The sequence below is a fragment of the Flavobacterium sp. GT3R68 genome, assembly GCF_007109225.1.
GTDB lineage: Bacteria > Bacteroidota > Bacteroidia > Flavobacteriales > Flavobacteriaceae > Flavobacterium.
On the sequence record NZ_VJZK01000001.1, the window covers coordinates 787,774 to 845,444 of the forward strand.

Here is a 57,671-nt window from a genome sequence, read left to right on the forward strand (position 1 = left end):
CCGCTTAAAACCACATTTGAGAATTGGGCCTTTGTTCCTGTTCTCAGCTTAAATCCCTGGTTATCGGAATAGATTACCGGATCGGCGCCACTTCCCGGGCCCACTAAAGTGATGTTGGTAATTGTAGGATTTGAAATAGGGGTATTGGTGAATCCCAGTTCGTAATTATCCCCTTCAATTCCTCTGTTGCCTTTGCCGTACGCAATTTTTGCATACCAGTTCGTATGCGTTCCGGCGAATCCTTCCGCCCAGTCAAATTGATCATCCTGATTGCCTAGTGCGACGAGATAGGAGGTATTCACGGTTCCGCCGAAGAAGCCAAATCCATCATCAGCGCCGCGGAATGCCTCCACATATTCAAATGTAGTTCCGGATCCCACACCAAACAATGAAACGCCATCGGATTTTTTTCCACTGAAATCTGCTCCCGCATATTCCACTCGTAAATATCGTATGGAACCTGAATTGTCGCTGGCAATAGCTCCGCCGTAAGTTAGATTGCCCACTTCGGATGAGGCTGTTCCGCTTCCGCCGGAAGTCCGGTTAATGGGTGCCTTTCCGCAAATCACCAATCCGCCCCAGTCTCCGGAATTTTTTACGGATAATCCACTGGTCATAACCACTGGATCAACCGCAGTTCCGTTTACATTTATTTTTCCTCCTTGCGCCACCGCTATATAGGAAGAAGTTCCCATGCCTTCAATCATTGTTCCGGCGGGAATTGTTAATGTAGCGCCGGTGTTTACCTGCAGTTTACCGGTTAACTTGTAGACAGTCCCTGCGTTAAGGATTACTTCTCCTTCGGTAATGGTTCCTTTGAAGTTATTTGCATCAAGTACAAATGGATTAATGGTCGTGCCGCCACCGTCACTTGATGAACAGCCAGTAATCAAAGTTGTCAATAAGACAGAAATCCCAAATAATTTTACAATCGAATTTTTCATAGTTGTTTTATAAATTAGGGTTAATTTTTAATGTACAAATGAAAACCAGGTCTTATCAGACCATGAAGAATTAAGATTGTCTGCATGTTAAACCGTGCTTTAACCTTTTTTATATGCAATTATATTGGGGGAATAATTACACAACGGGTTAAAATTCAATATATTGAATGTGCAAAAAGACAATCAATATCAAATATAGCGAAAAATTATTTATCTCTTAAAAAAATCATAACAAAAAAAACATCCTGAAATTAACAGGATGTTTTTAGTGGTGTAATTGTTACTTTTTAGAATCCTACTGACCAGCCAGTAGACCATGTTGGTGCGCTTACTCCGTTGCCCGCTCCAGTTGCGGTTGCAGATTCGGAGAAAATTGAAGATACATCAGCAGTTACTCCTGTTGTTGCCGGGGCTACCGCAGTTGTTGTTCCTTTTGATTTTGTAGTCACATCCGCTATGAAATTCACATTTGTAGCTTTTAGAGCGGTTCCAATAAAGCTGATAGTTTCATCATGCTCCACATTAAAACCTTGTTTCCAGCTGCTTAAAACCACATTAGAAAACATTCCTTTTGTTCCTCTTCTCAATTTGAAAGCGTTGTTTTCCAAGTAAATAGTTGCGTCTGCAATACCTCCAGGTCCTACCAATGTCAAGTTAGTGATTGTAGGGTTTGAAACTGGTGTATTACTATATCCTAATTCGAAGTTATCTGCTTCAATTCCTCTATTTCCTTTTCCGAAAGCAATTTTTCCATACCAGTTAGTGTTAGTTCCATTCCATCCTTCAGTCCAGTCAAATTGATCGTCTTCGTTACCAATGGCGATTAAGTTTGAAGTGTTTACGGTTCCTCCGAAGAATTCGAATCCGTCATCTGCTCCGTGAAAAGCCTGAACATATTCAAATGTAGTTCCGGAACCCACTCCAAATAAAGATACTCCGTTGAATTCTTTTTCACTGTTGAAAGCTGCTCCGGCATATTCGATTCTCAAATAACGAATAACTCCCGAGTTGTCATTAGCAGTAGTTCCACCATAAGACAAATCAGCTACTTCTGATTGTGCAGTACCCAAACCTCCGGTTACACGGTTGATAGGTGCTTTTCCGCAGATTACCAATCCACCCCAGTCTCCTGCATTTTTAGTTGCCAGACCGCTGGTCATTACAACCGGATTAGTTGCTGTACCATTTACGTTTATTTTTCCTCCTTGAGCTACTGCAATATAAGCTGCAGTACCACCGATACCTTGAATAACTGTTCCTGCAGGGATAGTTAATGTCGCGCCGTTGTTTATTTGTAATTTCCCGGTTAATTTGTAGATAGTCGCAGCATTCAACACTACCTCTCCGTCGTTTATAGTTCCTTTAAAGTTATTTGCATCAACAACAAATGATGATGAAGGGCCGTTGTCATCGCTGGACGAACAGCTGGTAAGTAAACTTGCCGATAGGACAAAAATTCCGAATAATTTTACAATTGATTTTTTCATGGTTGTTTAAAAATTTAATAGTTAATTTCTTTGATGCAAAGATGGGACAGCCTTCTATTTTGGAGGTTAAGTGAATGTGATTGTTAGTTTAAGAAAAGAAGGAGTAATCATTAATTTAATGTTTCGAATGTTAATTTAATTTCCAATAAAAAAGAGCGGTAAAAACCGCCCTTAATTCTAGAATTGATAGTTGATGTTTAAACTGAGTGTCAGTCCTTTTTTATAAGACAGCACATTGACATCTCCGGAACTGTTTTCCTGAACCCGTTCAATGACAGGATCTAAGATGTTTTTGACTACAAGGCCCAAACCGAGATTTTTGGTCAGCTTTGATTTGGTGATAAAATCCAGAGAGCCAAATGCCTTATCGACTAGGTTACCCTTTCCGTCGGTTCCGATAGCGTTGACACGATCTGAAAAATAACTATAGGCCAATGTGGTGGTCAGATTACTTTGTTTGTTGTTCCATTCATTGAAGAAAGTAAGATCGGCATTCAGCAATAAATCGGATGCGCCGGTAAAACGGCTTTTTTCATTGGTAAAAGCCACCTGGTAATCGGTTTCTTCCTTTACTTTTTCAGCATCAAGGCTTTGGTCGCTGTACAAATAGGAAGCATTGATGCCGGTCGATAATTTTTTCGCTTTCGCTTCGTCTGATTGGAAAAGTATTTTTCGGTATTCGATTTCAGCTCCGGCCACATAACCAAAATCCCCGGTGTTGATGAAGGAAACGTCATTGGAAGAAGAAGAAATGGTCACTTCATTCATTGGGTTTTGAATGTATTTTCCAAAAGCGGTCAATGAAATCAGCTCTTCACTTTTAGGAAACATTTCCCATTTGATATCCAAATTATAATTATCGGATTCATATAAATACGGATTACCCACTTTTACCTGCAATACTTCTTCGTAAACGAATAAGGCTCTTTCCTTGAATTGTGGTAATGTATAGGTTTTGCTGAATCCAAAACGTAAATTTTGTTTTTCGGTCAACTCGTATTTCATAATTAAACTGGGTAAGAAGGCGAATTTTTTTAATTCATCTTCACCACCTGCAGGGTCCAGCTGTGTATTCCATTTTACTTTTTGATATATAGATTCTCCTCTCAGACCCAAAATCGTTGTCAGTTTATCGGATTTATATTCAGTAGTGACGAAAGCAGCATGGATGGTCTGGTCACCATTAAACGTTTGCGGATCTAATGCATTAGTAACCTGTGAATTTCCTCGGAATGTAGCGATGGTAAAATAACCATTACTGAAATTTTCCTGATTATAAAATAAATCTAGGTTATCCGGGTCAACCACCGTATTGGTATATCCAAAACTTGACTTGAAGTTGAATTGCGTCGCCTCAAAATCCCGGGCCTTAATTTTTCCACTGTAACCAAAAGTTATTTTTCCTTGGAATTCACCTTCGTCTTTTTTATTGAATTTATAATCAAAAGAGGTATTAGCCGCTATTTCATTTTCTTTCAGGCTTTGAAAATAACGGTGATTGTTGGGCGCAGATATACTTGAAAGGATGTAACCATTGGTTTCTTTCCTAAAGGTATTCTGGGTTCTGTCCGGCAAGTCACCTTTTATAGTGTTGTATGAAATCCCCCAATTTAATTTAGAACGATCATTCAGCTTATGGTCTCCCAATAACTGATTTACCCACAAACTATTTTTTTCATAGGTCGAACGACGGATTAATCCGTTGCCGTCATCGGCAATATCGGCAATGTATCCCGTAAATTCTTCTTTCGATTGTGATGACGTGTTGATGAAAACACTATTGAAATTAATTTTATTGGCCTTGATTTTATAGCCCACATTCGCCATTGCGGTACTATTGGTGTTGTAATTAAAAGAGGTGTATTTTTCAAAATTTTTATTTGCTACACCACTTCCATTTACGTTGCTTTTCGCTGTTCCGTCACTTTTCGAAGTATATTCATTTCCAAATGCCGCTGTTGCGAAAAGGCTCAGCTTTCCTTCAGATCCTACCTGAAATGATTCTCCGCCCGAAATTCCCAAAGAAGTCCCAATCGGATCTTTAGTGTCCAATTGCAAGGTGTTGAAATTGTATTGTGTTAATCCATTGCTGGGGATAGAAATGTTCGTGAATCCAGAACTGCTTGGCCGTTTTTGCAGCGAGAAGTCATCTTCGTTCATAGCATTGGTATTTATTTTTGAACCCACTTCCAGTTTCATAAAACCATTCCCTTTATAGTCTTTCGAAACGATATCTACATTCCCTCCGGCAAAATCACCATAAAGCCTGCTGTTGTAAACTTTGTCAATACCCACATATTCCAAAATATCGGTAGAGAATATTTCGAGGTTAAGGTTTTTCTTTTCTGGGTCATTCGAAGGTATTGGAAGACCATTCATGGTTGTGGAATTATAACGGTCACCAAGTCCACGAACAAAAATATTTCCGGAACCTTCCTGTTTGGTAATCCCGGTGGTTTTGGTTACAGCAGTTGCCACATCACTAACTCCTTTTCGTGACAACTCCTGGGCCCCAATACTTTGTTTTATTTCGACAGCCTGTTGTTGGTCCAGCAATAATACGCTCTCCTTTTCCCTGCTTTTAACCGATTTAACGACAACGTTTTCAAGATGCTCGCCATCTGATACAATGGTGTCTTTCGCTTCGGTTGATATAACAGGTATGACTCCGCTGATCGAATCTTTATCCTGAATTGTTACGGATGCTGTACTTGTATTTTGCGCCATCGCAACAGAACAGATAAATAACGTGATGAATAATAGTCTGAATTTCATTTGAGGTAGTGTTTTATTTTTTGCAAAATAACGACGGGTCTGTAAAGATGGAGTTACTTGCCGATTACGATTTGGTTTTGTAATTATTACCAAATTGTTACTACATTAAATTACCGTTAAGGCGTTTTATCGTTTTGTTTTATCTTTACATTTACATCGCAATTAGAACCTTATTTAAAATAGTTTCGTGAGATAACACACAACTTTGCAGATTATGAAAAAGAAAGAAATAAAGATTTTATTGGTCGATGATGAAGCTGATATTTTAGAGATTGTAGGATATAATCTTTCGCAGGAAGGTTATCAGATTGTGACCGCTACAAATGGTAAAGAGGCTGTTGCCAAAGCAAAAAAGGAATTACCTCACCTGATTATTATGGATGTGATGATGCCGGAAATGGACGGAATGGAAGCCTGTGAAAACATCCGTAAAATCCCTGAACTTAGCCAGGTTATCATTACCTTTTTGACGGCCAGAAGTGAAGATTATTCACAGGTTGCAGGCTTTGATGCCGGAGCCGATGATTATATTACCAAGCCCATCAAGCCCAAGTTGTTGGTCAGTAAAGTCAAAGCACTGTTACGTAGATTGAAGGATGAGGAAAAGAATTCGGAGACATTGAACGTAGGCGGAATCGAAATCAATCGGGAAGAATATAAAATTATAAAGGACAATCTTGAAATTATTCTCCCGAGAAAAGAATTTGAATTGTTTTATCTTTTGGCTTCCAAGCCCGGAAAAGTTTTCAAGAGAGAAGAAATTCTCGATAAGGTTTGGGGTAATGATGTTGTAGTCGGCGGAAGAACTATCGATGTTCACATCCGCAAATTAAGAGAAAAAATTGGAGAGGATTTATTCAGAACCATTAAAGGTGTAGGGTATAAGTTTGAAGTATAAATTGTGATTATTTTTAAACGGACATATCGTTTTGCTGTCATGTCAGCGCTATTCATCTCCCTGTTCTCTACGGGGCTGGTGGGGTTACTAACGACCGTGTTTTTTACTTTTTCTCCAAGGTTCTGTTTTGTTTTTGGTATCTCGATTGCGCTTTTTTCGTTTTTTGTGATACAATATCGGGTAGAGCGATTTATCTATAAGAAAGTAAAAAAAATATACGATGATGTTTCCTTATTAGAGTCCAGTACTTTCAGGAGCCAATCCATCACTACCGACATGGCGACGCTTACCCGCGAAGTGAAAAAGTTTGCTACCGATAAAAAACTCGAAATCGAAACCCTGAAAGTGCGTGAGGAATACCGACGTGAATTTTTAGGAAATGTTTCCCACGAACTCAAAACGCCGCTTTTTACCGTTCAGGGCTATCTGTCCACATTGCTTGACGGTGCTATGAATGATAAGACCATCCGTAAAAAATATCTGGAACGGGCCGAAAAGGGAGTCGAACGCCTCATTTATATCGTACAGGATTTGGATATGATTTCCAAATTGGAAATTGGAGATCTGAATCTGGAAGTTGCCCAATTTGATATTGTAAAGGTCATCCAGAATGTCTTTGATCTGCTGGAAATGAAAGCTTCTAAAAAGGATATTTTGCTGATGTTCGACATGAAGTACAACAAACCGATTATGGTCGTTGGTGATCAGGACAAAATCCAGCAGGTGGTAATGAACCTTATAGTGAATTCCATCAAATACGGTAAAGTCAAAGGCTCGACCGAAGTGAGTATTGAAGATCTGACCGAAAATAAAGTCATTGTCCGCATCACTGATAATGGGGAAGGAATTGAGAAACAAAATATTCCCCGTCTTTTCGAGCGTTTTTACAGAGTAGATAAAAGCGGAGCCAGAACTGAAGGCGGTTCCGGATTAGGTTTGTCCATCGTAAAGCATATCATTGAAGCCCACGATGAGAAAATATATGTCAACAGTGAATTTGGCGTTGGATCAGAGTTTTCTTTTACTCTTGAAAAGGCATAACAACGTACCAAATTTATATGCGAAGTTAACTTCAGAGTTAATTAATCTTTAAAATAAAACAAATAAACCCACTGTTATCCGAAACTTTGGTGGAATCTAAAAAACTTAGAGTCAGCGAGATGTATTTTTACATAACAATTTCATAACTTTAGCGTCTTAATAATTTAATGCTGATGTAATGTTTAGTTAACATTACGCAAGCATCTTTGCACTGTATAACAAACAACATTTAACTGTGAAAAAAATTGCATCATCACTTCTACTTCTAAGTGCATTTATTAGTCAGGCACAAGATGTTCCTGTTGATTCCTTAAAACAAGGTGTCAGCATTGATTCTTTAAAAGAAGCCATCAATGACCATACGATGAGGTTCGGTTCTTTGGACGAAAGATTGGCTACAATTGAAAGCGATCTTGGTAAATTGACGAAAATTAAAATCTCCGGTTACATACAGGCACAATACGACATGTATGATTTTCAGGATGATAAAGGACCAGTAAGTGGTTCTAATGCGGATGCACCGGTTACTAACTCTTTTTATCTTCGCCGAGCGCGAATTAAATTTACATATGAAGCTTTGGATGGGATAAAATTTGTGCTTCAACCTGAATTTGCGTTTGATAAAGTCAATGTGAAAGATGCGTATGTAGTTTTAAATGACCGTTGGACACAGACGTATTCGTTGTTTGTGGGTCAGTTCAACCGACCGACATATGAGGTTGAATTATCTTCAGGTTTCAGAGAGTTCTTGGAAAGAAGCTTGATGACTCGAACCCTTTATCCAAACGAAAGAGATTTGGGAGCCAAATTGGAAGCTAATTTCGATTTGAAATATGAAATTCCTTTGAAATTGCAATTCGCCATCTTTAACGGGAATTTCGGTTATGGAACCACGGATAAGCAAGTTAGGGATATTGATGGTAACAAAGATGTGATGGCAAGAGCCGTATATTCGATAAAATTACCAAAGCAGGGACTAGGGATTGATATTGGAGGCCATGGTTTTTTCGGTACAACGAAAGTCCTTTCTCAAACCTCTCCTGCAACGGTTTACACTGACGAAAACAACAATCCATTCACCCCATCGGTGGGCGATAGTCTGAAGAAAGACTGGTTCGGCGCGGAGATGCAGGTTTATTACGATATTCTTGGCGGAATGTCCTTAAGGACTGAATATATTGGAGGAACCATATCCGGAACTACAAATCCAGCGCAGAGCAATCCACTTTTTAAGTTTGACAGAGTGAGAAATTTTACAGGATTTTATGCTTCTTTGATAAAAAATGTTGGAAAAAATCATCAGGCAGTAGTACGTTACGATGAGTTTGATCCTAACAATAAACTTAAAGGAGAAGATGCTGGAATGACTGCAGGGGATTTAAAATTCAGTACCTGGACTTTTGGATGGCAGTATTTCTACGATGAAAATGTCAAAGTGGTATTAGGATACACGATGCCAACTAATGAGAAAAGTACTGTTGTTGGAGGAGATTACAAAAGAGATAAAAGAGACAATACATTCTCAATAAGACTACAGGCTAGTTTTTAATAACAAACACAATTAAAAAAAATAAAATGAAAACAAAAAAAATAACAGTAGCAGCAATCTTATTAGTCGTTATGACAGTAGGATTCTCGTTTACCGCTTTAGATAAAATCACGGTTAAAGGTTCAGATACCATGGTGATCCTGTCTCAAAAATGGGCGGAAGTATATATGCAGAAACACCCGGGAACGACCATTCAGGTAACCGGAGGTGGTTCAGGAGTTGGAATTTCAGCATTGATTAACGGTTCTACCGATATCGCAAATTCAAGCCGTCCGATGAAAGCGTCTGAGGTAGCAAAATTAAAAGCAAAATTCAGTACGCTTGGTGTGGAGATCCCTTGCGCAAAGGATGGTATTTCTATCTATCTTAATAAATCAAATGGGGTAAATGAGTTAACCTTAAAGCAATTGGGACAGATTTATTCAGGAAAAATTACGAACTGGAAACAAGTGGGTGGAGTAGATGCGAATATCAAATTATATGGTAGAGAAAGCAGTTCAGGAACGTTTGTTTACTTTAAAGATAATGTTGTAAAATCGGATTTCGCGCCAAGCTGCCAAAGTTTACCAGGAACCGCTGCGATTGTAAATGCAGTAAAAAAAGATAAATTTGGAATTGGCTACGGTGGAGCTGCTTACGCAGAAGGTGTGAAAGACTGTAAAGTGAAGAAAGACGATAAAAGTCCTGCTTATGCTCCTACAGCCGAAACCATCAAAAACAGAACGTACCCAATTTCGAGATACTTGTACATGTATCTTAGAAACCGTCCAACTGGTGCTATGAAAGCTTATATTGATTGGATTCTAAGTGCTGAAGGTCAAAAAATTATTACCGAAGTGGGGTATTTTCCAGTAAAATAACAACACAATAAGTGCTTGTCAAAACCTCTTTATTGTGTAAGGAGGTTTTGATTTTTACAATAATTACCCATCTAATTTAAATAAATGGATCCCAATATTCCACAAAACCAAACTTTTACCCCGGAAAGCCTAAAGAAACAATTCCGTCTCTCTGAATTTTTGGCGGAGAAAATAATATCATCCGTTGCTTTTCTGTCGATAGCAATGATTGTATTGATTTTTGTTTTTGTATTCAAAGAATCGCTGCCGTTATTTAGTTTTGGAAATGATAGCAAAGCTAAAACAGAAACCTTAGTTGATTCGGATTCAGAAGGTCAGCGACCGGAAGCATATGGTACTGAACCAGCTGCTGACAAGCCGGAGACTTATGGATCGGAACCCGTTACGCAGGAAGATTTAAAACCAGAAACGTACGGATCGGAACCGGTTTCACAAAAGGATTTACAGCCGGAAAGTTATGGTGATGCAGCAACAGAGCCTGCCGTAGCCAATGATAAACCTGAGAGCTATGGTGATGTTGTCGCGGAAGTGCCTAACGAAATGCCTGCGGAAGTTGAAGCCAGTAACGATGGTGCGGACAATACTTGGGGATCCTTTTTCTCCACCGAATGGGTACCGGTTTCAGACAATCCTCGATTTGGGTTATTGGCTTTGCTTATCGGAACTTTGAAAGTGACAATAATTGCTATGTTGATTGCCGGACCTATCGCGGTTTTAGCAGCACTTTATACCTCTACCTTTGCCTCCAAAAGAGCTAAAGAAATCATTAAGCCTATAATTGAATTATTGGCCGCATTCCCATCAGTGGTAATTGGTTTCTTCGCCTTAATGGTATTGGCAACTTTTTTCCAGGATGTTTTCGGGTATGAAACCCGATTGAATGCTTTTGTCGGCGGTGTCGCGATGGCATTGGCGGCAATCCCAATTATCTACACGATATCGGAAGATGCGCTTTCAGCAGTTCCTAAAACCTATACCGAAGCCAGTCTTGCCCTGGGCGCCAGTAAATGGCAAACCGCATTCTTTGTGACGTTGCCTGCCGCGATTCCCGGAATTTTTGCCGCGTTGCTCTTGGGTGTCGGAAGGGTTTTTGGTGAAACGATGATTGCACTGATGGCCACCGGAAATGCCGCTTTGATTTCAGCCAATCCGTTTGACAGTGTGCGAACATTCGCCGCAACAATCGGTTCCGAAATGGCAGAAACTGTTTTTGGCGATACCCATTACAGCGTCTTGTTTTTCATTGGTTCATTGTTGTTCATCTTTTCTTTTGGATTGAATGCACTGGCAGAATTTTATGTTAAAGGTAAATTACTCAAGAAATTCCAAGGAAATTAATAATGGAGACAATCATAAACGAAGAGCAAAATACTTTTTTCGCCGAAAAAAATAAATCGGCCGATATTAAAGGAAAATTTATTATTGGAACCACTTTGGCATCGGTTCTTATTATTATTTCGGTGTTGTTTCTGATAATCGGAATTATTATATATGAAGGATGGGATATGTTCTCCTGGGAATTTATCCGTTCCTTTCCAACAGATGGAATGACAAAAGGAGGAATCTTTCCGGCGATTATCGGAACGTTCATCTTAGTGATTGTCATGTCGGTGGCAGCGGTCCCTTTTGGAACCATTACGGCAATTTACCTGACCGAATACGCAAAGGAAAATTCTGTTTTTGCGGCCGCAGTACGGTTCTCGGTACGTACACTTGCTGTAGTACCATCCATTATATTTGGACTTTTTGGACTTGGGTTTTTTATTCAATTCATAGGAAAAGGAGTCGATACTGCTTTTAACGCAGGAGAATTGCATTGGGGACAGCCTAATATTCTGTGGGCAAGTCTTACCATGGCTTTGCTGACGTTACCGGTAGTTATTGTGTCGGTGGAAGAAGCTTTGAAAACAGTGCCTCGAGAGTTGCGTGAAGCCAGTTTGGCCCTCGGCGCTACCAAATGGCAGACTATCAGAAAAGTGGTATTGCCGGGATCCGTATCCGGAATAATGACAGGGACCATTTTGGCTGTCAGCCGGGGTGCCGGAGAAGTGGCTCCAATCTTATTTACCGGAGCTGCTTACTATCTGGCGACTTTACCCGAATCGGTGAGCGATCAATTTATGAATCTGGGGTATCACATTTACATCATGTCGACCCAGTCGTCAGATGTAGAAAAAACAATGCCTATACAGTTTGCGACTACATTAGTGTTATTGATGTTAACCATCTCCTTAAATATCATTGCTGTGGTAATCCGATCCAGAATCAGAAGAAAGAAAGCATAATTATCTTCTGCAAAAAAATTATACAAAAGAACAAGAATAGATGATGAAAGAATTAAAAAAAGATATCAAAATTGAAGTTAAGGATTTGTCGCTGCATTATGGTGAGAAAAAAGCCTTAACAGATATTTCAATGCAAATCCCACGCAATAAAGTGACCGCGTTAATTGGTCCTTCCGGTTGTGGAAAGTCGACTTTTCTAAGAAGTATTAACCGGATGAATGATCTGATTCCGAGTGTTTCCATTACCGGTCAAATGTTGGTGGAAGGTGTTGATATCTACGGTAAAGATGTGGATGTGGTCAATATTCGCAAGAAAATCGGTATGGTTTTTCAAAAATCAAATCCATTTCCAAAATCGATTTACGAGAACATTGCGTATGGCCCGAAAATCAACGGGATGAAAGACAAAACACAATTGGACGAAATTGTCGAGACTTCATTGAGACAAGCCGCCATTTGGGATGAGGTAAAAGACCGCTTGGGTGATTCTGCGATGGGACTCTCAGGAGGACAGCAACAAAGGTTGTGTATCGCAAGAACATTGGCCGTAAGCCCGGATATCATTTTGATGGATGAACCGGCAAGTGCTTTGGACCCTCTTTCCACTGCAAAGATTGAGGAATTGGTACACCAGTTAAAAGAACAATACACGATCATTATCGTAACTCATAATATGCAGCAGGCAGCCAGAACAAGTGATTATACGGCCTTCTTTTATTTGGGGGAGTTGATCGAAATGGACAAAACAAAATCTATATTTACAAAACCATCCAAAAAGCAAACGGAAGATTATATCACAGGAAGATTTGGATAACTTTCAAATTTTCAATCGTTTCATTTATAAGTAAAAGAACATGGCATCACAATTAGAAACAGAATTAGAAAAGCTTAAAGGCGCAATCATAAAAATCAGTAATCTTGCCGAAATCCAGGTTTTTGAAGCGATGAAAGCATTGCTTTCCGAACCTGTAACGGAGAAGAAAGAAGTAAAGAAAACGGAGAATAAAATTGACAAATTAGATGTCAAGATCGAAGATATCTGTCAAAGTGTTTTTGCATTGCAGCAGCCGGTAGCCTCCGATTTGCGGTTCATCATGTCCGCAATGCAGATCAGCAACGAAATCGAAAGAATTGGGGATTTGGCCATCAGTGTTATCAAAAGAGCGAAAAGCATCAATGAAAAGCACGAACTGGTAATCAAATTTGACATCACCGATATTGCCCGGGAAGTAGAAGCCATCACGATCAAAACAGGTCGGTGCTTTCAGATGCTGGATGAAACGGCAATTGGTGAAATTTTCATATTAGATGTAAGCATTAAGGATAAAAGTGCCGATGCAATCCAAAACATTATCCAGGAAATGAAAACCAATTCCAAATCGGTAGTGTCAGGAACCAATTTGGTGATTGTATTGAAACATATCGAAAGAATCGCGGACCATTGTACTAATATTGCGGAGTCAGTTTACTTCATGATCAACGCCAAAATCGTTAAACACGAAAAACTTGGAAAAAAATAAATCCACTTGGGTTGAATACGATTCTGTAACCGGATTTCTTGAAAAGGGAATCCGTTTTTTTATCTGAATATGTTAAAAAGCTTTTCCCAATCTGGAGTGTTGTTAAAATTCTGCAATCCCCGATACAAGTCGGCCTTTAACAAATCCCGGATTCTGAAATCATTCTGTTTTGCATAAGGAACAAGCCCTTCCTTTTTTAATTTTCTGGCCAGATATTCCTGCTCATATTGACCCGGTGTCGGAATAAAGAAAGATTTTTTCTCCAAATGGGCCAAGTCCATGATAGTCGTATAGCCGGAACGGCAAAGTATCATTTCACTTTCGTTAAAAGCCTGCTGCAATTCTCCCGAATGCATAAAATTATAATAGGTCACATGTTCCGCAATTTCTTTTTTTTGTTCGCGTTCCAGGATTCCTTTTATGAAAATTACCTTGCCTTTATATTTTAAGATCTCCTTTTTCAGTTGGTTTTCTAAAATACTCCGTTGCGGTTCCGGACCCGAAAGAATCACCATCAGATCATATTTTTTCTCCACGGTATTTTTTTGCATCCGACTCAAAGGGCCAATATACCGGACATTATGAATGGGTTTTTTAAGGTGACCTAATTTTCCGCTTAAATTGGGGGTTCCTTCCACATCAGGAACCCAACATTCCCTATACTTTTGAATAATATTCTGATGCAGTAAACTCGTTAACCAGGTCGTGTTGCCACTCAATACATTCAGTTGATGGGTAATGAAAACGGAGGGGGTTTTTTTGCTGAAAGCGCCCAAACGGTTGTCCGAAATAATTCCGCGAATATCATATTGGGTAATCCATCTGGAAATTATTTGCTTTTCCTGGTAGATCGCCCAAATCATTTTTGGACTGTTCTGAATCATTTTCCATCTCAGATAAGCGCCATCTTTGGGATACTGAATATTATAGGATGGCATTTCTAAAGCCAACAGATGTGGAAATTCTTTCCGTAGTAGATCCAGCGCCATTCCATCGGAAGCAATAATCGGGATGAATCCATTTTTTTCTAACTCTCTTATAATTGGAATACAGCGAGTTGCATGGCCCAGGCCCCAATTTAAAGGGGTAATTAAAATATTGGTTGTCGGATGGCTCACTGTCTGTGGTTATAAAATGATTAAGTTTAATAATGCGAAAGATAAAACTATTTTAGTTCACTTATATTTCCTTAATTTTGCCAAAATATTAAGAAACGTCGTGGGAAGTAAAAATAAATTAAAAAGGTTCAAAGAAAACGAAACATTCAATAACGTTTTCCAGCCAACGAGAGAAGAAGTTGTAAGCGAGTCATTTCCTTTGAAAGGAAAATGGAACTCCGAATTTTTTAAAAATGACAATCCGCTAGTCTTGGAATTAGGCTGCGGGAAAGGTGAATATTCCGTGGGACTGGCTGAAAGGTATCCAAATAAAAATTTTGTCGGAATTGATATCAAAGGAGCCCGTTTTTGGCGTGGTGCAAAAACTGCTGTTGAAACCGGATTGCATAATGTGGCCTTTATCCGCACACAAATCGAATTGATCAATCATATTTTCAATGAAAACGAGGTGGATGAAATCTGGATTACTTTTCCGGATCCGCAGATTAAATACAAGCGTACGAAGCACCGAATGACCAATTCGGAATTTTTGCAGTTGTATAAAAAAATCCTCAAAAAAGACGGCGTAGTCAACCTGAAAACGGACAGTGAATTCATGCATGGTTATACTTTAGGTTTGCTTCATGGCGAAGGTCATGAGGTTTTATATGCCAATCATAATGTGTACACAAATGAAGGGAGTCCGGAGGAAGTGACTGCATTCCAGACCTTTTACGAAAAACAATATTTGGAAATTAACAAAGCAATTACGTATATTCGTTTTAAAATAAAATAAGAATGGTTTTTACACTGCCGTTATTTTTAGGTTTTTTTGCTGCTGCACTTGGTATTACTCCTCCGGGACTAATCAATATGACGGCTGCAAAAGTGAGCATAAAAGATGGACGAAATGAAGCTATTTCTTTTGCGATTGGAGCCACGGTGATTGTTTTTTTTCAAACATTCTTAGCGTTGCTTTTTGCTGAATTCATTAACAGTCGGCCCGATGTTATTAATATTCTGCAGGAAATTGGTGCCGTGATTTTTATTGCCCTGACGGTTTACTTTTTATGGTCCGCCAAAAAGCCGAAACGCGAGAAAGAAGAACTAAAAATGCGGAGTAAGACCAACCGGTTCTTTCTCGGAATGCTACTTTCAGTTCTGAACTTATTCCCGATACCATATTATGTTTTTATAAGTATTACCTTGTCATCATACGGGTATTTTTCTTTCAATAAACTTTTTCTTTTCACATTTGTTTCCGGGGCTGTAATAGGATCTTTCCTGGTTTTTTACCTATACATTTTATTCTTCAAAAAGAAAGAAGGTAAGCCGTCGTTTTTAATGACCAACGGAAATTATATCATTGGCGCCATCACCGGAGTGGTGGCCTTACTTACACTTTTTAAAATCTTCAAATCTTACTGGGCATAAAGGTTATGGCAGATACCAACGATAATTTTTTCGAAAGGGTCTATGCAGTAGCGCGTCAGATTCCGTTTGGAAAAATTACATCTTATGGAGCCATTGCCAAGCACATAGGCGCTGCACGTTCGGCAAGAATGGTAGGCTGGGCGATGAACGCGTCGCACAATCGGGAAGATATTCCGGCACATCGCGTGGTGAACAGAAAAGGACTGCTAACCGGGAAACATCATTTTGACGGTACCAACCTGATGCAGCAATTGTTGGAAAGCGAAGGGATTACTGTAATAGACAACCAGATAATCGATTTTGATAAACATTTCTGGCAGCCTGAAAGCGGAGTAATTTACTGATTATCATCATTTCTTTTCCTTTTGCACGCCATCTCGGCAATCCGCATCAGGTATTCTTCAACTGATTCGTTTTTCTCCATCGGAATGGTTTCCAATAAGCTGTCAAATGCATTGATTAGACTGGAGTATTTAGCAAAAGTCTCCTTAAGCAACTGCTCGTTTTTGGTTTCCCAATAATTTCCCTCATCGATGAAATCGAAATTTGCAAAATACTTTTTGTTCAGGTAATCGAAAAGTACAATCAGTTGTTTGTGGATTTCAGGACCGGCAAATTGAGTTTTTATCGATAAGTACCCTTCTTCATCGGGATCAAAACAATTGGCGTTTTCAAAGTTCCACACCGGACACATTCTTCCGTTGGAAAGAAAAGTAAAACATACCGTTTCACAATTCGGCGGATTGAAACTGATGCCGTAAATGGAATTGTCGATAGCGCTGGTAAATGCATTATTTGGAAACTGATCTTCGAAAATCCGGTAGTCCCAAGCATTGGATTTCGCAACATCAAGAATCTCTTCAATCAATGTTTGCAATGACTGAGGAGTTTTTAGGTCGCCTTTATAATGAAAAGATAATCCCATAACCGACTTGCTTAATGCTACTACTAATTTAACGAATTTTACGCTTAGTATGGCTTTTTTAGCCTTCGTTTTTTCAACATGTGTCTTTAGGATTACAACGCTAATAAATCCAATCTAAATGCTTTATAATAAGAACTTTTCATAGTATATTTGCAATCTGAAATCAGTTTAAATAAAGATAACCTATTTGTTGTCTGAAAAACAGTACACTTATAATGAAATTAGACAGAAAAGATATCCTTAAAGCCTTAGAAACCATTTCTATAGCCGGTGAGGGAAAAAATATGGTGGAAAGTGGAGCAGTAACCAATGTCATCACTTTTGGCGATGAGGTTGTGGTCGATTTAGTATTACACACCCCGGCAATGCACATCAAAAAACGCGCGGAAGACGATATCAAAAGAACAATCCATGATTTGGTTTCTGCGGAGGCCAAAATCAAAGTCAATATCAAAGTGGAAACTGCTGAGAAAAATGAAATCAAAGGAAAATCCATTCCCGGAATAAAAAATATCATTGCCATCGCATCCGGAAAGGGAGGCGTAGGGAAATCTACCGTTACCGCCAATATAGCAGTCACTTTAGCTAAAATGGGGTTTTCGGTTGGGGTTTTGGATGCCGATGTTTACGGGCCATCCATGCCAATGATGTTTGATGTGGAAAGCGAAAAACCAATTTCAGTTGAGGTAGACGGAAAATCAAAAATGAAACCAATCGAAAGCTACGAAGTAAAAATGCTTTCCATCGGATTTTTCACGGCGCCAAGCCAGGCCGTTATATGGCGTGGGCCAATGGCTTCAAAAGCATTAAACCAAATGATTTTTGATGCGGATTGGGGTGAATTGGATTTCATGTTAATCGACTTGCCTCCGGGGACCGGTGATATTCATCTTTCGATCATGCAATCGTTGCCAATTACCGGTGCGGTTGTAGTAAGCACGCCACAGGCAGTAGCTTTGGCCGATGCGAAAAAAGGAGTTTCGATGTTCCTGCAGGACAATATCAATGTTCCTGTTCTTGGAATCATCGAAAACATGGCGTATTTCACACCCGCCGAATTACCGGAAAATAAATATTACATCTTCGGAAAAGAAGGTGCCCGAAATTTAGCCGAAGATTTAAATGTACCGTTCCTTGGCGAAGTGCCAATCGTACAATCCATCCGTGAGGCTGGGGATTACGGGCGTCCGGCAGCGATGCAAACCGGTTCGGTGATCGAAACCGTTTTCGAAACCATCACGCGCAATGTCGTGCAGGAAGTAGTCAACAGAAATGAAAGCTTACCTGCTACCGAAGCCATCAAAATCACCACCATGGCGGGTTGTTCAGCAGTAAAAAAATAAGATTATGACAACAGAACAATTATTAGAGAACGTACAAAAAGCACTCGAAGAAATTCGGCCGTTTTTGAATTCTGACGGAGGTGACATCACTTTAATCTCGATTGAAGATGACAAACACGTCAAAGTGCGTCTCGAAGGAGCATGCGTAGGATGCAGCGTCAACCAAATGACCTTGAAGGCGGGTGTGGAAACGACCATCAAAAAATTCGCGCCTCAAATCGAAACGGTAGTCAACATATTATAATATAGAGGGGCGTGACCCGGAAGAAAAATCCGGGTCGGGCTTTCCGTTGCAATCTTTTTTTCGTTCCTCAAAAAAGGATTTCCACTGCAATCCCTCACGCAAACCATTCGGTTAAAAACAGCTTTAATTGTGCTAAACTGATAAATGTCATAAAAAAGGAACTGCAGTTTCAAGACCTTTGAACCTCAGAACTTTTTACAACTTTGAACCTAAAAAAATGATTGAAACCGATATACTCATCATTGGCGCCGGCCCAACAGGACTTTTTACTGTTTTTGAAGCCGGGCTTTTAAAATTAAAATGCCACATCATTGACGGTCTGCCACAACCCGGAGGCCAGTTAACCGAATTATATCCCAAAAAACCCATTTTTGACATTCCCGGTTTTCCTTCTGTATTAGCAGGAGATCTGGTGACCAATTTAATGGAACAGATCAAACAGTTTCAACCGGGGTTCACCCTTAATGAAGTGGCTGAAAAAATCGAAAAACTGGAAGACGGAACTTTTATCGTAACATCTGATAAAGGGACCAAACACCATGCGAATGCCATTGCCATTGCAGGCGGACTCGGTAGTTTTGAACCCAGAAAACCTCTTTTGGAAGACATCGAGTTTTATGAAGATAAAGGTGTCGAGTATTTTGTAAAAGACCCGGAATTGTTTCGGGACAAGAAAATTGTAATCGCCGGTGGCGGGGATTCTGCTTTAGACTGGAGTATTTTCTTAGCTGATGTAGCTTCCGAAGTGACTCTAATCCATCGCCGGAATGAATTCCGAGGCGCTTTGGATTCCGTTGAAAAAGTGCAGGAACTCAAACATGCCGGAAAAATTCATATGATTACTCCCGCCGAAGTCGTAGGATTGAATGGCGCCGAGCATTTGGAATCCATAGATATAGAAGAAAATGGTGCCCATCGTAATATTAAAACCGATTACTTCATTCCGCTTTTTGGACTAACACCAAAATTAGGACCCATCGCCCACTGGGGACTGGAAATAGAAAAAAATGCGATCAAAGTTAATAATGCACTCGATTATCAAACCAACATTCCCGGGATTTACGCCATTGGGGATGTCAACTCTTATCCCGGAAAATTAAAACTGATTCTGTGTGGTTTCCATGAGGCAACATTAATGTGCCAGAGTGTGTACCAACGTATGAATCCGGGGAAAAAATATGTGTTGAAATACACCACTGTTTCCGGTGTCGACGGTTTTGACGGTACCCGAAAGGAAGCCGAAAAAGCAGTCGTAAAATCAATTGATTAATATGAAAAAGTTAAGTTTGTTATTGTTTTTATTATCAAGTATTAGTGTGCTTGCGCAATCACAATATCCTGTAATGAAGGATTCCATAATCAACCCCGGAATATACAGAACCTTTGCAGAATTTAGAAATAACAAACCGACAATTTTATTAAACCACAAAATAATAAGTGACGAGGTAAGTTATGGTGGATTTGGAAGCTCTAATTCACTTACGGCCTATGCAATAGATATTCCTAAAAAAGAGGGAAGGGAAATAGGTGAAGTTTTTGGTTTTTCCGATGGTAAAAACTTCTATTTCATTGCATCGGAGTATACGGATATTTATTTCCCCAATAAGATTCATAATTTTAATTTTTATAAGGTAGAATCGGTCGGGAAATATTGTTATTACGATGCGATTCAAAATTCCGGTCCAAATAGTGGTACAATTCCGACCCGGAGAATAAATGTTTTAAATATGGATTTGGGTGAAATCAAACTACTTTCAAAAAGTTATTTAAAAGAATTGCTTTCTGAAAAACCCGAATTATTGGAAAGATTTAAGAAACAGGAAAATAAATACCAACATCTGAAGGAGTATTTAATTGAGTTTTTAAAAGTTAATTAAATGCAATTAAACCATCCACAATTAGTAGACTTATTAAAGAAAGCATATTCTGCAGAAAAGGCAGCCGCATTTGCTTATCAGGGTCACGCCTCTTCGGTAAAAGATGCCACTGAAAAAAAAGAAATACATCAGATCGAGATTGATGAATGGATACATCGCAAAGAAGTATTGGGTATTATGAACGATTTTGATATCCCAGTTTCGAAATTTTACGAACTGAAATTTTATATTATCGATAGAATAATCTCTGCAAGTTGCCATGTTATTGGATGGTTTATGCCCTTTTATTTTGCCGGAAGACTGGAAAGTGGAAATGTTTGCGAATACTTTCGAATCAGACAATACTTTAACTCTTTGGGAATTACCACTTATGATGAAATTCTGTATGATATGGGATTGAAAGAAAAAGAGCATGAAATTTATTTTTTGGAAAAAATAAAAAGCAATAAATTCCTCCCTTATTATGAAAAGTTCTTCTCATGGGGAAATAATCAAAGTTTCAATAATATAGATTTAGATAAAAAATACCCGTTTGAGAATTCAAATCATTATTGTAAAAAATAACAGAACTTAATTTTGAATACGGAATACAAGACATGGATGTAACAATAAAAATTACCGATAGAGAAGGGGTTACTCACGAAGTGGAAGCGCCAACAGACATGAACATGAATATCATGGAGCTTATCCGTATGTATGAACTTGCCCCGGAAGGAACTATCGGGATTTGCGGCGGAATGGCGATGTGTGCGTCCTGTCAATGCTATATATTAAACGATGTGGATTTACCCGAAATGGGCGATGAGGAAGAAGCAATGCTATCTGAAACATTCCATGTAAAATCCAACAGCCGTTTGGGCTGCCAAATTTCCATTACCGAGAATCTCAGTGGACTGGAAGTGGAATTAGCACCAGAATAGTAAAAAAAAACGTCCCGATTTCGGGACGTTTTTTTATGTAGTGGTCAAATGATTTTCTAAGATTTGTTCTTCAATAGCATCCCATAAACCAATTCGTTTTTCCAATGCTTCGATGGAAATAGCTTCTACTTCCTTCCATTTTTGGATATCATCTCCACATAGTTCGCTAATCATCCGCATCGCCATCGGACCGTGTTCATCGGCATCCAATTCAATATGTCTTTCGAAATAGTAAATCAATTTGCGTAAATCGGTTTCCGGAAAATTCTGCTGGAAGTTTTTCAATATCGCATTAAACATGGATGGAATCAAATCTTCCCTTCCAAAGGTAAAAGCTGCAGCAATTTTATGCGACTTTCCTTCTTCAATCACCCGGAATGTAAAGTCCAGAAATGCCTTGATGTTCGGATGAAGTTTGCTTTGTCGGATAGCTACAAATATATTTCGCAGTGAATTCACCTCTGTTAAAAATTGCTTGATTTCGGATGTACTGGCGCTACAATCTTCCATGGCTTCAACATACATTTCATAATGACTTTGGCGGCGACCGTCCAAAGTCAAATCGGTTTCTTCGGCAAGAACAATTTCGTTGATCAGATAACGGATTTCCGGATTTGGGGTAGCGAACCAAGGCGTTGTAATGCACGTCAGTTGGGATTGAAGTGCTTTTAGCAGCGACATAAAATCCCATACGGCATAGACATGATTTTCTAGGAAACGGTGTAAATCTTCAATTGTAAGCACTTTTTTGTACAAAGGGTGCTGCAGCAAAATATCCTTTATGGGCTGTATATTTTGGTTTATGGTTGAAATATTCATAAAGTAGGTTTTTTAAATTGAAACAAGTGTTTGAAATCAGATCCTATTTCTATATACGTCAAACAGTATACCATTGGATTTAAAATAAAAAAGCTTCCCATTTCCGGAAAGCTTTGAGATATATGAATCTGTGTATTTTATTTAAATGCTGAGATTCCGGTTACATCCATACCTGTAATTAGCAAGTGAATGTCATGCGTTCCTTCGTAAGTGAGTACACTTTCCAGGTTCATCATGTGACGCATGATGGAATACTCGCCGGTAATTCCCATTCCGCCCAATATCTGGCGGGCTTCACGGGCAATTTCTACTGCCATATTCACATTATTTCTTTTCGCCATAGAGATTTGTGCAGAAGTAGCTCTTCCTTCATTTCTCAACACTCCCAATCTCCAGGTAAGCAATTGTGCTTTGGTGATTTCGGTAATCATTTCGGCTAATTTCTTTTGTTGTAATTGCGTTCCTGCAATTGGCTTGTCGAACTGGATACGTTCTTTTGCATAACGCAAAGCGGTATCATAACAATCCATAGCGGCACCAATAGCACCCCAGGCAATTCCATAACGTGCTGAATCAAGACAACCAAGTGGCGCGCCCAATCCGGATTTGTTTGGTAATAAGTTTTCTTTAGGAACTTTCACATTGTCAAAAATCAATTCTCCGGTTGAAGAAGCTCTCAATGACCATTTGTTATGCGTTTCAGGAGTAGAGAAACCTTCCATGCCTCTTTCCACGACTAATCCGTGAATTCTTCCGGTTTCATCCTTTGCCCAAACCACAGCAATATCTGCGAAAGGCGCATTAGAAATCCACATTTTAGCACCGTTCAACAAATAATGGTCGCCCATATCTTTGAAATTGGTAATCATGCTTCCCGGATCTGAACCATAGTTTGGCTCTGTCAATCCGAAACAACCGATCATTTCACCGGTGGCTAATTTTGGAAGGTATTTCATTCTTTGCTCTTCGTTTCCGTATTTCCAAATTGGATACATTACCAATGAAGACTGTACGGAAGAAGTAGAACGAACTCCGGAATCACCACGCTCGATTTCCTGCATGATTAATCCATAAGAAATCTGATCTAATCCAGATCCGCCATATTCAACTGGAATATAAGGACCGAAACCGCCGATGTCTGCTAAACCTTTTATTAATTGTTTTGGGAATTCTGCTTTTTGGGCATATTCCTCAATAATCGGCGATACTTCGCGTTTTACCCATGCACGGGCTGAATCACGTACTAATTTATGTTCGTCTGATAACAAATCGTCTAACAGATAATAATCAGGAGCTTGAAATAAGTCTGGTCTCATTTGGATGGTTTTAAAATCGATGCAAATTTACGCAAAGAAATTTAACTTTTCAACGGATAAATGTTATAATTTGAGAAAAGATAGGGTATTGGGATGAAAGAACATTCGATAAACTATTTCTTTTCGCTTGTCTGAAACGGACTGGTACTTCAGGAATTTAAAATGTTCTTAATATAATAATTCCCTTTTTTTGACCGCTGACATGTGCTCCGTGGCCATTTAACATAATTAATTGATTAGTAATGTCGTAAGAAAAATATTGATAAATATGCATTTTAATTTGGGAATTAATGTCAAAGAAGAGTAGTTTTGCAAATAAATCTTACTTGTTTTTGGCAACTTAAACTTCGTTGATTTTAAATTTCTTCAATTTTCTTAATAAAAAAAATATTTTGCAATCACCTATAGCAAACATTGTTAATAAATATCTCAAATTATCAAATTTTTCTATAGATAGTAAAACATTTGAATTGCAAGTTGAAACGCACCCTGATTATCCAAGCCTTAAATCTATATCAGATACCTTTGATTATTTTGGTATTGAGAATTTGATTGCAAAAGTGCCGAAAGAGGCGTTTGATCAATTGCCCAATTCTTTTATTGCATTATTAATAAAGGATAATGACTCAAAACTTATTTTGACTGAGAAAAAGAAAAATGGCATTCTAATTACCGAAGAAAATCTAACAAAGCAAAAAATAAGTGTTGAAGCGTTTAAAAAGAATTGGGATGGAACTATTATAGCCATTGAAGATAATAAACAGCACAATGATATTTCGGAGTCATTTAATTTTAAAAAAATAGGTGTTTTAGTTTTTGGCTTAATTATTTTAATGAATATATTAAACTCAAATACAATTGAGATAATAAGTTATAATTTACTTTCATTAATTGGACTTTTAATAAGCTATTTTATAGTTAAAGAATCATTTGGCATTCATAATAAAGCCGTTGCGAAAGTATGTGAAACAATTTCTAAAAAAGATGGTTGCAAAACGGTCATTAATGATAAGCAGAGTGCGATATTTAGTCGAATTCCATTGAGCGATGCTGCGATTATTTATTTTTTAATTAGTGTTTTATCATCAGTTATTACCGGGTTTAATGTCCCTCTGTTGTTTTGTGTTTCTCTTTGTAGTATCCCGTTTGTTTTATTTACGCTCTATTATCAGGGATTTGTTCTAAAACAATGGTGTGCTTTATGTTTAGGGGTTTCCTTAACCTTAATTTTTCAATTTCTTGTTTTGACAGCAAGTTTTCAAGGGTTTTATTTCGATTTTACAATTCTCATGAAATACTTGTTTACCATATTTTTAGTGGTTATAGTCTGGCATAATTTAAAATTATTGTGGATTAAGAATTCTAAATTAGCTGCGATTGAAATTGATTTTTTAAAATTTAAAAGAAATAAAGAGCTATTCGATAATTTATTAAAGAAAGAAAAATTGATTAATAATAATTTAATCACTACAGAAAATAAAATTGTTTTTGGCTCAGACAATCCTGTATTGACTATCAATGCAGTTACAAATCCTTTTTGTGGATATTGCGCAGAATCCTTTCGAACATATTATAATTTATTAAACACCCGTAAAGGTGTTGACGTAAATTTAGTGTTTAGTGTTCCAAATGATATCAAGAAACAGGAAATGCAGATAGTAGTTACGATAATAAAAATATATCTCAAAGGAAATAAGCGGGAGGCTCTTGAATCTCTGAAAGATTGGTATTCAGACAGAAACATTAAAAACTGGGAGAGCAAATATGGCTTGGCAAAAAGTATAAATGAAGAAGTTTTTTCATTATTAAAAAACCAACAAAATTGGTTGCAAGTAAATAACATAAAACATACGCCCGCTACTTTTATTGGTGACTATTATTTTCCAAAATCATACAATATAGAAGATTTATCGATGTTTATCGATGATATGATATTGGATAAACAAAATCTAGTTTTACTAGAAACAATATAAAACACCAAACCCGAAAGTTTAGTGTAAAAACATTCTTGCAAGGGTAGACACAAACTCAAGTGTCTTTAAATGTTTGGGTAAAATTAATTACAAATATTGTAAATTATGTTAAAAAGCATTTTAAATTTAGAAGGGATTGCAGTTTTAAGTAAAGTGCAACAAAAAAGTATCAATGGTGGAATAGTTGCTGGTTTAGAAGCTGGATCTGGAGGTTGTTGTGTTACGGTTGTTGGGAATGTTGGAACCGATAGAGCATGCGGGATGAGTCAAAGTGAGGCCATTGCAGAAGCTAACACAGTGGCAAGTTGGGGTGGAGTTCGTGCATACTGGTGTTGTGCTTCATGTTAATTAAATAAGAACAGAGCCTATCTTTGTGATAGGCTCTATTAAAACCATAATCAGATGCGTAAAAATGCTGTAATGAATAAGATAAACAGGACGGTAGATATATCCTTTAATATTAAATTAATGTCTGTATTTATTTTTTTATCAATCACTTCTTTCGATGTAGTATACAGTCAAAATATAGTTGTTAAATATGTTGGGTCTTCGAGTAATGCAATTAATCTAAGATATAATCACAGGGAATTAAGTGATAATTATACAGTTTTGAATAAGGACAATAGATACTTAGTCATAAAATCTAATAAAGAAGAAACCATACTGTGCGATGATATAGTAAGAAGCACATTCATCTATGCACAACCCAACGATACAATAGATATAGATCTGAATAAAAAAGGCTTGATTACTTATAGCAGCAAAAATTCGGTATATCGAAAAAACGAGTCTGAATTTATTAATTCCTGCTATGAAAAATATGGGCCAGCTAAAGATATGTTGTCTAAGAAAAGATGGCTTCTTTACCATAAGCAAATCGGTCAGGGTGATTTTCTGGATGAAAATTATGATAAGGAAAAACAATTATTAGAAAAGTACCACAAAGACAATCTTATTTCAAATCAATTTTATAAGTATTTTAAGTCTTTGTATTGGAGTTTATCAATGACAAATAAAATGCAAAATCCAAAAAATGAGGACGGTGCATTCGTGGAAGTTAAGAGCAGTTTGAATAATGCGGATTATTTGATAAACATTCCTGAATATCGCATAGTATTGTTAAACTATACGTTTAGTTTGATGAAAAAGCTAAAGGTTAAGAATGATTTATTTAGTACCCTTCAATTTATCTCAGCAAAGTTTTCCAATCAAAGTATTATAGATGGTTTATTCTATAATAGGATGAAATTTTCGTTGCTTCATCTGAAGGTAAAAATAGAGAAAAAGTCCATGGAACTATTTCAAAATAAATGTAAAAACAAGCAGTTTCTTGAAGAAATAAGTAAAGATCTAAGACCTAATAAAAAGTCTGTCCTTTTGAATGATATTTTGAAAAAATACGACGGCAAGTTAGTTTTAGTAGATTTTTGGGCATCTTGGTGCGAGCCATGCAGAGCAGAGTTTCCTTATGAAAAAAAACTGATGGGAATGTACCCTAAATTATCATTTGCATTTATTTCTACTGATAAAAGTAGGGCATCATGGGAAAAAGCTTCGGGAGAATATCCTGATATCCTAAATCAGGATAATAATTTTTTTTTAGGGATAACATCAGGGGATGCATTGCTAAAGGAAATTAATGTTTCAAGTATACCTCGTTATATTTTGGTTAGCAAAGAAGGTAAAATTATTACCTCAGACGCACCACGTCCTTCAGACCCAAAACTTAAAGTTCTCATAGAGGAATACTTAAACTAATAGTGCCTCAGTAATTAATTCTAAGTTTTTTTGCGACATTTACTAAGGAGTGTTGTTCTAGTTGTTCAACAGCTTCTTGGATTAATTCTTGTAATGTTTGTTAATCAAAAAAGGTTTAAATAAATGGGCTAATTTTAGCCCATTTAAATTTTAAAATATGTATAAAATGATACTTCTAAGCTTTATTATTTGTTTTTTCTCCTGTAATCAATTTTCAAAAAAAGAATTGGATACAAGAACAAAGGATCCTGAAACTAATAAAAATCAAATTGTTTTCATCTTCAAAAAGCAAAATTTTGAGAATTCCGTAGATATTAAAAGTAATGTTTTAGGGAGTGCTATTTTTTATTCTGAAAAAAACGATTTTACAATCATAGAATTAAATCCTAGTAACAGTGTAAAAAACGATACAATAGTAAAAAAGGTAAATAGCGATAAAATATGTCTTTCGCACAGATTTAATAAAGTTCAAAAGTTTTTATACGAATTTCAAAAAGGAGATACTGTTGTTTTTGATTATGAAAAGGGATATCCTTATGTATCAATAATTAATCGAAAAGTATTAAAGTATGACAATAATTTTCTCGCTGATATAAAGATTGAAAAGCCCTTAGAAGATTTTCAATTCGTTCTTAAAAATAAAAGGATTAGAAACGGTAACGAAAACAAAATTTATTTTAAGGAATTAAGTAATTATAGGATTAAGGTTGAGAAATTCCTTGATTCAATAATGAACGAAAATTTAATTTCTCCAAGCATTTATGAAATGTACAAAGCCTCTAATAAGTTTTCGGAAATAAATACAGATAAAACTTTACTTAAATCAATTGTAAGTGATGATTTAAGAAGAGATGATTTATTATACTTAAAGAGTTATAGACATTTTTTAAATAATTATGTTGTTCAAAAATTTCATATTAAAACTCAATTTAGTAATGACCCTATGACCTGCAATTCTAAAATTGCATTTGATTCAATAAATAGATCTGCCCTTTTTTCAAATAAAGTCAAAGAGAGTCTCTTATATACACATTTAGTAAACATAGCAGAGAAAAATTCCACAGTTGACCTAGATGAATATTTCAAAAAGTTTCAAGAGATAGTTAAAAATCCGGTTTTAAATGAATATATATATGACACTTATCTTCTAGACTACACTAGTTTGAAAACAAATATCAAAGATGTTTATCTTTTAAATAAAACAAAACAAAAAATCACTATCAATGATGTTCTTTCTCAACATAGAGGCAAAGTTGTGTATGTTGATTTTTGGGCAAGTTGGTGTGCTCCTTGTCGTTCTGCAATGCCTTCTTCAAGAAAGTTACACGAAGAATATAAAGACAAAGATTTGGTTTTTGTTTACATTTCTATTGATAATGACTTTAATAAATGGCAAGCTGCATCTGAAAAAGAAGATTTGTCAATTGGAAATAATAATTTATTAGCCATGAATTATCCAAATGCTTTATTTTATAAAGAACTTCAATTGAAAACAATTCCAAGATATTTGATATATGACAAAAAAGGAAAATTAGTTCATCAGAATGCTCCTGGCCCCGAGAATAATGAAATTAGATTTGAATTAAACAAATACTTGAAAGAATAATTCATGTCTAAAATTTTTTCAAGCTATAAACAGGCCGATTCTAAAGATTGCGGCCCTACCTGTTTAAAAATAATAGCCAAACATTACGGCAAAACCATTAACATCCAGGAGTTGCGAGATTTCAGCGAAACAACCCGGGAAGGAAGTAATCTGTTGTTCCTTAGCGATGCTGCCGAGAAAATCGGCTTTCGGACATTGGGAGTGAAACTTAATTTAGAAAGATTAAATGAGGCGCCATTACCCTGTTTGTTACATTGGAATAAAGAGCATTATGTAGTGCTCTATAAAATAAAAAAAGACAAATACTTTATTTCCGATCCTGCTTTTGGATTAATAGATTACAACCAGCAGGATTTTATGAAATTCTGGATTGGAAACAATGCAGATGAAACTACTGAAGAAGGAATTGCCTTATTGCTGGAAGCAACACCAAAATTCTTTCAATCCGAATTTGATGAGGAAGATAAAAAAGGCATGGGTTTCGGGTTATTACTTCAATATGTATTGCGGTACAAATCGTTTTTAATCCAATTGAGTATAGGTTTGTTAGCCAGTAGTTTATTGCAGCTAATTTTTCCTTTTCTAATGCAAAGCATTGTGGATGTTGGGATCCAAAACCAGAATATTCATTTCATCTATCTGATTTTATTTGCGATGCTTTTTCTTTTTGCCGGACGAACCGGTTTGGAATTCATCCGAAGCTGGATATTGCTCCATCTTTCCACACGGATAAATATTTCACTGATCTCTGATTTCTTTATCAAATTAATGAATCTGCCCATTTCCTTTTTCGATGTCCGGATGACAGGCGATATCATGCAGCGTATTAATGATCATCATCGCATTGAACGAATATTGACTACGTCATCATTAAATGTCCTGTTTTCTGTGATTAATATGTTTCTTATGGGCGGGGTTTTAGCCTATTATAACCTTCAGATATTTTTCGTGTTTTTCGCAGGAAGTATATTGTATTTCGGTTGGATTACCTTGTTCTTAAAACGAAGGGAAGCTTTGGATTACAAACGTTTTTCGGAAGTAAGCCAGGAACAAAGCAAAGTGATGGAGCTCATCAACGGAATGCAGGAAATTAAATTGCATAATGCCGAGAAACAAAAGCGTTGGGGGTGGGAACATGTTCAGGCAAGATTGTTTCGTGTTTCAATGAAAGGATTAGTCTTAGAGCAAACACAGACCATCGGATCTTCGGTCATCAATGAAATCAAAAATATCCTGATTATTTTCCTTTCGGCAAAATTGGTTATCGACGGTTCAATAACCTTAGGGGAGATGATGGCAATAAGTGCTATTGTCGGAAGTCTGAACGGGCCAATTCAACAATTGATTGGATTTGTCCGTGAAGTGCAGGACGCTAAAATATCGTTAGCAAGGTTGTCTGAGATCCACGAGAAGGAAGACGAAACGCAACAGGAAGAGCATCAGACACATGACATACAAAAAGATGTTGATATTAAGATTGACAATCTTTCCTATCGTTATCTGGGGTCGGACATGCCGGTTTTGGAAAACTTAAACCTGACCATCCCAGCTCGCAAAGTCACTGCAATTGTCGGGGCCAGCGGGAGTGGGAAAACTACTTTAATGAAATTGCTGCTTAAGTTCTATGAACCCAATCATGGTGAAGTTACAGTCGGTAATGCACAATTGAAAAATATTTCCCAAAAGGCGTGGCGAAATAATATTGGTGCTGTTATGCAGGAAGGATTCATATTTAATGATACGATAGCTAATAATATTGCGGTTGGAGTAGATAGTATCAACAAGGACCGACTGGTTTATGCTGCGGATGTTGCTAATATTAAAGACTATATTTCGGGCTTGCCTTTGGGGTACAATACGAAAATAGGTTCGGAGGGAACAGGTATGAGTACCGGGCAAAAACAACGATTGCTGATTGCAAGAGCCGTGTATAAAAACCCCGAAATGTTGTTTTTCGATGAAGCCACTTCGGCATTGGATGCTAATAATGAAAAAGAAATCATGGGCAAATTGGATATGTTTTTCAAAAACAAAACCGTAGTGGTTATTGCGCACCGGTTAAGTACCGTAATGAATGCAGATCAGATTGTCGTGCTTGATAAAGGAAAAATTATTGAAATGGGGAGTCACTCTGCATTAGTAGAACAAAAAGGAAATTATTTCGAATTGGTTAGAAACCAATTGCAATTAGGAAATTAAAATGGCAGAAAATAATACGACATTCGAATTGCGAAGCGAAGAAATACAGGATATACTGAGCCGCGTGCCTCACTGGATGATCCGTTGGGGGACACTGCTGATTTTTACAATTATAGCGATGCTTGTTTTTGTTTCGTGGTTTGTGAAATACCCGGATGTGATTGCGACACCGATTGTGATTACTACCAGTGTTCCGCCAGAAAAACTGGTAGCAAGAACATCTGGCAGAATTGAAACCATTTTAGTGAACGATAAGGCTGCTGTATCCGAAAATACTCCATTGGCTGTGATTGCCAATACGGCGAAATTCAAAGATGTTTTTGTATTGCAAAGCATTTTGGATACGCTGGATATCAATAAAAAAATAAAGTTCCCCTTTGAATTATTGCGCGATGCGGAATTGGGTGATATCGAAAATGCCTATTCTGTTTTCCAAAAAGACTATGTTGCAAATGAACTCAATAGCAACCTGCACCCATTTCAGGTTGAAAATAATGCGCAGCATTCAGAGAAGATACAGATCAAAACCCGCCTGACTCTTTTACAGCAGCAAAAAAACCTGAACGAATCGGAATTACAGCTTCAGAAAAATGATCTGAAGCGTTTTGAAACCTTGTTGAGCAAGGGTGTGATATCGGAACAGGATTTTGAACTTAAAAAATTAGCCTTCCTGCAAGCCCAGAAAAATTATAAAAGTTTATTGAGCAGTATTTCCCAATTGCAATCTTCGTTGATTGATAACAATCGGAACAGTTCCAGCACCAGAATCAACGAAACAAAAGAGAAAATCAATTTAGATCGGAATTTGATACAGTCTTTCTATCAATTAAAAAAAACGGTTAAAGATTGGGAGTTGAATTATGTGTTGAAATCTTCCATCGAAGGGCAAGTTTCCTTTTTGCAAATCTGGACCGCCAACCAAACAATTTCCGCGAGCGACAATGTTTTTAGCATTATCCCCACTACTAAAAAAGGGTTTATTGGAAAGGTAAAGGCTCCGGCGCAAAATTCCGGTAAAATAAAAGTGGGACAACAGGTCAATATCCGATTGGCTAATTTTCCGGATCGTGAATTTGGAATGCTGAAAGGCAAAGTGAAGAATATTTCGCTGGTTCCGGATAAAGAAGGAAACCTGTTAATTGATGTTGCTCTTCCACAGGATTTGAAAACCAACTACAATAAGTTCATTCCATTCCAACAGGAAATGACTGGTTCTGCAGAGATTGTGACCGAAGATCTTCGTTTGTTGGAAAGAGTTTTATACCAGTTTCGGAGTATTGTGAAAGCGAATTAAACCTGCAATTACATCTTCAGATAAAAATCCTTGGTCAAAGCAATATATTCTGCGGTATATTGGTGACGGGCGGTTTCAATAACCAATTCATCAACGACCACATCCGTTTCGTTTCGGCTAAAAGCCATTAAGCACCTTTTGATTTCAGTAGTCGGTGTGCCTTTGATACGGGTAATTTTGAAGGGATACAATTCGCATTCCTGGGCTAAAGCTAAAAATTTGGCTTCTTCCTTAAAAGGGATAATAACGGAGAAAACGCCATTTTCAGAAAGGAACATTGCCGCTGCTTCCACCAGTTCTTCAAAAGGCATCGCATCAGCAAAGCGGGCTAAATCCCGTTGTTCATTACTGGAATAGTAATCTTCTGTATAAAAAGGGGGATTGGAAACAATTAAATCATATTCGTCTTCCGGCTCCTCGACAAATTCGTCCAAACCGGCATGAAAACAAAATAGCCGATCATTCCACGGACTTTTCTCAAAATTGTCGACCGCCTGTTCATAGGCATCTTCGTCAATTTCCAAAGCGTCGATTTGTTCGGCAAAACTTCGCTGGGCCAGCATCAAAGCAATTAATCCGGTTCCGGTACCGATATCTAAAATACTGTTTGGATTGTTTTCCAGTGGGGTCCACGCGCCAAGCAAAACGCCGTCTGTTCCAATTTTCATGGCACATCGGTCTTGATCAACAGTAAATTGTTTGAATGAAAACATGAAGAGATACAATTATGGGTTAACGATATCGGGTTTTTGTAAATAACCAAATTAACGAACCAAAAAAACGTTTAAAGATACATTTCAATAAGTCCTTCTGGAAGATCCATAATGACCTTTTTATTTTCGCGATCAATCTTAACAAGGAAATGATCAATCATCGGGATGAGGAGTTGCACTTCGCCGTTTTCGACTTCAAATAAAGGTTGCGCAGTCGAATCGTTAACCGAAACAATTTTTCCGACAACGCCTAAACGTTTGTCTTCGACTTCAAAACCAATAACTTCGTGAAAATAAAATTTGTTACCGGTAAGTTTTGGCAACATGTTTAAAGGAAGATAAATCGCATTACCCATAATGGCATCCGCATCTTCCTCGGTATTCATATCCTCAAAACGGATTCTGAGAAAATCATTTTTGTGCAGCGAACTGCTTTCAATAAAAAAAGGAACCAAGTGTTTGTTGCATTCAACAAACACTGATTCCAGGTTTTCGTATAACTCAGGTTCGTCCGTATCTAAATAGGCAAGAACTTCCCCTTTGAAACTGAATTTTTTCGCGATTTTACCTAAATAGAAACAATCTTCTTTACGCATGAATCGCTACTGAATTAAGCTTGAGCTTCTTCGTTATTTTCTTCTGCAGCAGGAGTTTGCTCCGCCTGGTCGTCCGCTGGACTCGAGTCTTCAGTTTCCGCTACTACTTCTTCAGTAACTTCTTCTTCAGCTTCTTCAACAGCAGGATTTGCAGCCGCAATAGCATCTGCTTCAGCTTGTGCAGCTGCAGCTAAACGTTTTGCATTTACATCTTGTTCTGCTTTGAAAGCTTTTGCTTTAGCATCCGCTTCTGCTTTAGATAAACCAGCTTTTTTAGAATCTACTTTACCAGCTTTTTCGTCTAACCAAGTAGTTAATTTTGCATCTGCTTGTTCTTGAGTCAAGGCTCCTTTACGAACTCCTCCATCAAGGTGGTGTTTCAATAAAGCTCCTTTGTAAGAAAGAATAGCTTTTGCGGTATCTGTTGGTTGAGCACCATTGTGCAACCATTGTACTGCTTTATCAAGGTTTAAGTCGATAGTTGCAGGATTTGTGTTTGGATTGTAAGTACCGATTTTCTCTAAGTATTTACCGTCTCTTTTTGAGCGAGCATCAGCCGCTACAACCCAGTAAAAAGGTTTTCCTTTTTTACCGTGTCTTTGTAATCTAATTTTTACAGACATAATCGTATGATTAAATTTTGAGGTACTCGACCTCTGTTAATTAAGGGTGCAAAGATACATTTTTTTTCTAAAAAAGCTAATGCAACCTGACAATTAAACGAATACTAGTGTTAAAATTGGCTTGAACTTTAATTTTTAACTGTTTTTTTTAGTGTTTTTGGTTTTAAAAACTATTTTTGTGGTATTAAAAACATAAAAAATGAAAAAAGTAATATCGCTTTTTGTCCTAATAATACTATTGACATCCTGTTCAGAGGATATACTAACTAATAATCCTTCACTTCAGGGATTAAGAGATAATTTATTATGGAGAGCCAATGATGTTCGTGGGTACATACGTGCGGATAATTCTTTGGTAATTGTGGGTTATTTTCAAAGCGAAAAATTGATATTAGCTACAACTTCAACTAATTCCCAAACCTATCCATTAGGAACAAGTGATTCAAAAAAAGCTAAATTCAAGTATTCCATAAACGGACAGGAATTGATTTATGAAACCGGAATTGGAATCGGTGATGGTGAGATTAAAATTTCTCAATACGACCCTACCAACATGACCGTTACAGGTACATTTAGATTCAATGCCGAAAAAACAACGGATAATCCTGCCGGAGACGAAATATTGAATTTTCAGGAAGGTAACTTTTATAAGGTAAGAGTCTATTCAATAGATTCAATGCCGCTCGGAACATTGGATTAACAACAAAAACATCTTGAAAAGATGGTTTTTATTTTTATTATTGTATGGTGAGTTAAAAAATAAGACAGAAATAATCTAATACATAGTATATTACAGAAAAATAGTTTATATTTGTAATTATTATAAATTCGTACATATGAATATTTTCGTTGGAAGCCTTCCGTTCAGTATTGAGGAAGCAGATTTAAGAGAGTCTTTTGAGGCTTATGGTACAGTTGATTCTGTAAAAATTATTACTGATAAATTTACTGGAAGAAGTAAAGGATTTGGATTTGTTGAGATGGCAAATGACGACGATGCTCAAAAAGCAATCGATGAATTGAACGGTGCTACTGTTCAAGGTCGTGCAATCGTAGTTAACAAATCTGAGCCAAAACCAGAAGGTGAAAGAAGAAGTTTTAACAGCAACAGCCGTGGTGGAGATAACCGTGGTGGTGGTGGATATGGTGGAAACAGCCGTGGTGGAGACAACCGTGGTGGTGGAAACAGAGGTGGTTACTAATCACTTTTCTGAATTAACATTCAATACAATGCCATAAAATAGCGTTAGCAATAACACTAGATTTATTCCATATAAAAGCCATTCATCATTTGATGAGTGGCTTTTTTTTGTTGATAACTTCTCGAAATTTTTTATTCAAAAAAAACTACTTTTGACGTTCATATATTGTAATTTTTCAGAATTACAAGACCCTCACATTCAGCTATGTATTTAATATTCGATACCGAAACCACCGGATTGCCAAAACGATGGGATGCACCTATAACCGACACCAATAACTGGCCGCGTTGCATTCAGATTGCCTGGCAATTGCATGATGAGATGGGACAACTTATCGAGCATAAGGATTATTTGGTTCAGCCGGAAGGGTTTAATATACCGTATGATGCCGAAAGGATACACGGGATTTCTACCGAATTGGCGCAGGCGAATGGAGTTCCATTATCAGAAGTTTTAGAAAAATTCAATATTGCTTTATCGAAAGCCAAATTCATAGTCGGCCAGAATTTAGGTTTTGATGTCAACATCATGGGCTGCGAATTTCACAGGATGAATGTGAATTCGCCGATGGCCACAATGCCCGTTTTGGATACGTGTACCGAAGTAACCGCTTCGTTGTTACAATTACCTGGTGGTCGTGGTGGAAGATTCAAATTGCCAACGCTTACCGAGTTACACAGTTATCTTTTCCATAAGCCTTTTTCGGAGGCGCACAATGCCACCGCCGATGTGGAGGCAACTACGCGTTGTTTCCTAGAATTAATCCGTCGCGAGGTTTTCACCAAAGAAGAACTGGATGTTCCGTCCGGTTATTTTGAGGATTTCAAAAATTACAATTCCGGCGAAATCCAATTAATCGGATTAAAGCACATCAATTTGAAAGCGGCATCGGAAGCGATACGTCAAAATTTCAAAAAAACAGAAGAAGCTCCTCTTTCCAAACAGGAACTTTCAGAAAATAAACAAATTTTAATTGATACCGATTTCGTGCACTTGCACAATCATACGCAATTTTCGGTATTGCAGTCCACCATTAGTGTGGCGGCATTGGTAAAAGCAGCAGCGCAACACAAAATGCCCGCGGTAGCCATGACGGATCATGCCAATTTAATGGGTGCTTTTCATTTCGTTCGTGACATTCTGAATCACAACAAGTCGGCTGAAGCCAAAAACGCAACGGCTGTTGAAAATGGGGAAGAACCGACCGAAGTGCAAATGAAACCTATTGTGGGTTGTGAATTTTTTGTCTGCGAAGACCATAAGGACAAAACCCGTAAAGACAATGGATACCAGATTGTTCTTTTGGCGAAGACCAAAAAAGGATACCACAATCTGGCCAAAATGTCGTCTATCGCATACACGCAGGGATTTTATTATGTGCCGAGAATCGACAAAAAAGTCATTGAAGAATACAAAGAGGACATCATTGTTTTGTCCGGAAATCTATATGGCGAAATCCCCAACAAAATCCTGAATCTTGGTGAAAACCAGGCTGAGGAAGCATTGGTTTGGTGGAAAGCCCAATTTAGAGACGATTTCTATATCGAAGTCATGCGCCACAATCAGGAAGATGAAAACCGCGTGAATCAGGGATTGATCACATTGGCAAGAAAGCATGATGTCAAAATTATTGCGACCAACAATACCTTCTACATCGATAAGGAAAATGCAAATGCACACGATATTTTATTGTGTGTCCGTGATGGTGAAAAACAGACAACACCAATTGGACGTGGACGTGGCTACCGCTACGGAATGCCCAATCAGGAATATTATTTCAAGTCGGGGGAGGAAATGAAAAAACTCTTTAACGATTTGCCGGAAGCCATTTCAAACTTGTCCGAAATCGTAGATAAAATTGAAATCTTCAGTCTGGCGCGTGAAGTTTTATTGCCTAAATTTGAAATTCCTCGGGATTTCATGGTTTCGGAAGACGAACAGGATGCCGGAAAACGAGGTGAAAATAAGTTTTTAAGACACCTTACTTATGAAGGTGCCAAACGAAGATACAAAGAGATTACCACGGAAATTGAAGAACGAATCGATTTTGAATTGCTGACCATTGAAAATTCCGGCTATCCGGGGTATTTCCTAATTGTACAGGATTTCATTGCCGAAGCCCGGAAAATGGATGTTTCAGTAGGTCCCGGACGTGGGTCCGCTGCCGGTTCAGTGGTTGCCTATTGTCTCGGAATTACCAACATTGACCCGTTATTATACAACCTGCTATTTGAGCGTTTCCTGAATCCTGACCGTGTATCGCTTCCCGATATTGATATCGATTTCGATGACGAGGGTCGAAGTAAAGTCATGGATTATGTAATCAATAAGTATGGTTCAAAACAGGTAGCGCAAATTATCACCTACGGAACGATGGCTGCCAAATCAGCAATTCGGGATACCGCACGGGTATTGGATTTGCCGCTTTTTGAAGCTGATAAAATTGCCAAACTGATTCCGCTCAATTTAAATCTGGCGAAGATTTTCACCTATGATGATGCCAAATTAAAAGCAGCTTTGCGTCCGGAGGATTTCGATAAGGTAAAGGAACTAATCGCTTTATCGAAAGAAGGCGATTTAGGTGCCGAAACGTTGCAGCAAGCGCAGATATTAGAAGGAAATCTAAGAAACACAGGTATTCACGCCTGCGGGGTTATCATCACGCCAAGTGATATTACGAATTTCGTTCCGGTGGCTACAGCCAAAGATTCGGATTTGTATGTGACACAGTTTGATAACTCGGTGGTAGAAAGTGCCGGACTATTAAAGATGGACTTCTTGGGCCTCAAGACCCTGACCTTGATTAAAGATACAGTCAAATTAGTAAAATACAGAACCGGAAAAGACATCGATCCGGATGAATTCCCGATTGATGACCTAAAGACCTATGAACTTTTCCAGCGTGGTGAAACAGTTGGTATTTTCCAATACGAATCTGCCGGAATGCAGAAATACATGAAGGAACTGAAACCAACGGTTTTTGGCGACTTGATTGCAATGAACGCTCTATATCGACCGGGCCCGATTGCCTACATTCCAAGTTTTATTAAAAGGAAAAATGGCGAAGAGGAAATCTTATATGATCTCGATGCCTGTGAAGAATTACTGAAAGACACCTACGGAATTACGGTTTACCAGGAGCAGGTAATGCTATTGTCCCAGAAATTGGCAGATTTCTCCAAAGGGGATGCCGACGTTTTGCGTAAGGCGATGGGAAAGAAACAAAAAGATGTCCTTGATAAAATGAAGCCCAAATTCATTAGTCAGGCTGCTGCAAAAGGACATGCTGAAGACAAACTGGAGAAAATCTGGAAAGACTGGGAAGCTTTTGCCGAATATGCGTTTAATAAATCGCACTCGACGTGTTATGCGTGGATTGCTTACCAGACCGCCTATTTAAAAGCAAACTATCCCGCCGAATATATGGCCGCCGTTCTTTCCAATAATATGAGCGATATCAAACAAGTTTCCTTTTTTATGGAAGAATGTAAACGGATGGGACTGCAGGTTTTGGGACCGGATGTGAATGAATCGTTCTATAAATTTACAGTAAACGAAAATTACGCAGTCCGTTTTGGGATTGGTGCTGTAAAAGGAGTGGGAATGGGAGCCGTTCAGACCATTGTCGAAAACAGGAAAGACGGAAAATACAAATCAATTTTTGATTTGGCCAAACGTATTGATTTACGTGCCGCCAATAAAAAAGCATTGGAAAATTTAGCATTGGCAGGAGGTTTCGATTCGTTTTTAGGAACGACGCGCGCCCAATATTTCCATGATGATGGCGATGGCATTACTTTTTATGAAAAAGCCATCCGATATGGAGCCAAATTTCAGGAAAACGAGAATTCCTCGCAAGTAAGTCTGTTTGGAGAAAGCAGCGATGTGCAGATTGCGGAACCAATAGTGCCTCCTTGCGAGGACTGGACCACGATGGAAAAACTGGCTAAAGAAAAGGAAGTAGTCGGAATCTATATCTCGGGCCATCCTCTGGATGATTATAAATTTGAAATGAAATATTTCTGCAATGCCAAATTGGAAGCCCTTAAGAACATGGAATTGCATGTCAATAAAAACCTGACTTTTGGCGGTATCATTACCAATGTGCAGCACCGTGTCGCCAAAAACGGAAAAGGATGGGCATCTTTTATGCTCGAAGGTTATGATGAAAGTTATGAATTCCGGATTTTTGGTGAGGAATATTTGAAATTCAGACATTTCCTGATTCAGAACAATTTTACCTTTATGAAAGTTCTGGTGAAAGAAGGCTGGGCCGATAAAGAAACCGGTAAAAAAGGAGAGCCAAGATTGCAGTTCATGCTGGTGCAGTATTTGCAGGATGTCTTGCCTACATTCGCCAAGAAATTAATCATTCATTTAAATATTAATGATCTTCAGGTGGAATTTATTCACAAGCTGAGCGATCTTTTTCACGCCAATAAAGGCGATAATTCAGTTACATTTGAAGTATTGGAACTGGAGAAAATAAAAAAATTGGTTGAAGCACCCATAATGGTTTTGGAGACTGAAGCAGTTTTTGATGAAACAGCAGAACTCGCAGAAGAAGAGCCCGAAATTGCGGTAACTTCGGAAGTAGAGGAAATAAAAATAATAACCAAGTTATCGATGCCGAGCCGGAAGCTGAAGATTAAAATCTCGAACGAACTGCTTCAGGAACTGGAGAAAATGCAGATTAATTTTAAACTGAATTAAAACGTCAATTTAAAAGTGGTTCCGGAATTTAGTTTTGATTCCACAGTAACAGTACAATCGATTGCTTTTCCTAAATCGCGAATTAAGTGGAGTCCCAAACCGGTTTTGATTCCGGAAACTTCTTTTTCGTCATAAAGTGCTTTGAATTGCCCTTCGGTTCCGCCCGGACCGTTGTCAGAAATGGTTAAAAAGGTTTGGCTATTTTGTTGCCACGATTTCCAGATAATGATGGGATTTTCTATTTTTTCGCAGGCCTTAATGGCATTTCCGGTTAAGTTTCTTATGATGGTTTTCAGGTAATCTTCATCGGTGTTCAATTGGATGTTTTCCGGATTTTCAAATACCATTTCAATGTTTTCGATACTTGAAAAATGCGTTTTAGTGTCTTCAAAAAGTGAATGTATGGTTACATTTTTTAAGTGAGGCTGGAAGTTTTCCATCTGCCCTTTACTCCACAATAAAATATCTTCCATCGACGTCAATAAATTTTCGGCACCTGACAACGTTTTATACTGAAGCCGCACTTTACTTTCTTCATCCAATAATTCCGGACTTTCATGCTGCAGGTGCAGAAAATGTATCAGATTGGCAATCGGGCTTCTTAAATCATGGTTTAAAATACTGAAAAATAATGCTTTTGTTTTATTGGCCTGATCCAGCTCCTGATTTAAAAGCTGAAGTTTTTCGTTGCTTTTCCTTCTGTTGCGGCTTTGCTTAAACAATAATCCGGCGATAACGACCAATAGTACAAAACCAATTCCAAGATAGATTTGCTGCTTTCTGGTATTTTCAATTTGAAGGTTTTTCAGTTTATTTTCGGTGGAAAGCGTGTTTATTTTTTCCTGTTTGTATTGGTTTTGATATTTCGCTTCAGCATTCGCAATACTTTGTTTTCCAGATTCCGTTAACATCACCTCATTACTCTGGCTGTAAATAGTGTGATATTTATAGGCGTTCTGCCAATCTCCCAAAGCCTCATAACATTGAGAAAGCTTTTTATTTATCGTAATAAAAGATTCCTTATCAAATTCATAAGCATAGGTCGAGGCTGAATTCAGGGTTTTGATAGCCTCCGGATATTTTTTTTGTGCAAACTCTAATTTCCCTTTGGAGATATTGGCTTCCATCAAAATTTCCTCATCATTTGATTTGAGGGCATATAAAACGGCTTTGTCCGCATAATTTGAAGCCGTGTTTATTTGGTTTTTGGCAATGAAATATTCTGCCATATACCGATTTGCAGAACTAATGTTCAGATGTAAAGGTTCGTTCTGGCTGACCAGTTTATGAATCCCATTGTAGTATTTTTTTATGCTGTCCAGATTCTCGAGTTCCACGTAGCACTTGATGTAATCATTGTACAGAAAGGCAGTCGCATTATCGGAAGTTTTCAAATAGGGTTGCGCATAACCGGAATATTCAATACCTTTTTTATATTGTTTCATTTTAATGTACGCGCTGGCAATTTGGGAGTAGGAAATCCCAATATTGACAAGGTTTCTAGCATCGTCTTTCGGAAATTTTTTGCGGTATTCGATGGCTTTTAATTTATAGCCAATAAATTTTTCATATGCCGCCTGGTCCAGATAATATTCGCCCAAACTCCCGTTTAAAATGCCTTGCGTATAAATGCTTTTGGTGGTATCCAACACTTTTTTTATATAATCAATAAGTTGGTCCCTCTTGCTAAATTGTTTTGTGGAATAATACAAGTAGTTAAGCCGCATCAAGGCTAAGGTTTCTTCTTTCAGATGCCGTCCTTTTTTTGAATAGTCTAACGATTTTTCGTAATACGGAACCGCTTTTTCATACAAATTATTATCATATTCATACCCGTAAGCTTTGAAGTAATTAAATCTGGATAAAAAATAATGTTTGTTTTTGGCCTTCTCAATTCCCTTGGTAGCAACTACAATTAACTGTTTGTAGTTATTTGAATTTAGAAGGGTATCACATTTTACAATCAATTCGCTTAACTCTTTTTCAGCTGATATTGGACTTTGCTGCGAAAACAACAAAACCGGATAAAATATCAGACAGAGAAAAAGGTTTTTCATGCAATTAAACTCAGATTGTCTTTATAACTTCTTCCAACAGGGATTAATATGCTGTTGTTCAATTCAATCTCCAAGGTACCGATTCTTTTCACAAATTGTTTCTGCACAGCAAAACTTCTGTGGATTCTCACAAAGGACTGAAAATGATTTTCTTTTAAAAGCGTTCCAATGCTGGATAATACGCAATGCCTTTTATGGGAAGTAATAATCAGCGTATAATCTTTTAAAGCTTCCAGATACAGGATTTCGTGAAGTTTTACTTTGGTTTGCTCGTGCCCTTCTTTTATATAAATGGTGTCTCCGCCAATAGTAGCCTCAAAAAGTGTGGCTTTTAGCTTAATTTCCATGAATTCCTCAATGCGCTTCATGGTTTGGGAAAAACGATCCAATTTCAAAGGCTTCACGATAAAGTCCAGGGTTTCTAATTCAAAACTTTCAACGGCGTGTTCAGGATGTGCGGTGATAAAAATACAAACAGGAATATGCAGGGCTTTCTTCCGGAAATCCAATCCGTTAAGATTGGGCATATCAATATCCATAAACAAAATATCAATTTTCTCTTTATCGATGATTTCTAATGCTTTTACTGCAGAATCGTATACGCCCAAAAGTTTCAGCCTCGGAAATTTTTTCACAAAGGACAGCACCGTAAGTCTATCAATTTCATCATCATCAACTATAATACAAGTGTATTGTTCCATATCCTTTGTGTTCCTAAAACAACTTTAGGTTTCAACAGAAATGTCATTCATCTATTTAAAACGTTGACTGTCTATCGGTATTTTTTATATCATAAAACTAACCGCAAATTTGCTTAAAATTTTGTTAAAACGCAATTATTTGGCGTCTTAAAGTGTCGGCAACATTGGAAATTAATAAAAATGCTGTTTATCGGTTTTATTTGCTGTTTATCGGATTTTTAAGTTTAAATATGGAATTTATGATGAGAATAAAGTTATTATTTATGCTAATTTTTCTTCTTTCCTGCGCCATTTCACAAGCGCAGGACTTGGAACATATTAGCGAAGTAAAGCCTGTAGAGTTTTCCGGAACTTTTACAGTCTTTGGTTCTTACTATAATGTAAACGGAATTGAACCACGCCGAAAGGATTTTTCCTGGTATGCAACCGGGAATCCGTTATTGAAGCTGTATGGTGTGGAAATTCCTTTTTCTTTTACGGTAAGTGAACAGGAACGTTCTTTTCGTCAGCCTTTTAATCAATTTTGCATCAGTCCGACGTATAAATGGGCAAAAGCCCATTTGGGCTATACCAATTTGACATGGTCGCCATTTACCTGGTCAGGCCAGACTGCTTTAGGAGCTGCGGTGGAATTAAATCCCGGGAAATTGCGTTTTGGTTTGTTATATGGACGATTGAACAGAGCCGTGGAAGAGGATTTGACTTCACCGGAAGTGCAGACCCCTTCCTTTAAGCGTATGGGATATGCCTTTCGCATGGGTTATGGTACCGAGACAAGCCATGTGGATTTGATCATGTTAAAAGGAAAAGATGATGAAAATTCCCTGAACACCATTCCTCAGGGTACGGAAGTGTTGCCAGGTGAAAATGTGGTAGCCGGTATTTCTTCTAAATACAAATTAACGCAAAAATTGTTTTGGGATGCGGATGTTGCCACGTCTGTTTTTACCCGTGATGTGCGCGCATTACCACTTTCGGGAGATGATGCTTCAACAGTCAATAGTTTTAACTCTTTGATTATCGTCAATTCTTCCACGCAAATGTACAATGCCTATCAGACGGAAGTTCGATATGAAGAAAAAAAATATAAAATTAAAGCGAAATACAGAAGAGTGGATCCTGATTTTCAAAGTATGGGAGCCTATTATTTCCAAACGGATGTAGAGAATATTACGTTAGAACCATCGGCTTATTTGCTGAAAAATAAATTAAAAATCACAAGCAGTTTGGGTCGTCAGCGTGATAATCTGATGAATAAAAAATCATTCACCACTAAAAGATTTATCGGAAACATTGGACTGGATTATACGTTATCGAGTATATTTGGATTCAATGCGATGTATGGAAATTACTCCGGGGAACAAGGCAAAGGATTGAAAATCCCAAACCAGACCACCCAACAATCGTTTGTTTCTCAAAATATGGTGCTGATGCCCCGACTGACTTTCGTAAAGGAAAAACTCACTCATTTTCACTCGTTAATGGTTAACCGTCAATGGCTGACAGATAAGAATCCAAATACGGCAGGCATAACAGAATACAAGGTTGACAATCTTAATTATAACAGTTCCTTTGTTTTCAATAAAATTGGATTAACCCTTGGGGCATCTTACTTATTGTCTATTTTTGAATCCAACCTGAATACCACCAGATTAAACGGAATCGGAATCAATACCAGCAGACCGTTTTTAAAAAATAAGTTAATTTCGTCCTTGTCTGTCAATGGTACCCAGCAAAAAATAAACCATGAGAATTTTGCCGATATTGTAAATCTGACCTTTCAGAACACCTATAAACTGAATGAGCATCATGGTCTGACTCTGCTTGGTATTTATATCGATAATAAAGCGAAAACACCAACAGGGATTTCATTCAGTGAATACAATATTGACTTAGGATATACCTACACTTTTTAAAAGAAATAGTATGAAAAATAATTTTAAGATTTTTAGTGTCATTTTTCTGTTGTTATCACAGATTAATTTTGCACAAACAGTGAATGTCACCGTTCAGGTTTTGCCGCCGTATTCCACGTACCTGACGGATTATCTGAATAGCCCAAGCAAAGTCGTTTTTACATTGCTTTCGTATTCCAATGCCAGCGTTTATTTAAAAGCGAATATTACCGGGGATAACGGAATATCAATCTCCACATCCGATTCCTATCGTCCGGCAACGCCAATTCAATTGGTAGCCTATCAGCCAAAAATGATGACGGGAATTGACCTGAAAAATTATCTGGATCTGAATTCGGTTATTGTGACCGGAATCAATAAAAATGATTTGTTTAAAGGGTCGGGACTACCGGAAGGTTCGTATACCATTTGTATTCAGGTCTTGGATTTTAGCACCGGACAGCCACTGAGCACTCCTAAACCTTCAGGTTGCAGCAATCCGTTTGACATCCATCAGATTGCTCCGCCACAGTTGGTTTCTCCGCCTTGTGATGAACCAGTTGTAGCGGGGAATATCCAAAATGTGATTTTTTCGTGGTTGCCTTCTGCCGGAGCACCTGCCGGTTCCCAATACAAATTGAAAATTGTCGAGCTTAACCCAATCACAAGAAATCCTAACGAAGCGATGAACAGTGCAACGACTCCTGCATTTTTCGAAACAACGACAAACTCGTTTTCATACGTATATGGCCCAGCCCAACCGCCCCTTAAAAAAGACAAAAAATATGCCTGGCGCGTTACTTTATTACCAACAGATACCCGATTTAATGCCGGCGGAGCTGCCCTGAATGTTCAAAACAAAGGGAACAGTGAAGTATGTAGTTTTGTGTATAAAAATAATGTGGTGGCTCAAAGTACGGCAACCCCGGGGACTTACAATATTAATTTGATAACACCGATTCAAGGTGCAAAAATAAACAACGGTTATGGTTTGGAGTTTTTTTGGTCCCAAAGCAAGAAATGGGTCGTGAAGTACGAAGTGCAATTTACCGATCACGAAACGCAAAATAAAAAAATAACCAATTGGACTGCATTACCTGAGAATTTATTTTCATTGAAAAATGCATTTTATGCCAGTAAAGAAGTAGCCTATACCACTACCAAGTTAACCCTTCCGCAATCATTTACCGCAAAAAACGGAAAAATTGCCTGGCGTGTAATGGCGTATGATAACGCACATAAAGCAATTGACAGTAGTCGGATTGAAACCTATGAAGTGGTGGATGCGCCATTGACAGATCGAATAAAACTAATCGCACCGATTAAAGGTGAAAAAATAAACAACGGGTATGGTTTGGAATTTTCATGGACCGCGAGCAAAAAACCAGTGGCTAATTATCAGTTGCAATTTACCGATCGCGAAACTCAGGATAAAAAAATCACTAATTGGAACACGCTGACGGATGCCATATTCACTAAGAAAAATGCATTCTATGCCAGCAAAGACATTGGTAATAAACTGAAAATTGATTTACCACCTACATTCACAACCGGAAACGGAAAAATAGTTTGGCGTATCGTTGCATTCAACCAGGGTAAAAAAGCCATCGACAGTAGTGCCATTGATATCTATGAAGTTGTTACTGCTCCTTCGACCGACCGGATTAAACTGGTTTCCCCAATTGCAGGAAAAAAAATAACTTCGGGGTACGGACTAAAATACGAGTGGGAAGCCTCTAAAAAGAAAACCATTACCGGGTACCGTGTACAATTTACCGACAGATATTCCCAAAATAAGGAAATTACGGATTGGAATAATTTGAATGAGAAATTGTTCAATGGTAAAAACGCTTCTTTTGCATCTAATGACACCAAGGAATTGTTTATAAACTTACCGAACTCTTTTACAACCGGTGTAGGCAAAATGGCTTGGCGTGTGGTTGCACTTCACAATAAAACTATTGTCGACAGTAGTAAAATTGAAATCTATGAACTAATCGAGGACACCAGCGAATTGGCCAAAATTAAAGGGTTTGCCATTAATGGATATTACGTTCAGGTAAACCAGATTTCCAACAAAGATCAGGATAAGTTTAGTGGTTCCGGGGAAATGCTGCTATGGGTAGGAGGAAAGAAAATAATCTTCAATTTCAAGGATTTAAAAATTCGTCCGGTTTCGTACAACGCTAAACTTAAAAAAAATATCTGGGGTGTGATTGACGGTACCCTTGATATCGATGCTAAAAAAGGATTAATCAACAATCGATTTGATTTATCTACCGAAAAGGATTGTGACGGAGCCTTTCAGCTGACTTTAAACAGTATGAAACTGTATGGCAAACTCGAAGGTGCCATGGATGACAAAACAAATCTGTACAAAGTTTCTAAAGATGTGGGTACAACCGATGCAAAAATCATTGGGAAATGGATGACCAATTGGTTCATTCCTAAAAACGGGAAATATTCCAATGATATGTACGAATTCGTATCCTATGAATCTACGATAAAGATGAGTTTTGCCAATAAATTCGACGGGTTCGTTAATTTAAACAGCGATAAGGACGTTTCAAACCTCGCTAACGGAGGAATCGACGTAACTTTCGGAGGTACTCCCGGTGATATGAAGCTGAGCATAAAAGGATTGGAAGGCCAAACGGATTTGAGCGGAACCGTAAGGGTTTCAGGGGCGCAGCCTTCCGCAGAATCAGATGCGTATTTGACCAACTTATCCATTCCGTTCAAGAACAAAAAGAACCTGAATTTTTACTATACTTTCGAAAAACCTTTAAAATGGAGAGTCAACGACGACGGTTCGGTTTATGCAAATGTTTCTGAAACCTACGTGCATTTATCGGATAACGGACAATTGGAATCAAAATTTGAAAACTATAACAACGGTCTGAACTTTGATAAATTTGGCGTCCTGATTAATCTTCCTAAAAAAATCGGGGCAACGACAGGTTCTACTTTAAATATGTCTTTCGACAAAGTTTATAACAAAGGAAATGGGTATACCTCGATGTCTAAACAGGACACAGAAAGCAAAAGTAACGTTGACTTGGCTGGTTTCACATCCAAGTTGGCCAAATCGTCCTTTAAGATTGACAAAAACAAGTTGGTTTTCCTGAAAATCGAAGGCGAAATGTATGTTCCGTTTATCAATGACTGGGCTGGTCTTACAATGGATATCGACAGCAAAAAAATTCAGGAAATCCAATTAGATATAGATTATACAAAGAAATATTATTTGTCTAAGGACAACAGTGGAAGTTCAGCCTATATGACGGTTTTTTCGGGCCGATTAGAAAACAATGCCGTGGTAATTTCTTCCAACTTATCGGTGAAAAACGGACAGAATAAAGGTTTTGAAACCATAAAGATGAACATGTGCGATATGTATATTGATCCATCAGGAGCCGTATCGTTCAATACTAACTTTTCTGATAATACCGAATCTGTTTGTGAAGGGACTAAGGAATGGGCTAAGTATTACGGATTTACATTTACGGTTGATAAAATGAAAATAAAACGAAATACCAGTAAAACAGACGTCCAGTTTTTATTTTCCGGAGATGTAACTCTGGGTCCTAATATTGCAAGCGGCAGAAAAGAAATGGGATTCACATACCACGGAACATCAGCACAGCCTGGTTTAGGGTACAATATGATTAATACCAACGGTGTCAATTTTAATCCCAATTCTAATCTGTTGGGAATGAATTCAAAAGGACCAAATGATACCAATGAGGACTATATAATTAATAATTCCCTTGTCGAAAATTCCATTGAAATTGCCGATGATGGAAAAGCAATTAGCGGAAACTATGAAGACGGTTCCCAAAAATTTGGCGGTGGATTTAAAATGACCCAAAATGCAACGTGGGGTAATTGTTTCGAATTGGGAGGATCATACGAAACGAAAGAACCGAGTACTAAAGAATTGTCTGCTAAAATGATTTTGGGAAAAACCCTTCCAAGTGCCGGAAATTACACGTACTGGTTTTTTGAATTCGCCCAAAAAGGATTCGTTTCTATTCCGATTATTCCTGGAATTTTGGAAGCGCATGGTTTTGGAGGAAAAGCCTACTACCAGATGGAGGTCGAGTATGATAATATGGGAAAGATTAGCAATATGAAACCTAACAATGCCTATTCGTTAGGAATTGCCGCTGAAGCCGATGTAAGGACTTCATACGACCAGGGGGCAACACTTCACGGTCATGTACAGATTGTAACGCAGTTTCAAGGCTGGAGTATTGACGGGATAAGTTATTTTATAAAAGGGGATGCGATTTCTACAAGCAGTGATAGTCCAGGTTTGATTCAGGCAAGATTAAACGGCCAATTAAACTGGGTAGATAAGTACATCGACGGGAAGGGCCAGATTTGGGGAGGCGTAAAAGATATCGTTTGTATCAATGAAGGTGCAGCAAACGAAGATGCGATATTTTTCCACTTTGGAGCCGATGATTTCTACATGAACGTAGGAACTCCAGAAAACCCAATTACAGCTGAAGTGATGTGCGGCAGCGGGTTCAATGTGGGAATCTGGTTAGGGTTTGATAAAAAACAATTAGGTTTTGGTTTTGCCCAACATTATGACTCCGGTTGGAAAGGTCTGGATTTGGGAATTGCCTCTGCCGAAGGACGATTGATTTCCAATTTTGCCGCAGGCGTTAATGTGCAATATTCCCCGTTTCAGGCTACTGGTACTGCCTCTTTTGATGGTAGGGCGTATGGGAAAGGATGTGTGGACTTTAAATTCTATGAAGGCTGTATCGGCGGAAGCTGTGGTGTATCTGCTAATCTTTCCGTATCGATGCCAAACCCTGTAGTATTTCAAGGAAGTGTCGCTTGTGATGTCCACAGATGGATTCCGGATTTTACGCTGAATGCAAAATGGTCTTCTAACGGTGGATTCAGTATCTGGCTATAATTAAAAAAAATAAAAAGATGAAAAAAGTACTCATACTCGTTTTTGTATTATTATCAATAGGAGCAAAAGCACAAGATTATAAATTGTTTGGCGCCGGAGGCGAAAATAAAATTCAGTTGAAATGGATGTCAAAATTAATTAAATCCGATGTGGCATTCGATATCATGAAAAGCGAAGCGGGCGGAACCTGGCAAAAAATCAACCCGACTCCAATTATGCCTTCAGCGGTAATCAAGGAATCGGAATTGAAAACGGCTAAAAACCCGTTTCCAAAGGACGAATCGTATGCTTTCTATATCAAGTATAAAAATGTAAAGGAAGTTTCGGCCAATAAACAGGCCTATTCGGATTATACGTTAGCCTTAGCAGCCATCTTCGACAATGAGGTGGCCAAGCATTTGGGGATTTATTTCGAGGATAACGCGGTTGAAAAAGGAAAATCCTACAGCTATAAATTAGTCGATGCAAAAACCCAAAAGCAAATTTCGGTGGTTAATAATCTTGCTTTGGGGGAATTGCCTAAAGCGCCTGAGAATGAAAAAGTAGCACAGTTAAAACAGAATGTGATGATTACATGGTCTGCCAACGAGGACTATATTGGATACAATATATATCGCAACGGAACGAAACTGAACAAAGAACCCATAATGGCTAACTTAGAGAAGAATGTCTACATAGCCAATTATGCCGATGCGAATGTTCCAGCCGGGAATTATGTGTATGTTTTAAAAGGGGTAACATTTTTAAATACCGAAAGTAAACCCTCAACAGACTTGAAAATAGTCGTAAAAGATATCACGCCGCCAGCAGTTGTAAAAGGATTTAAAGGCGAACGGAAAAACGATGAGGTAATTTTAACATGGACGCCTTCAAAAGATAAAGAAGTAGCGGGTTATAACATTTATAAAAGTGACGACAAGGGAAAAACCTTCAAGAAAATCACAGCCCAAACCATCAAACCATCAGAAGCTAAATATGTGGAGAAATTAGACAAAACCACTTTCGGCTCATTGCAGTACATTGTCGAATCGGTAGATCAGGACAACAACGGAAATCGTTCGGTTCCTATAGGTGTTTTCGTTCCGGATCACGAAAAACCAAATATGCCAAATGAGTTGAAATCAAAATCAGAGGTTGGGAAAATCACCCTTTCCTGGCGTGCCAACTCCGAAAAAGATTTGGCAGGATACAGAATTTACAGAGGATTAAAAGACGATGACCAAAACGACATGCTTTTATTGAATGCCACGCCGCAAACGGGAACTAGTTTTGTCGATGTTTTCAATGAAAAAGCAGGTACCAAATTCATATACAAAATTGCGGCTCTCGATAAATCATTCAACGAAAGCGACAAGGCAGTTGTCTGGGTTCAATTGCCGGATGTAATTCCGCCGCACGCGCCAATTTTGCGGGAAGCCAATTACGACAGAAATCAGGTAAATTTGAAATGGGACGCAGTTTTAAACGATAGCATTTTAGGGTATGATGTGTATCGGATTGTGGAGGGGAAGGAAATGAAAGTCAACAGAGAACCTGTAACTGCAACCAATTTTAGCGACAGCGAAATGCCCGCCAGAGGAATCTGTGAATATTATGTAAAAGCAATCGATGTGGCCAAATTGGCTTCAAAAGCGTCCAATAAGTTAATGGTTACCAAAGCGGTCAATCCAAATCAGACAATCGATCTTGTGGCCACGCAAGATGCCAATAGTAAAAAAGTACAATTAAAAGTACAGGGCATTGAGCCCGAAGCAGTTCTGGAAGCAAAGCTGTATCGAAGAAAGGGAGATGCCGGATTTTTAAGAATTCCATTTACTGTTTCTGACTCGTTATTTACAGACGAAACCACGGAATTGGGTGTGATTTACGAATACTTTTTAGAGGTAATAACCACGGATGATGTCAAAATTAAATCTGAAAAAATTGCTGTTAACAATTCATAGTCCATATGAATTCCACTTATAGAACTATCAATAAAACTGATTCTCATCCAGTGAAGAATCAAAAATAAAATTCTACTTTTGTCTGAACAGTAATTTAAAAAACAACAGATGGCAATAGCAATAACAGATGCTACTTTTGAAGAAGTAGTTTTAAAATCGACAAAACCAGTAATGGTAGATTTTTGGGCAGCATGGTGCGGTCCTTGCAGAATGGTTGGTCCAATCATCGACCAGATTAGTGAGGAATATGAAGGAAAAGCGGTTATCGGAAAGGTAGACGTGGACGCCAATCAGGAGTTCGCTGCAAAATACGGAGTGAGAAATATTCCAACTGTCTTGGTTTTTCAAAACGGAGAAGTAGTAGGAAGACAAGTGGGAGTTGCTCCAAAGCAAACTTACGCGGATAGTTTGGATGCTTTATTGTAATTAAACATCAAAACAGTTAAAAAGGCCTGACGTAAGTCGGGCCTTTTATGTTTACTGTAATAAATATAGTAATGTGTCACCTATAATGATATATCACCCTGAGCGCAGTCGAAGGGCAGAGGATATCAGGCCTAAGGAGTAATTATGCGCCAGCCAGGTGTCACCCTGAGCGCAGTCGAAGGGGCGAAAGTCGCCTTTTTTGTTCAGGAGCCAATTTTGATTTTGTATCTGCAAATGCAATTCCCGCTGTCGGCTTTATCCACGCAAAAAAGCGTGGGATACCGCCTCCATCGGGGCTAAAGGACCAATTATCCGCATTTTTTACTAGAATGGATTGCAATGATGTGTCACCCTGAGCGCAGTCGAAGGGTAACGAGAGCGGTTGTTAAGTTTGTTTCTGCTTCTTACGACGTTTTTTCTGCTTCTTGCGACGTTATTCTTGCTTCTTGTGACATCGTTTCTGCATCTTGCGAGTTTATTTCTGCTACTTACAACATTATTTCTGCTACTTACGACATTATTTCTGCTTCTTACGACGTTATTCTTGCTTCTTGCGACTTTGTTTCTGCTACTTGCGATTTTGTTCTTGCTACTTGCGATGTTTTTTATTTAAGAGCGAAACGGTCCAATCCTCAAGCGCCAAACTTTCAAACTTTTAATTTCCAAATCATTCAATCTTTTAATACATTTGACACGAGCCGTAAGGCAAACTGACGCAGTAAAAATGAAGATCGAATCCCAATTAGAAAAAATATCCAGTTTCCAGCATCTGGAGTTACTCGCCAATCAAGTGGTAGAGGGCTTCATTTCCGGAATGCACAAAAGCCCGTTTCATGGATTCTCTGCCGAATTTGCCGAACATAAGGTGTATAATTCCGGAGAAAGTACCCGGCATATCGACTGGAAGTTGTTCGCAAAAACAGATCGTTTGTATACCAAGCGTTACGAAGAGGAAACGAACCTGCGCTGTCATCTGATTATTGATAATTCCTCCTCCATGCATTACCCGAAGCTGAACAACAATCAGCAATTCTACGAAAGCAAAATAGGATTTTCGATTTTGGCTTCCGCCGTATTAATGAATCTGCTGAAGAAACAACGGGATGCGGTAGGGTTAAGTGTTTATTCGGATACCTATGAATATTATGCCCCTGAAAAAGGAAGCGACCGTCATCACCGCATGTTGATCAATACACTGGAAAACCTGTTGGTCAATCAGAAACCCAAAAAAAACACGGACACCGTCACTTTCCTGCATCAGATTGCCGAGAAAATGCACCGCCGTTCGATGATTATCCTCTTTACCGATATGTTTCAGTCCGGTAATGAAGAGGCGTTGTTCAATGCGTTGCAGCACCTCAAACATGACAAACATAAAGTGGTCCTGTTTCATGTGATCGACAATAAAACAGAGCTGAATTTTGACTTCGACAACACGCCAAGAAAGTTTATTGATGTTGAAACGGGAGATGAGGTTAATATATTTGCCGATAATGTGAAGCAGGAATATGAAAAATTGGCGGAAAACTACTTTAAAAAGGTAGCATTGACCTGCGCTCAGAATAAAATTAAGTACGTCCCTGTTGCTGTGGGCGAAAATTTCGAAAAAATATTAACCACATATTTAATTGAAAAACAAACCTTTGGATAATAAGTTAAATTTTAATTTAAATATTTTTCTAAAAACGTTTGGAGAAGTCGAAATAGGTTGTATATTTGCACTCGCAATAAAGCGCTGGTTTGGTAGTTCAGTTGGTTAGAATACATGCCTGTCACGCATGGGGTCGCGGGTTCGAGTCCCGTCCAGACCGCTTAAATTGGGGAAAGCCTTTCGTAAAGAAAGGCTTTTTTGCCCCCAAAAAGGTTTTTAAAATAGTTGTGTTGTTTCGGTACGCAAGTACCAGGTTTAGTAGTTAGACCAATGAAAAGCTTTCCACTTTATTGTGGATAGCTTTTTTGATTTAGGGAAGTTTCATACTTCATTTTGGAGGTTTCTTCTCTCTCCATATTTCCCCATTTTACTTCTAAAAAGGATAACAATTAGGTGTGCATCATTTTAAAAAAGGTGTGCATGTTATTCATTTTTTTTACCCATTCATCCCATTCACCAACTAAACAACTAAAAATCATGAATATTATAAAAATCAATATAACATTTCTGCTTACCAGAAATAGGTTAAATAAAATGGGCAAATGTTCTCTTAGATGCAGAATCACCTACTTACAGAAAAGACAAGAATTTGCAACAGGGTTATTTATAAATCCCAATCATTGGTACAGCAATTTTCAACTAGCTAAGCCCCCCAATGAAGAAAATATTTTTATAAATACTGAACTAAGCCTGATTAAACAAAAAATTAATCAGGCTTTTTTATTTCTACAAATCAACGAAATAAATATCTCCGTGGAAGACATTTACAAGCAATACAAAGGGAAAACCCTTGATAAGGAATTTGGTGTAATTGAAGCCTACAATCAATACATTGAAAGAATTAAAAAGCTTATTGATATTGAAATACAGATGGTGACTTACAAAAAATACATTGAATCTCGAAATCATCTTTTAGCGTTTGTAGTTTGGAAGTTTAAAGTTAAGGATTTCAAGTTTAGAGAGCTCAATTTTAACTTTATTACGGATTATGAATATTTCCTTAAAACCGAGAAAAACTTACAGCAAAGCACCTTAAATAAGGCTATTCAGAGGTTTAGAAAAGTAATGCAGTTTGCAATAAGTCAGAATTATTTGGATAAAGATCCTTTTCTTCTTTACAAGGCAAAACGAATCAAAAAAGAAATCATTTTTTTGACAAATGAAGAACTTAAAGCTTTGGAAAACCAACAATTTGAGATAAAAAGAATAGAGCAAATCAAAGATTTATTTGTGTTTTGCTGCTACACAGGATTAGCGTTTAATGAAATGACGAATTTAAAAAAAAGCCATGTTGTGAAAGGTTTTGATGGTGGACTATGGTTAAATATTAATAGAGCCAAAACCCTGAAAAGTTATAAGATTCCGTTATTGAATCAAGCTAAGGTAATATTGGATAAATACGAAAATGGAAAATCAGAAAAAGTATTTCCAAAAATATCAAATCCAAAATTCAACGCATATCTCAAAGAGATAGCAGATGTTGTGGGGATTCCTAAAAATCTAACCCATCACGTTGCAAGAAAAACTTTTGCAACAACAGTTTTGCTTTTTAATGACGTTTCAATGGAAATTGTATCTGAACTTTTAGGACATTCCAAATTATCCACCACCCAAGAACATTATGCAAAAGTGGTGCAAAGTAAAGTTAGTGATTCAATGCGAATACTTGCAAATAAACTAAAGTAGAAATAGCAAACAATTTTTACCTATTAAACCTAAACTCCATTTTGTATTTAACAATTTGGAGTTTTTTAATATATACGAACAGTTACAAAAAAAATATTTATGAATAAAATCGCAGAAATTAAAGTATCGTATAATATACGAAACACTCAAAAAGAAAAAATAACCTCTGGACAAAAAGCATATGAAATTTTTTTAAAGTCTTGGAAAAAAGGATTGTTAGAACTCCAAGAGGAATTTAAAGTACTACTTTTAAATAGAGCAAATGAAGTTTTAGGGATTTACTCACTATCAAAAGGTGGAATTTCTGGGACTGTTGTAGATGTCAGATTGATATTTTCAGTAGCGCTAAAGTGCAATGCTTCGAGCATTATAATATCACATAATCATCCGTCTGGAAATCTGAAACCAAGTGATTCAGATATTAAAATAACCAATAAAATAAAAAAATGTTCAGAGTTTTTGGATATTGCATTACTTGACCATTTGATAATTACAAAGTATGGTTTTTATAGCTTTTCAGATGAAGGAATCCTTTTTTAAACGTAACCCATCGAAGATTACATTAGCCCTACATCTAAATAAGTTGTAGGGAAACGATTTATTTATTTTGGATTGTCGTTAATTCAAAATTAAATAATTCTGCAAGCGGAACTTCTAAGGCTCTAGTGATTTTAAATATTGTGCTAATGGTAGGATTTATTCTTACTGTTTCAATTCTTGCAATTTGTGATAGTGTTATTTCCGAACGATAAGCAAGTTCTTCCTGTGAGATACCTTTTTTATTACGTATCTCTTTTAGTCGTTTTGCCAACAACTGCAATCCGTCCTCGTCAAAGATTAATTTTCTAAATTTAGTATCGTCCTTTTTCACTATTCAAAAAGAAGATATAAATAACAAAATCATTATAGCACTTATGCTATAATTGTTATATTTGTTAAAAATAACGACTCTGCTAATCATTATCAGTTTCTGCCAGCCAATATTTGCAGGCACAGGGACACAAAAGCCAAGCCTTTAATAAATAAAATTTAAATAATATTAATATAAAATAAGAATACTATGTTTAAATCACTAAAAAAAATACAAGAATACACAAAGTTAGGTCATTCAATGAATAGTGTATCACAGATGTTAACTATGTTACTTGAAAAGCATAAAGGAGGATCTGCTCCAATGGACTTAAAAGAAGAAATATATATAATATCCTACGTAGCCAGAAAAGGAATTTTAGACAGAATGGATGAATACGAATGGAATTTGGAAGGTCCAATTCATGTCCCTGTAATAAATTCAAAGAATATAACTCTATTTCACGCATATAGTAATACAATTTCACTTATTAAATCTTTGTCAATTGAATTAGGTTTTCCGTCTGAAGTAGAAAGCATACTTAATAAAGAAACTTGTTATTATGAGTTTGAGAGCTTATTTCCTGTAGAAACCATAAAACAACTTGATAAACTAATTTTGATAAATTAACAATTTAAAATTTCGTTTAAATAACAATCATTTTACCAACTTGCCAAATAAATCAGGGCTACGATTCTGGGAGCCCTTTTTAAACCTAAATGTGGGGACGAAAATTTCGTCGGTATACCAGGATAAGAAAATCCCTAAATTTAGGGATGCTTTTGTTGTATTAATTTTATTACATTGCACCACAATAAAACACTATAAATTATTAGCTATATTATATGACAAAAGCCCTTAAAAAGATTACAGCAGTAATCACAATTATTCTTCTAACTATATTTTCAAGTTGTGAAACTGAAAAAGACTTTCTAGAAGGAAACCAAAAAACTCTATTAAAAGAAAAATCATTTAACGAGTTACTATTATTAAACAGTTTTAATGCCGCTTACACGAAAATTCAGCAAGAAAAGCAAAAATCTATTGCATCAAGGTCAGCATTAGAAGATGAGTTTAATTTTACCATTTCCGAAAAAGAACCTGTTAACGTTGTAGAAATTGATGGTGTTACTTATTATAACATATTGATACAACGAGACGAAGCTGAATCAGGATTTTTCGAGAATTTATTAATAATTAATGAAACTATTGATGAAGTACTAGAAAGCCGAGCTTACATTGTTAAATATATCCCAACTGGAGAATTGGTGGAAACTATTCATAATTCTTATTATTTTGAAGGAGAGAAAGAATTAACGCAAATAACGGGACGAATCTCTGGACGTTGCAATCATGTGTGCTCTCTAATCTGTACTCAAACTGGGACAGGTGCAAGTGGGACAGTATATACAGGCCCTCATCTTATGTGTGGTGATTGTAGTGGCTCAACAGTAAATTTAGAGTGTTCTTTCGTTTGTACAGATGCTGACGGCGGGGGAAGTGGAGGAGCTGTTT

Annotated in this window: 49 protein-coding genes and 1 tRNA gene (2 of these 50 only partly in view); 37 read left to right on the forward strand and 13 right to left on the reverse strand. The window is 37.6% G+C overall.

Annotated elements, in window-relative coordinates:
- From FNW07_RS03395 to FNW07_RS03405, 3 genes are all read right to left on the reverse strand, one after another.
- On the reverse strand, positions 1-944 hold the 5' portion of the coding sequence (locus tag FNW07_RS03395; RefSeq protein ID WP_126744072.1) for a hypothetical protein. Its footprint begins 232 nt before the window's first position; 944 of the gene's 1,176 nt are visible here — the first part of the coding sequence; its start codon is at positions 942-944; its stop codon lies off the left edge, out of view.
- Between the two features lie 287 nt (positions 945-1,231).
- Positions 1,232-2,431, reverse strand: a complete 1,200-nt coding sequence (locus tag FNW07_RS03400) for a hypothetical protein (RefSeq protein ID WP_126744073.1) — start codon at positions 2,429-2,431, stop codon at positions 1,232-1,234.
- 177 nt (positions 2,432-2,608) lie between these two features.
- Positions 2,609-5,206, reverse strand: a complete 2,598-nt coding sequence (locus FNW07_RS03405) for a TonB-dependent receptor domain-containing protein (protein WP_126744074.1) — start codon at positions 5,204-5,206, stop codon at positions 2,609-2,611.
- Positions 5,207-5,420: 214 nt separating this feature from the next.
- Between FNW07_RS03405 and FNW07_RS03410 the strand changes: the two genes are divergently transcribed.
- From FNW07_RS03410 to phoU, 8 genes are all read left to right on the forward strand, one after another.
- Positions 5,421-6,104 carry a response regulator transcription factor gene (locus FNW07_RS03410; protein ID WP_126744075.1) on the forward strand — a complete coding sequence of 228 codons (684 nt, stop codon included), beginning with the start codon at positions 5,421-5,423 and terminating at the stop codon, positions 6,102-6,104.
- A complete protein-coding gene (locus tag FNW07_RS03415) occupies positions 6,105-7,145 on the forward strand; it encodes a cell wall metabolism sensor histidine kinase WalK (protein WP_126744076.1) in 1,041 nt (346 codons plus the stop codon).
- A 235-nt stretch (positions 7,146-7,380) separates the two neighbouring features.
- Positions 7,381-8,694, forward strand: coding sequence for a porin (locus FNW07_RS03420; protein WP_126744077.1), 1,314 nt, complete (start codon positions 7,381-7,383; stop codon positions 8,692-8,694).
- 26 nt (positions 8,695-8,720) lie between these two features.
- Complete coding sequence (locus FNW07_RS03425; protein WP_126744078.1) at positions 8,721-9,554, forward strand: PstS family phosphate ABC transporter substrate-binding protein; 834 nt, start codon at positions 8,721-8,723, stop codon at positions 9,552-9,554.
- A gap of 84 nt (positions 9,555-9,638) precedes the next feature.
- Positions 9,639-10,892 (forward strand): phosphate ABC transporter permease subunit PstC, encoded by a 1,254-nt coding sequence (pstC, locus tag FNW07_RS03430; protein WP_126744079.1) that lies wholly within the window; start codon positions 9,639-9,641, stop codon positions 10,890-10,892.
- A gap of 2 nt (positions 10,893-10,894) precedes the next feature.
- Complete coding sequence (gene pstA, locus FNW07_RS03435) at positions 10,895-11,839, forward strand: phosphate ABC transporter permease PstA (RefSeq protein WP_126744080.1); 945 nt, start codon at positions 10,895-10,897, stop codon at positions 11,837-11,839.
- A gap of 40 nt (positions 11,840-11,879) precedes the next feature.
- Positions 11,880-12,653, forward strand: coding sequence for a phosphate ABC transporter ATP-binding protein PstB (gene pstB, locus FNW07_RS03440; protein WP_255512720.1), 774 nt, complete (start codon positions 11,880-11,882; stop codon positions 12,651-12,653).
- A gap of 40 nt (positions 12,654-12,693) precedes the next feature.
- A complete protein-coding gene (phoU, locus tag FNW07_RS03445; protein WP_126744081.1) occupies positions 12,694-13,359 on the forward strand; it encodes a phosphate signaling complex protein PhoU in 666 nt (221 codons plus the stop codon).
- 59 nt (positions 13,360-13,418) lie between these two features.
- On the opposite strand, the gene FNW07_RS03450 is transcribed toward phoU, so the two are convergent.
- Complete coding sequence (locus FNW07_RS03450) at positions 13,419-14,477, reverse strand: glycosyltransferase (RefSeq protein WP_126744082.1); 1,059 nt, start codon at positions 14,475-14,477, stop codon at positions 13,419-13,421.
- 100 nt (positions 14,478-14,577) lie between these two features.
- On the opposite strand from FNW07_RS03450, the gene trmB reads away from it, so the two are divergent.
- From trmB to FNW07_RS03465, 3 genes are read left to right on the forward strand one after another with little or no spacing between them, the layout of a single operon-like run.
- Positions 14,578-15,252 (forward strand): tRNA (guanosine(46)-N7)-methyltransferase TrmB, encoded by a 675-nt coding sequence (trmB, locus tag FNW07_RS03455; protein WP_126744115.1) that lies wholly within the window; start codon positions 14,578-14,580, stop codon positions 15,250-15,252.
- Positions 15,253-15,254: 2 nt separating this feature from the next.
- Positions 15,255-15,890, forward strand: a complete 636-nt coding sequence (locus FNW07_RS03460; RefSeq protein WP_126744083.1) for a LysE family transporter — start codon at positions 15,255-15,257, stop codon at positions 15,888-15,890.
- Positions 15,891-15,895: 5 nt separating this feature from the next.
- On the forward strand, positions 15,896-16,234 hold the full coding sequence (locus FNW07_RS03465; protein WP_126744084.1) for an MGMT family protein: 339 nt from the start codon (positions 15,896-15,898) through the stop codon (positions 16,232-16,234).
- Here FNW07_RS03465 and FNW07_RS03470 read toward each other — a convergent pair.
- Entirely contained in the window at positions 16,228-16,815 is a 588-nt protein-coding gene (locus FNW07_RS03470; RefSeq protein WP_126744085.1) for a hypothetical protein, read from the reverse strand. The genes FNW07_RS03465 and FNW07_RS03470 overlap by 7 nt on opposite strands.
- A gap of 215 nt (positions 16,816-17,030) precedes the next feature.
- Between FNW07_RS03470 and FNW07_RS03475 the strand changes: the two genes are divergently transcribed.
- The 6 genes from FNW07_RS03475 (at position 17,031) to FNW07_RS03500 (ending at position 21,199) form a co-directional block, all read left to right on the forward strand.
- Positions 17,031-18,158 (forward strand): Mrp/NBP35 family ATP-binding protein, encoded by a 1,128-nt coding sequence (locus FNW07_RS03475; RefSeq protein WP_185964609.1) that lies wholly within the window; start codon positions 17,031-17,033, stop codon positions 18,156-18,158.
- A 4-nt stretch (positions 18,159-18,162) separates the two neighbouring features.
- The gene (locus FNW07_RS03480) at positions 18,163-18,402 is read left to right on the forward strand and encodes a NifU family protein (RefSeq protein ID WP_126744087.1); all 240 of its coding nucleotides are present in this window, start codon (positions 18,163-18,165) and stop codon (positions 18,400-18,402) included.
- 217 nt (positions 18,403-18,619) lie between these two features.
- Positions 18,620-19,672, forward strand: coding sequence for an NAD(P)/FAD-dependent oxidoreductase (locus tag FNW07_RS03485; RefSeq protein WP_126744088.1), 1,053 nt, complete (start codon positions 18,620-18,622; stop codon positions 19,670-19,672).
- A 1-nt stretch (position 19,673) separates the two neighbouring features.
- Positions 19,674-20,279, forward strand: coding sequence for a hypothetical protein (locus FNW07_RS03490; protein ID WP_126744089.1), 606 nt, complete (start codon positions 19,674-19,676; stop codon positions 20,277-20,279).
- Complete coding sequence (locus tag FNW07_RS03495) at positions 20,280-20,843, forward strand: hypothetical protein (RefSeq protein ID WP_126744090.1); 564 nt, start codon at positions 20,280-20,282, stop codon at positions 20,841-20,843. It begins immediately after the preceding gene.
- Positions 20,844-20,875: 32 nt separating this feature from the next.
- Positions 20,876-21,199, forward strand: coding sequence for a 2Fe-2S iron-sulfur cluster-binding protein (locus FNW07_RS03500; RefSeq protein ID WP_126744091.1), 324 nt, complete (start codon positions 20,876-20,878; stop codon positions 21,197-21,199).
- Between the two features lie 33 nt (positions 21,200-21,232).
- Here FNW07_RS03500 and FNW07_RS03505 read toward each other — a convergent pair whose 3' ends face one another.
- Both FNW07_RS03505 and FNW07_RS03510 read right to left on the reverse strand, forming a co-directional pair.
- On the reverse strand, positions 21,233-22,018 hold the full coding sequence (locus FNW07_RS03505) for a DUF3050 domain-containing protein (protein WP_126744092.1): 786 nt from the start codon (positions 22,016-22,018) through the stop codon (positions 21,233-21,235).
- Between the two features lie 137 nt (positions 22,019-22,155).
- Positions 22,156-23,334 (reverse strand): acyl-CoA dehydrogenase family protein, encoded by a 1,179-nt coding sequence (locus FNW07_RS03510; RefSeq protein ID WP_126744093.1) that lies wholly within the window; start codon positions 23,332-23,334, stop codon positions 22,156-22,158.
- A 392-nt stretch (positions 23,335-23,726) separates the two neighbouring features.
- Between FNW07_RS03510 and FNW07_RS03515 the strand changes: the two genes are divergently transcribed.
- The 6 genes from FNW07_RS03515 (at position 23,727) to FNW07_RS03540 (ending at position 32,164) form a co-directional block, all read left to right on the forward strand.
- Positions 23,727-25,307, forward strand: coding sequence for a vitamin K epoxide reductase family protein (locus tag FNW07_RS03515; RefSeq protein WP_158626850.1), 1,581 nt, complete (start codon positions 23,727-23,729; stop codon positions 25,305-25,307).
- Positions 25,308-25,412: 105 nt separating this feature from the next.
- A complete protein-coding gene (locus tag FNW07_RS03520; protein ID WP_126744095.1) occupies positions 25,413-25,655 on the forward strand; it encodes a hypothetical protein in 243 nt (80 codons plus the stop codon).
- Positions 25,656-25,727: 72 nt separating this feature from the next.
- Positions 25,728-27,065: a TlpA disulfide reductase family protein gene (locus FNW07_RS03525; protein WP_158626851.1), complete on the forward strand. Its 1,338-nt coding sequence runs from the start codon at positions 25,728-25,730 to the stop codon at positions 27,063-27,065.
- Positions 27,066-27,231: 166 nt separating this feature from the next.
- Complete coding sequence (locus tag FNW07_RS03530; RefSeq protein ID WP_158626852.1) at positions 27,232-28,671, forward strand: TlpA disulfide reductase family protein; 1,440 nt, start codon at positions 27,232-27,234, stop codon at positions 28,669-28,671.
- A 3-nt stretch (positions 28,672-28,674) separates the two neighbouring features.
- On the forward strand, positions 28,675-30,870 hold the full coding sequence (locus tag FNW07_RS03535; protein WP_126744098.1) for a peptidase domain-containing ABC transporter: 2,196 nt from the start codon (positions 28,675-28,677) through the stop codon (positions 30,868-30,870).
- A gap of 1 nt (position 30,871) precedes the next feature.
- Positions 30,872-32,164 carry an HlyD family secretion protein gene (locus FNW07_RS03540; RefSeq protein WP_126744099.1) on the forward strand — a complete coding sequence of 431 codons (1,293 nt, stop codon included), beginning with the start codon at positions 30,872-30,874 and terminating at the stop codon, positions 32,162-32,164.
- An 8-nt stretch (positions 32,165-32,172) separates the two neighbouring features.
- Here the strand turns inward: FNW07_RS03540 and FNW07_RS03545 are convergent, their stop codons facing one another.
- From FNW07_RS03545 to FNW07_RS03555, 3 genes are all read right to left on the reverse strand, one after another.
- Entirely contained in the window at positions 32,173-32,877 is a 705-nt protein-coding gene (locus FNW07_RS03545) for a tRNA1(Val) (adenine(37)-N6)-methyltransferase (protein WP_126744100.1), read from the reverse strand.
- A 71-nt stretch (positions 32,878-32,948) separates the two neighbouring features.
- The gene (rimM, locus tag FNW07_RS03550; protein ID WP_126744101.1) at positions 32,949-33,473 is read right to left on the reverse strand and encodes a ribosome maturation factor RimM; all 525 of its coding nucleotides are present in this window, start codon (positions 33,471-33,473) and stop codon (positions 32,949-32,951) included.
- Between the two features lie 14 nt (positions 33,474-33,487).
- Entirely contained in the window at positions 33,488-34,096 is a 609-nt protein-coding gene (locus tag FNW07_RS03555; RefSeq protein ID WP_126744102.1) for a 30S ribosomal protein S16, read from the reverse strand.
- Positions 34,097-34,295: 199 nt separating this feature from the next.
- Here FNW07_RS03555 and FNW07_RS03560 point away from each other — a divergent pair, with 199 nt between their 5' ends.
- From FNW07_RS03560 to dnaE, 3 genes are all read left to right on the forward strand, one after another.
- Positions 34,296-34,796, forward strand: a complete 501-nt coding sequence (locus tag FNW07_RS03560) for a DUF6252 family protein (protein ID WP_126744103.1) — start codon at positions 34,296-34,298, stop codon at positions 34,794-34,796.
- A 136-nt stretch (positions 34,797-34,932) separates the two neighbouring features.
- Positions 34,933-35,298, forward strand: coding sequence for an RNA-binding protein (locus FNW07_RS03565; protein ID WP_126744104.1), 366 nt, complete (start codon positions 34,933-34,935; stop codon positions 35,296-35,298).
- 204 nt (positions 35,299-35,502) lie between these two features.
- On the forward strand, positions 35,503-40,011 hold the full coding sequence (gene dnaE, locus FNW07_RS03570) for a DNA polymerase III subunit alpha (protein WP_126744105.1): 4,509 nt from the start codon (positions 35,503-35,505) through the stop codon (positions 40,009-40,011).
- On the opposite strand, the gene FNW07_RS03575 is transcribed toward dnaE, so the two are convergent.
- On the reverse strand, positions 40,008-42,068 hold the full coding sequence (locus FNW07_RS03575; protein WP_126744106.1) for a HAMP domain-containing sensor histidine kinase: 2,061 nt from the start codon (positions 42,066-42,068) through the stop codon (positions 40,008-40,010). The two genes, dnaE and FNW07_RS03575, sit on opposite strands and share 4 nt — an antisense overlap.
- Positions 42,065-42,769 carry a LytTR family DNA-binding domain-containing protein gene (locus FNW07_RS03580; RefSeq protein WP_126744107.1) on the reverse strand — a complete coding sequence of 235 codons (705 nt, stop codon included), beginning with the start codon at positions 42,767-42,769 and terminating at the stop codon, positions 42,065-42,067. The genes FNW07_RS03575 and FNW07_RS03580 overlap by 4 nt, the downstream gene beginning before the upstream one ends.
- A gap of 239 nt (positions 42,770-43,008) precedes the next feature.
- Here FNW07_RS03580 and FNW07_RS03585 point away from each other — a divergent pair, with 239 nt between their 5' ends.
- The 9 genes from FNW07_RS03585 to FNW07_RS03625 all read left to right on the forward strand — a co-directional run bounded on the left by FNW07_RS03585 (position 43,009) and on the right by FNW07_RS03625 (position 55,846).
- A complete protein-coding gene (locus FNW07_RS03585; RefSeq protein WP_126744108.1) occupies positions 43,009-44,685 on the forward strand; it encodes a hypothetical protein in 1,677 nt (558 codons plus the stop codon).
- Positions 44,686-44,695: 10 nt separating this feature from the next.
- Positions 44,696-49,600 (forward strand): hypothetical protein, encoded by a 4,905-nt coding sequence (locus tag FNW07_RS03590; protein WP_126744109.1) that lies wholly within the window; start codon positions 44,696-44,698, stop codon positions 49,598-49,600.
- 17 nt (positions 49,601-49,617) lie between these two features.
- Positions 49,618-51,543 carry a fibronectin type III domain-containing protein gene (locus FNW07_RS03595; RefSeq protein WP_126744110.1) on the forward strand — a complete coding sequence of 642 codons (1,926 nt, stop codon included), beginning with the start codon at positions 49,618-49,620 and terminating at the stop codon, positions 51,541-51,543.
- A 108-nt stretch (positions 51,544-51,651) separates the two neighbouring features.
- Positions 51,652-51,969: a thioredoxin gene (trxA, locus tag FNW07_RS03600; RefSeq protein WP_126744111.1), complete on the forward strand. Its 318-nt coding sequence runs from the start codon at positions 51,652-51,654 to the stop codon at positions 51,967-51,969.
- Positions 51,970-52,308: 339 nt separating this feature from the next.
- The gene (locus FNW07_RS03605) at positions 52,309-52,683 is read left to right on the forward strand and encodes a hypothetical protein (RefSeq protein WP_126744112.1); all 375 of its coding nucleotides are present in this window, start codon (positions 52,309-52,311) and stop codon (positions 52,681-52,683) included.
- A 10-nt stretch (positions 52,684-52,693) separates the two neighbouring features.
- A complete protein-coding gene (locus FNW07_RS03610; protein WP_126744113.1) occupies positions 52,694-53,620 on the forward strand; it encodes a DUF58 domain-containing protein in 927 nt (308 codons plus the stop codon).
- Between the two features lie 86 nt (positions 53,621-53,706).
- A tRNA-Asp gene (locus FNW07_RS03615) sits at positions 53,707-53,780 on the forward strand.
- Between the two features lie 317 nt (positions 53,781-54,097).
- Complete coding sequence (locus FNW07_RS03620) at positions 54,098-55,306, forward strand: site-specific integrase (protein ID WP_126745297.1); 1,209 nt, start codon at positions 54,098-54,100, stop codon at positions 55,304-55,306.
- 99 nt (positions 55,307-55,405) lie between these two features.
- Positions 55,406-55,846 carry a RadC family protein gene (locus FNW07_RS03625; RefSeq protein WP_185964610.1) on the forward strand — a complete coding sequence of 147 codons (441 nt, stop codon included), beginning with the start codon at positions 55,406-55,408 and terminating at the stop codon, positions 55,844-55,846.
- Positions 55,847-55,904: 58 nt separating this feature from the next.
- Here FNW07_RS03625 and FNW07_RS03630 read toward each other — a convergent pair whose 3' ends face one another.
- A complete protein-coding gene (locus tag FNW07_RS03630) occupies positions 55,905-56,177 on the reverse strand; it encodes a helix-turn-helix domain-containing protein (RefSeq protein WP_126745295.1) in 273 nt (90 codons plus the stop codon).
- Between the two features lie 189 nt (positions 56,178-56,366).
- Here FNW07_RS03630 and FNW07_RS03635 point away from each other — a divergent pair, with 189 nt between their 5' ends.
- The gene (locus FNW07_RS03635) at positions 56,367-56,786 is read left to right on the forward strand and encodes a hypothetical protein (protein ID WP_126745294.1); all 420 of its coding nucleotides are present in this window, start codon (positions 56,367-56,369) and stop codon (positions 56,784-56,786) included.
- A gap of 215 nt (positions 56,787-57,001) precedes the next feature.
- Positions 57,002-57,671 carry the 5' portion of a hypothetical protein gene (locus FNW07_RS03640; RefSeq protein ID WP_126745293.1) on the forward strand. Its footprint extends 935 nt past the window's final position, so 670 of the gene's 1,605 nt are visible here — the first part of the coding sequence; its start codon is at positions 57,002-57,004; its stop codon lies off the right edge, out of view.

What these genes read in the sequence shown, in the direction of transcription:
- pstA (WP_126744080.1), top strand. Translation starts at nt 10,895, where the DNA reads ATGGAGACAATCATAAACGAAGAGCAAAATACTTTTTTCGCCGAAAAA.
- FNW07_RS03585 (WP_126744108.1), top strand. Translation starts at nt 43,009, where the DNA reads ATGATGAGAATAAAGTTATTATTTATGCTAATTTTTCTTCTTTCCTGC.
- FNW07_RS03580 (WP_126744107.1), bottom strand. Translation starts at nt 42,769, where the DNA reads ATGGAACAATACACTTGTATTATAGTTGATGATGATGAAATTGATAGA.
- FNW07_RS03405 (WP_126744074.1), bottom strand. Translation starts at nt 5,206, where the DNA reads ATGAAATTCAGACTATTATTCATCACGTTATTTATCTGTTCTGTTGCG.
- FNW07_RS03540 (WP_126744099.1), top strand. Translation starts at nt 30,872, where the DNA reads ATGGCAGAAAATAATACGACATTCGAATTGCGAAGCGAAGAAATACAG.
- FNW07_RS03555 (WP_126744102.1), bottom strand. Translation starts at nt 34,096, where the DNA reads ATGTCTGTAAAAATTAGATTACAAAGACACGGTAAAAAAGGAAAACCT.
- FNW07_RS03525 (WP_158626851.1), top strand. Translation starts at nt 25,728, where the DNA reads ATGAATAAGATAAACAGGACGGTAGATATATCCTTTAATATTAAATTA.
- FNW07_RS03480 (WP_126744087.1), top strand. Translation starts at nt 18,163, where the DNA reads ATGACAACAGAACAATTATTAGAGAACGTACAAAAAGCACTCGAAGAA.
- FNW07_RS03545 (WP_126744100.1), bottom strand. Translation starts at nt 32,877, where the DNA reads ATGTTTTCATTCAAACAATTTACTGTTGATCAAGACCGATGTGCCATG.
- FNW07_RS03400 (WP_126744073.1), bottom strand. Translation starts at nt 2,431, where the DNA reads ATGAAAAAATCAATTGTAAAATTATTCGGAATTTTTGTCCTATCGGCA.
- FNW07_RS03575 (WP_126744106.1), bottom strand. Translation starts at nt 42,068, where the DNA reads ATGAAAAACCTTTTTCTCTGTCTGATATTTTATCCGGTTTTGTTGTTT.
- phoU (WP_126744081.1), top strand. Translation starts at nt 12,694, where the DNA reads ATGGCATCACAATTAGAAACAGAATTAGAAAAGCTTAAAGGCGCAATC.
- FNW07_RS03510 (WP_126744093.1), bottom strand. Translation starts at nt 23,334, where the DNA reads ATGAGACCAGACTTATTTCAAGCTCCTGATTATTATCTGTTAGACGAT.
- FNW07_RS03505 (WP_126744092.1), bottom strand. Translation starts at nt 22,018, where the DNA reads ATGAATATTTCAACCATAAACCAAAATATACAGCCCATAAAGGATATT.
- FNW07_RS03470 (WP_126744085.1), bottom strand. Translation starts at nt 16,815, where the DNA reads ATGGGATTATCTTTTCATTATAAAGGCGACCTAAAAACTCCTCAGTCA.
- FNW07_RS03530 (WP_158626852.1), top strand. Translation starts at nt 27,232, where the DNA reads ATGATACTTCTAAGCTTTATTATTTGTTTTTTCTCCTGTAATCAATTT.
- FNW07_RS03410 (WP_126744075.1), top strand. Translation starts at nt 5,421, where the DNA reads ATGAAAAAGAAAGAAATAAAGATTTTATTGGTCGATGATGAAGCTGAT.
- FNW07_RS03595 (WP_126744110.1), top strand. Translation starts at nt 49,618, where the DNA reads ATGAAAAAAGTACTCATACTCGTTTTTGTATTATTATCAATAGGAGCA.
- pstC (WP_126744079.1), top strand. Translation starts at nt 9,639, where the DNA reads ATGGATCCCAATATTCCACAAAACCAAACTTTTACCCCGGAAAGCCTA.
- FNW07_RS03425 (WP_126744078.1), top strand. Translation starts at nt 8,721, where the DNA reads ATGAAAACAAAAAAAATAACAGTAGCAGCAATCTTATTAGTCGTTATG.
- rimM (WP_126744101.1), bottom strand. Translation starts at nt 33,473, where the DNA reads ATGCGTAAAGAAGATTGTTTCTATTTAGGTAAAATCGCGAAAAAATTC.
- FNW07_RS03605 (WP_126744112.1), top strand. Translation starts at nt 52,309, where the DNA reads ATGATGTGTCACCCTGAGCGCAGTCGAAGGGTAACGAGAGCGGTTGTT.
- FNW07_RS03490 (WP_126744089.1), top strand. Translation starts at nt 19,674, where the DNA reads ATGAAAAAGTTAAGTTTGTTATTGTTTTTATTATCAAGTATTAGTGTG.
- FNW07_RS03620 (WP_126745297.1), top strand. Translation starts at nt 54,098, where the DNA reads ATGAATATTATAAAAATCAATATAACATTTCTGCTTACCAGAAATAGG.
- FNW07_RS03565 (WP_126744104.1), top strand. Translation starts at nt 34,933, where the DNA reads ATGAATATTTTCGTTGGAAGCCTTCCGTTCAGTATTGAGGAAGCAGAT.
- FNW07_RS03485 (WP_126744088.1), top strand. Translation starts at nt 18,620, where the DNA reads ATGATTGAAACCGATATACTCATCATTGGCGCCGGCCCAACAGGACTT.
- FNW07_RS03590 (WP_126744109.1), top strand. Translation starts at nt 44,696, where the DNA reads ATGAAAAATAATTTTAAGATTTTTAGTGTCATTTTTCTGTTGTTATCA.
- dnaE (WP_126744105.1), top strand. Translation starts at nt 35,503, where the DNA reads ATGTATTTAATATTCGATACCGAAACCACCGGATTGCCAAAACGATGG.
- FNW07_RS03495 (WP_126744090.1), top strand. Translation starts at nt 20,280, where the DNA reads ATGCAATTAAACCATCCACAATTAGTAGACTTATTAAAGAAAGCATAT.
- FNW07_RS03500 (WP_126744091.1), top strand. Translation starts at nt 20,876, where the DNA reads ATGGATGTAACAATAAAAATTACCGATAGAGAAGGGGTTACTCACGAA.
- FNW07_RS03465 (WP_126744084.1), top strand. Translation starts at nt 15,896, where the DNA reads ATGGCAGATACCAACGATAATTTTTTCGAAAGGGTCTATGCAGTAGCG.
- FNW07_RS03475 (WP_185964609.1), top strand. Translation starts at nt 17,031, where the DNA reads ATGAAATTAGACAGAAAAGATATCCTTAAAGCCTTAGAAACCATTTCT.
- FNW07_RS03460 (WP_126744083.1), top strand. Translation starts at nt 15,255, where the DNA reads ATGGTTTTTACACTGCCGTTATTTTTAGGTTTTTTTGCTGCTGCACTT.
- FNW07_RS03520 (WP_126744095.1), top strand. Translation starts at nt 25,413, where the DNA reads ATGTTAAAAAGCATTTTAAATTTAGAAGGGATTGCAGTTTTAAGTAAA.
- FNW07_RS03625 (WP_185964610.1), top strand. Translation starts at nt 55,406, where the DNA reads ATGAATAAAATCGCAGAAATTAAAGTATCGTATAATATACGAAACACT.
- FNW07_RS03560 (WP_126744103.1), top strand. Translation starts at nt 34,296, where the DNA reads ATGAAAAAAGTAATATCGCTTTTTGTCCTAATAATACTATTGACATCC.
- FNW07_RS03610 (WP_126744113.1), top strand. Translation starts at nt 52,694, where the DNA reads ATGAAGATCGAATCCCAATTAGAAAAAATATCCAGTTTCCAGCATCTG.
- FNW07_RS03535 (WP_126744098.1), top strand. Translation starts at nt 28,675, where the DNA reads ATGTCTAAAATTTTTTCAAGCTATAAACAGGCCGATTCTAAAGATTGC.
- trxA (WP_126744111.1), top strand. Translation starts at nt 51,652, where the DNA reads ATGGCAATAGCAATAACAGATGCTACTTTTGAAGAAGTAGTTTTAAAA.
- FNW07_RS03635 (WP_126745294.1), top strand. Translation starts at nt 56,367, where the DNA reads ATGTTTAAATCACTAAAAAAAATACAAGAATACACAAAGTTAGGTCAT.
- pstB (WP_255512720.1), top strand. Translation starts at nt 11,880, where the DNA reads ATGATGAAAGAATTAAAAAAAGATATCAAAATTGAAGTTAAGGATTTG.